Genomic DNA, 57,671 nt, shown 5'->3' with positions numbered 1-57,671 from the left:
CTTCAATTGACCTTGTTTTCTGTACTGATACACGGACTTAATTCGCTCCCAGGTCCACAATCCATCTATTTCCCACCAGTTGTCCGGGGGTTCAGGATGATCTTTAATATTTCCGATCATTCGATATCCAACACCATTTAGCCTGTAAGCTGAATTGGATTCAAGGGTAAGTACCTTGTCTGTATTGCAATGATGGCCGACGATTATGAAAGTATGGCCTCCATTCCATTGCTTTCGCCAGCCCTGAATGACCGTCCATGGTGGTGGAGCATCATCATCATTCTCGACTGGTGCGGCAATAGACGATTCCAATAAACAGGTAACCGGAGAGAAATAATCATCACGGGAAAAGATCATCATCTGCCCATGTTTTTCCCTGCTCCACTGGTAATCCAAAGCATTCTCCCAGGCTTTTGCCACGAGGCCTTCTACGAAGGTGCAACAATTATTGGTACTGGGTGGCATTACAGGTGTTCTGAATCCACTGATCTCAAAAGGATATCTGGCTCTGTCTAAATCATAGGTAAAAGGGTAAAATGCTGGCAAAAGATCTACCAACGTTTGCTCATCAATAGCCATTGGGTCGTCCCTGAAATCCGGACCTGGCAACGAAGCAATAACCTTTGTCTCAATGGTGGCATACTCATGATCCTTCCATCGTGTACAAATCCACGTTTCTTCATCTCCAAGTGCAGGTACTTCCAAATGTGCGTAATCAGTTTCTTCGGTAGGGTAATTTTTTTTATACTCAATAACCCGATACCTGCCAGGAGCAATCCGACCCTCTACCTGTGATGAAGTGTCGGGCGCTTCAAATCCTTTCAGGGAAATCGATAATATGGCATACTGGTTTTCAGACATATCTTTTACGGTTAGGCGTTTAATGTTTATTCTTAAAGATCATCAGTATACCCGATTAATCCAATCCCCATTTCTAGGTATTTTTCACTTAACGCTATAATATTTCGAAGATTAAATTATACTTAAGGAAGAATATTCCTACTCTGTCAAGTTGCGATTAAGCAGTAAGGGAGTATGGGTTTGATAAGTTTTTCTATAACCCCCATCGCCCCATAAACCTGCCTTTCAGCAGGCTAAAAAAAGGCTCAGTCGGCAAGAGCCGAGTGGATTATGAATAACTTTGGTAGGTAACTTTACAAAATGAATTAATTACATTAGTCGTTACTTTTAAAGATTCAACTTTTTCAAATGATTCGTAAATTTTTGTATCCTCTTTCAACTCTATTCTCAGTGTTCCTCTTCAGTTGCGGAACGGAACCTGAAGATGGGGATTTATTTCATGAACAAGTAACAGGCTTTGTACAGAAAGGCCCTTTTATAAATGGTACTCAAATATTTTTGTCTGAACTGAATGACAATCTGGAACAGACCGGAAAGATATTTAGTACTCAAATCAGCAATGATCAAGGATTATTTACCATTGACAATGTGGAATTATCCGCAGGTTTTGTGGAATTATCAGCGAGTGGTTACTACTACAACGAAGTGCAGGGGAAAATTTCGGACGGTACGTTAAACCTTTTCGCATTATCAGATCTTAATGACTCAAGCAGCGTAAACGTAAATATCCTAACCCATCTTGAAAAGCAACGTATTGACTATCTACTAAAAAATACCGGAATGGATTTTGTAAGTGCTAAAACTGAAGCTCAATCAAACATCCTTTCCATTTTTGGTTTCCAAAGCGAAGAGATTTTAAATTCTGAATCATTGAATATCACTTCATCGGATGAAGGAAATGCCATACTCCTTGCCATTTCAATAATAATTCAAGGAAATAAAAGTGTTGGTGAATTGACAGAGCTACTTTCAAACATCTCCAATGATATTAGTGAAGACGGACACCTCGACAATACTACTATTTTATTTGAAATACGGAATACTGCTATGTCACTTGACTTGGAGTCAATCAGAGAGAATCTCATTAATCGTTTAGAAGACTTAGGTATTGTTGGGAGTATTCCAAATTTTGAGTTTTGGGTAACCAATTTCCTGGAAAACAATCCCCAACCTCCCACTATCTCAACCGTGGAATTTGGAGAAATACAAACACACAGTGTTATTTTGACTGCTGAAGTACAACCAAATAATGCATCTACATCAGTTCATTTTGAATACGGTTTAACCAATACATTTGGAACAGTTATGGAAGCTGAAGAAAGCCCTGTTAATGGACATACTAGTCAACAGGTGAGTATTAATCCTAATGAGTTATCCCCTGGCACCAAATATTACTTTAAAGTGGTAGCAGAAAACTCTGAAGGTTTGTCTGAAAGCAATGAATTCACGTTCCAAACACTTGGCTCAAGTCCTACTATTACTTCACTTCAGGTTGACAAAATTACCGGATCAGAAGCGTTGTTGTCAGGGTACGTTCATCCTAACCATCTGAACACCTCAATAATTTTTGAATATGGAGAGACAACAGAGTTTGAGAATACGGTGATTTATAGCGGATCAATCGAGGTTGACTCTAACAATTACGTAAATACAACTATTGAAGTATTGGAACCCGGAAAAACATATTACTTCAGGATTGTTGCAGAAAATGAATTAGGTTTAACAACCAGCCAAAACATTCAATTCGAGACTAAGCTAACAGGGTTATCAGGTACGTTAACAGACTATGATGGCAATACCTATCAAACCATAGGCATAGATAATAAGGTTTGGATGGCTGAGAACCTTAAAGTAACTAGCTTCTCGGATGGAACCCCTCTTGAACTGGTGGTAAATAATTCCGAATGGATAGCAGATCCTTACAACAGTTCACGATTCAGGTACTCATATTATGATAATGATCAAAACAGTGGATATGGAGTATTGTACTCAGGCTTTGCTGCAAGGAGAGGTTCAGGAGTAGAGTACCCTGCATCTAACCCAATCCAGGGAGTTTGTCCAACTGGTTGGCATTTGCCTACTGTTTCTGAGATTGAAGAATTATTTGAATTTATTTCTTCAAATGGATATGAAGGAAATGATGGAAAGGTTCTTAAATCTAAATCAGGGTGGAGTAACGATGGAAATGGAACAGATATTTACGATTTTTCAGCATTCCCAGGTGGAGTAAGAGATGATGGTAATGGAGCTTTTCATTCTTTGGGTGAAAAAGGATCATGGTGGTGTACCGATGGAAACCCAGACGGCTATTCACTCCGAATTGAATCTGAATCTAGTAATGCCATAGTGTCAAGCTCCTATTTTTCTCCTGCTGGACTTTCAGTACGATGTGTGAAAGACGAATAAGATCAATTATCCACATTATAACCTACCATTTAATTTCTACCCCCAAAAAAACATGTACGTAAAACGCAACTATGGCTTCTGGATGACCATTAACTGGTCCAAAAAACCCTTTATCCTGGGACTGATCTACAGCGGTGCAATTTGCTTCCTTTCCTTTTATTTTGATAAGCAGGTATCCATCCCCTGGAGTGGAATAACCATCATCGGTATTGCGGTGGCATTCTACCTGGGGTTTAAAAACAACAGCTCGTATGACAGAACCTGGGAAGCCCGAAAGATCTGGGGAGGCATTGTGAACAGCAGCCGTACATTTGGGAATGCAGTAGTGGCTTTTGTGAAAGGATCAGATGACAAAGCCGTCCAACGGGAGCTGATCTACCGACACTTGGCTTGGCTTACGGCATTGCGGCATCAGCTGCGTCTCAGCAGACCCTGGGAGCATACGGATGAGCGACTCAACAGGCTGTACGCCCCTACTGTCTGTGAGGACTACAATAACCAACTGGAGGGAGAGCTGAGCGTGTTTCTTTCTAAGGCAGAGCTTAATGGACTGGAAAAAGTAACGAATAAAGCCACACAGATTCTCAAAATTCAATCCATACGGTTGCAGCAGCTCAGGGACGAGGAGTACTTTGAAGATTTTCGTCATATGGAATTCCACCATCTCATTGGCGAGTTTTATGACAACCAAGGCAAGTCTGAGCGCATCAAAAACTTTCCGTTTCCCAGGCAGTATGCATCTACAGCATTATGGATGACCATGGTTTTCAGCTTTTTTGTGCCGTTTGGCATGCTTGATGTATTCCAGGATATCAACGGCTGGTTTTATTGGGCATGTCCCTTTCTTTCTGCCCTCGTCATCTGGGTATTCTTTCTTATGGAAAAGATCGGGGACTATTCGGAAAATCCTTTTGAAGGCACCTACAATGATGTACCCATTACCAACATTTCCAGAGGGATAGAAATAGACCTCAGGGAGATGATAGATGATGAAAACATTCCTGAACCCATCACGGAAAAGAATGGTTTTTTGCTGTAAGGCGTATGAATTACTCCTTATTAAGCCTGGAAACGGAAAGGGTCTGATCGCCAACCGCCACTTTCAGCAGGTAAATGCCTCTGGGCTCACCCGACAAGTCTACCATCAAGAGCCGGGGGCCTTCGAGCTTTACTCGTCCGTGAACCACACGCCCGGCTAAAGTGTATAAAATCGCACTGGTAGCATTCAGATCCACATCAGCCTCCACATAAAATTGTCCCTGAGACGGATTAGGGGAAACCTCAAAATTTCTCACCCCCTGATCAAACCAGACGAACACAATATCTGAATATGAAAACTGTCCGTCAAAATCGGTTTGTTTCAACCGGTAATAAGAACCGCCAACCAGTGGATGACCATCAAATCGCTTATAAGACAGCGTTTGTTTGCTGTTTCCCGCACCGGGTACCTCTTCCAGCTCACGCCAGCTTACACCATCCCATGAACGCTCAATGGTAAAGTAATCATTGTTTGTTTCTGAAGCCGTCTTCCATTCTATGACTATCTGCTGTCCGGCTGGCCTGGCAGAAAAAGCCGTCAACTCAATGGGCAATGGCTGGGAAACATCCGTATTGCCCAACGTAAACTGATCCCCATCCTGAAAATCCACATTGGAAAACACGGCTATATCATTGGAAACAGACCCCTCAATCGGAGTAACATCATTGGTGGAAAAGTCCCCATCCCGGTCGATCAGCAGACGAAGGTTAGACCCCAACGGATTCCCACCCACACCGCTAAAATCTATGGAAACGGATATTGCACCTAGATCTCCTGCTTCACTGACTGCCCATATCCGGCTGAGCCGCTGCTGTATAACCGTACCGTCTACCTCTCCGGGATCAGAGGTAACTGCAGTGATCGCCGTATTGTCATGACCGACCATCAGGTACTCCCCATTGTCCGGATCTGAAGGATTCCATATTCGCGCTACACCCGGTCCGCGGCTGTCCAGGTGATTGGTGCCGTCAGAAGCTTGTCCTATACCTATGACCTCAAAATCAAAACCGTTATCATCCTCTGTATACACATCATTCGCCGTAAGCGAAATAGCATACTTCGCTGCCAGATAGTTTGTAATGATAATGCGCTGTGCTTCGGTCATTTCCCCGTCGTACATGGCTATCTCCGCTATACTTCCGGTGAGTAGGAAACCGGCTCCTGTAGATGGAGCTGTTTGTCTACGAGCTCCAATTAATACATCCACCGCGCCAGTCGTATTTGTACCTATTGCGACACCAGTAATATCCGCACCTTCATTGGTCCAGGAGCTTCGATCAGCGGTATTGTTACTATGGGAAGAAACCACCCAGTTTCCAGTGTTTGCGGTAACAGATCCATCTTGAAAACTACCCCCTATAAATGAAGTGAAATATGAATCAGGGGCTCCGGTATCATCTATCGTATACTGGTAGGTTCGGTCACCATTTACTGCGTCTGCTTTTGCAAAAAAAGTACCTTGTGCTGACGGTGTTGGGACATTGTAGACTATAAAGAAAGACCAGCTATCCGTACCTGGTACAAAGTCCAGACCGACAGGCTGACCAAGGTTGAGGTAATCTCCCCCATCGAAGCTAATGGAAGGCAAGCTCGTATTTACCGTATTGGCATTAAAGGTAGGCTCAGTACCCGCACCTCCATCTGCATTGGCCGTGAGGCTGTTTCCTGATGCATCAGACCAGCTCGTTAATGAAGATCCATCAGTCAGGCTAAGATCATCAGCTCTCAACCATAACTGAAGATTATCAGAGTCCCCAACACCTCCAAGGCCTGTATTTCCGGAAATAAAAGTACCCGTACCACTTGCTGGAACTCCGGTACATGTTGAGGCGCATGTCACCGTAAAAGCTGCACAGATCTGTGCGTCCGTAGCTCCATTGAAATATTGAATGGTAGGAGTTCCACCTCCATTTCCAACGTTGTAGTTACCATCACCACACAAGGTAGCATCCGTCCACTCAATGTAAAGGTCATCCGCACCACCGGAGGTGTTGTTCATGACGGTGACGCTATTGCCCGTAAGGATTAGGTCATCATCTGTGTCAAAGGAAGCTGTAGAGGACATTTCAAGATATCCCAGGTTAATAAAATCAGTAGTGGTACTGAAAGCTCCTCCATCCTCTATATAGGTATACCCTTCAACCATCACTGGTTGGGAGGCATTTAAAGTGCCTCCGTTTGATATCAGAATATCTCCGGTATGATAGAAGTTCGCCACACCGGAACCTATAAATGGATCAGCTCCATTTCCAACATTGGCTCGCCCCAGGTCATCGGCAGAAATACCACAAGAATTGTTGTCATCAGTAGCATTGATGGTAATGGTATGGGTGTTTTGAATCACTACATTGTCATTGCGACCTGGCCAGATCCCGGCTCCCACAGCTCCGCTTGATCCATCCGAAGTAAATGACCAGGAAACATTATCATCCCAGTCTCCTGAAGCGAAAGAGTAAAAAGTTCTTGAAGACAATTCACTGCTCACGCTCAGAAAAGTAGAGCTTTCACGTTGATTGTTGTATTCCGTTTGGATCCATTCTGCTGAAAAAACTTCATTAGAAAGGCGGGCATGGTCCAAATCTCCGCCCCAGCCTTCATCTCTTGCATTATTAAGGCGTCCGTCATTCCCTATATCCATGTAAGTTTCCAGAGTGCCAAAATTGTTGTATCCTTCAGTATGTTCCAAAACGCCATTAACATAAACATAGCAATCAGATCCATCCCATGTTAAAGCAATATGATACCACTCGCCAGTATTTAATGTAACGATTCCCTGTTGAAGGTTATGGTTGTTACCCATCCCCAGGTCAAGACCTCCAATTCCATCATCCACATAAAGTTGCAACCGGTCGACCCATCCATTGGGATCTGAAGTATGACCATATATATATTGTACCCCGCCGAAACCATCTGAATAAGCCCATATGGATACAGTCCCCTGGGCCAATGATATGGAGGAAGTGGGGATCTCTACATAATCAGTGACTCCAAAAGTCTGCCCGTCACCAATCAGTGCTGGTGATGCATCTGTACTACCAGTATTTGTTCCATTATTTCCATTAGCGGTGTAATCGTTAAAATCATCGTGAAGGAAATAAACCGCATCATAGTCAGCATTCCAGACGTTGGTGGTCGAGGGATCAGCTGAAACTGCACAATTCCCGTAGTACATATAGAATTCTGTATCTGCTGAGTTACTTAGGGTCGGGATACGCACCCAGGCAACATATTCTCCGGTAGTACCATCAAAATACTCGATCTGGTGGTCCAGAACTGTGGTACCAGCCTGGTCAGCAGTGAAGATGATGTCATACCCATTGGCATTTTCAATATGACCTCCGTTGGTTGTCGTTTGAAGGTCCGCATCCGCGTCAGCGCCCATAAACCGCACCACGACGGGAAAATCAGTCAACGAACTCGTCCCTGATACTTCTGTGGCATCTATAGTGATTAGTTTACCATAATTATACCCTGCGGGCTGAGCAAAAGACGCCTGCGCCAGTAATGCCCACAAAATGATAAGTGGTCCTTTAAAAGATGATCTAAAACTCGCACAGGCCCCCTGGCCCATGTGTGTCTTGCGGATATTTAGGTTATTCAAAATAATCAGTGGTTAATTTGGACTGCCAAAAGACCACTACTCAGCGGCGGATTCATCTACTAAAAAACAAATTATTTACCAGAAGTACAAGCAAAAGCATCTGATAATAAGTCAGATAAGCTTATTATACGTTGTGAAGCATATTTTGAGTTTGAAAAGCTTGATTTTTACTGCTTTTGTACACAAACAGATCACACATTTGTTTGACCTGATTTCAGTAAGCAATTTTATGACCTGCTCTTAAGCTCCACCTCCACAGGCGTTTTCGGACGCAAGGTCAACAAAGGATTAAACGGAATGTTCCTGGCTGATTTCGGTCGGACTTCATATTTCTTTATGAATTGGATCAACAGGATCATGATTTCATATAAGGCAAAGTTATTTCCAATACAAAAACGTCCTCCGCCACCAAATGGAAGGTATTGCATTTTATGTTTCAGGGTATTATTCCCTTTCGAAAAACGTTCCGGATCAAACATTTCAGGGTTTTCCCATAGTTCAGGGTTGTGATGCAGTAAGTAAATATTAAGCATGAGTTGTTTTCCTGCAGGGATAAAATGCTTCCCAACCTCATGATCTTTCACCGCCTGCCGAACAATATTCCAAATGGGCGGATAGAAGCGCAAAGATTCTTTTATAACCTGTTGAGTATATTCCAAGCCTTTAAAGTTCATTTGATCGATATCTTCCAGACGATCTATTGATTGGATCTCTTTGTATAACCGATCCTGAATCTCCGGATGATGAGCCAGTAAATGCAGAGTCCACGTCATAGCAATTGCAGAAGTCTCATGCCCAGCCACCAGGAAAGTAAGCAGCTGATTTCGGATTTCAATGAACCCTTCATCCGGATCATAATGCATCATCAAAACTGACAACAAGTCTTCCACGTTTTCCTCTTCCGCCTTTCTATTATCCACGCAGGACTGAATGATATCATTGGCGTCCTGCATCATCTTGTGGTACTGCCGGTTGGTTTTTGTTGGCACCCATACCGGCCATTTAAAGGGAGACCGAATCCTGTCAACAATAAAATCCTGGCCAAAGAGAATATGCTCGCTCATTTTGGAAACCAGCTCCTCATCCTGATATTTTATCAATGAATTGAGCAAAATGGTCATTGTGAGCCCACTCATTTCGGCATCAAGATGTAAAGTAGTCTGCTTACCAAGGCTTTGAAGGTATTGCTCACCGGTCTTCCACACCGCAGGCAATAACTTGCGTAGCTCATTTTGATGAAAAGAAGGTTGTAAAGCCTTACGCTGTTGGTGCCATTCCTCTCCTTCAGCCGTCAGCAGCCCATTCCCCAGCACCAGGGCAATTTCTTTATACCCACGGCTTTTTCGATAGTACTCACGTTCGTTGGTAAACACCTCTGCAAACTGATCCGGATCATTCAGGATCACAAAATCACCCATAGGTAGGTTCAGATCTACCGGAGAGCCTTGCTGCTGAACACTCTGCTGCATATAGCTAAGCGGATCTTTCCGGAAGATCTTAAGGTTTTTGAATTTGCTGTTCTTGGGAAAAGCTTTTGGAAGGTGCATCGTATCAGGAAGTAAAAAAAGTTACATTAAAAAAACCCGTTTCACTAGAAAAACTGGGTTAACATACTGAAATCCACTAAATTAATTTTAATTTTTATATGTTTTTGACTTTAAAAATTGCTTACTCTTAACCTAAAAACTTATTATGATCCACCCCAACCAAAAGAGCATTTATCATCCAGGTCTGATAGCTCTTTTTCTCTTATCAATATTAACGAATGTCGCCGTAGCACAAGAAGGTTGGTCAATAGTAAATGGACAGGTAATCGATTCACTCACCAACCAGCCAATTACCGGTGCAAATATCCATACGGAAGACGGATCTGCAAAAGTACTTGCAGATAGAAGCGGAATGTTTTCCATAGCAGTGCCCACAGGAACAACCTCCCTTGAAATTGAAACCCGGGGATATAAAAAGCAGGTCATTCCCATAGATGGGAGAAATAACATTACCATCGCACTGAAAGAAGAAGTAAACACCCCTATTAACCTTCCTGAACAGGGATATGGGACTATCCGCAAGGATCAAATTACCTCAGCAACCGCATCACTATCCCACGAGGACTTCAATCGAGGAAATATAAATGATCCCAATATGCTTTGGCAGGGAAAAGTTGCTGGTTTTGGGATTTACAATAAAGGAGATGACCCAAACAGCTCAGCCGTGCTACGTATACGTGGGCTCACCACCCTCGGCAAAGGTGTGAACCCATTAATTGTAATAGACGGAGTAATAAATGCCTCTTTAGAGAACGTGGATCCAAATGATATTGCAAGTATACAAGTCTTAAAAGATGGATCAGCGGCAGCCATATATGGCATCAGAGCATCACATGGTGTTGTCCTTATCACCACCAAACAAGGGGAAAGGAATTCAGGAGTTCATGTAGATTATAAAGGGTATGCAGCAACTGCTGAGGTAGCAAGATACATGCCCGGCATGGACAGGGTCGAATATCTTGCGGCAGGTGGCAATGACCTTGGTACTGAAACAGATTGGCAAAAAGAAGTGACCCGGACGGCTATCTCGAATGTCCATCACCTTTCCATTAGTGGCGGCAGTGAAAACACCCTTTACAGGGCATCAGTCAATTTCAGAGACATAAACGGAGTTCTCAGTAATTCGGATCTTGAAAGAGTCAATGTAAGAGCAGGACTGCAGCAATACGCCTTCAATGACCGATTGAAAGTTTCATTTAACCTTTCATTGACTGAAAACAAGAGCAACTTTTCATTTTACGAAGGTTTGAGGTACGCCATAGTGTCCAACCCAACAGCTCCTATCAGGTTTGAAAACGGTGATTATTATCAGGCAATCGTGTTTGACAATTTCAACCCGGTAGCGCTTACTGAATTGAACACCAACACCGGTAAGCGAAAACTCCTCAATTTCAACACACAAATAACGTATAAGATAACCGACAAGCTGGCCATCACCGCAAACTATGGTCAGCAAAACAGAAATGAATTAAATGCTGAATACTATTCCCGGCAATCTTTTTTCAGGGGCTTTAACCGGGGCGGCCTGGCCAGAAGATATGTTGCTGAGAGTCAATTCAGGTTACTGGAAACTTATGCTTACTATTCTCACTCCACCGGTAGTCTCGCTATGGATTTTACAGGAGGTTACTCATTCCAGCAAGACGAATTTGAAGACATCTCCATTGAAATCGGGGATTTCCCTAATGACGAGCTAGGGTATCGTGATCTGGGCAACGCCGCAGACAGGATATCCGGTATAGCTAATAATGTGGGACTCAATAGCAGTACCTCTCCAAAGAACCAGGTTATTGGCTTTTTCGGGAGAGTGAATTTGATGATTAATGAAAGCATTTTTCTGAATGCTTCCCTGCGCAGTGAGGGTTCTTCCAAATTGGGTAGAGAAAATCAGTGGGGGTTATTCCCGGCAATTGGCGCAGGAGTTAGCCTTGATCGGTTCTTAAATACCGGAAATTTAGACTTACTAAAATTTAGAGTAGGTTATGGTCTCACCGGTGGATTGCCAATAAGTTCCGGTTTGTCCCAACCACGCTACGCGTACATCTTTGATAATGGAGGAACGATCACGCTGGATCATCAGGGAAACCCGGATCTGGGTCATGAAGTAAAAAAAGAGTTCAATATGGGGGTAGACTTCAGTATCCGAAAGAAATTCAACGGTTCATTGGATGTTTATCAACGCAGAATAGAAGATATTATATTGTTTCTTTCCGGACCGGATTATCCCGAATCTTTCTATGATAATAGCGGCGCGCTTCAAACCAGGGGGATGGAATTGACATTGCATTATGATAATCTCCAATTCGGAGCGTTTAACTGGTCTTCCAGTCTCATTTTAAGCTCATATAAGACCACTCTTGAGCGATTTACAGTAGATGAAGATCTGAGGGCTAATCTGGGCGCTCCAGGACAGGGATCAGGACGGATGATACGAATTGCAGAGGGGGAAGAGATCGGTCAGTTCTGGGGACCGGTATTTACCGGAGAGGTTGATCAGGATGGATATCCGGTTTTTGAAGATGTGAATGGCGATGGGGAACTTAACCCATATTACGGGTCATCACTTGCATCAAACAGTGATACTAAGGAGCTCGGCAATGCATCTCCTGACCTGGAAGCGGGATGGCATAATGTGATATCCTACAAGAGATGGAACCTGAATTTGTTTTTCAGAGGGGCTTTTGGACACAGTTTGGTCAATATGTTCAGGGTTTTTTACGAGCCTGTTGACCCCGGAGCAATCAATTCCTACAACCGGGTGATAACGGATAAAGCTGTAGAAGGATTAGCAGTATCATATTTCAGCTCCCTTTATGTTGAGAATGCCAGCTTTCTCTCGCTGGATAACGCCACCATTGGATACAGTTTCAACGTGGATGAAGGTCGAGCCTTCCAAAAAATAAGATTGAATTTTACCGTCCAAAATGCTTTTACTTTAACAAATTACACCGGATTGGATCCTGATCCTGTCGTACAGGATCTTGGACCTATTGACAATGGTGCATTCCGTTATCCAGCTCCACCGGATGTGCTTTCGCCAGGTATTGACCGACGAAACAACTATTTTAGTGCCAGAACTTTTTTAGTGGGATTAACAATGTCTTTTTAAAAACCGTGATGAAGGACTTAGACTTTTTCTTACAAAACCCTATTCTGCCGGCAGTCACCATCGAAAACGCTGACCATGCGGTAAAACTGGCACAGGCCTATTCACAAAGTGACCTGAACCTGATGGAAATCACCTTTCGCACATCTGCTGCTGCCGAAGCGATCAAGACTATTCGGTCAGAAGTCCCCGATATGATCATTGGAGCAGGTACTATTTTAACTCCTGAACAAGCTGAAGCTGCAGCAAAAGCAGGAGCGCACTTTGGGCTGTCACCAGGATTTAACCCTCACATAGTTGAAGCTGCTCAGAAGCTAAAATTACCCTTCATCCCCGGAGTGATGACCCCTTCTGAAATAGAGATGGCATTTGAAAAGGGCTGTCATATCCAAAAGCTTTTCCCAATCAATCTGCTGGGTGGTACTAAATACCTTAAAGCCCTTAGTGGTCCTTATGGCCACACAGCCATTCGGTTTATTCCTATGGGAGGAATCGATCAGCACAATATGCTTGATTACCTTCCCCTTGGGAATGTCATTGCTGTAGGGGGCTCCTGGTTGTGTGATCAGGAAAAGATCCGGGAAAACCGGTTTTCTGAAATCCAAAACCAGGTGAAGGAAACTTTTGCGCTGCTAAACAATAAATAAACTAAGCAGCAGGGCCATCCCAAAGCCGGTGAAAGCGATGATAGTTTCCATCACCGTCCATGAACGCAATGTTTGTTTTTCAGTCATCCCCAGGTATTTATTGACCAGCCAGAACCCGCTATCATTTACATGAGACAAGATTGTGGAACCGGCCGCTATGGAAATGACGATAAGCGCCTTATGTGGATCCGAAAGCCCCAATTCACCTATAACCGGGGCCATCATACCCGCAGCAGTGATCATAGCCACCGTAGCGCTCCCCTGAGTGATCCTGATAACACAAGCAATAATAAAAGCCAAAACCAATGGTATTATCTGGTAAGCCAATAGGGTTTGAGCCAGCGCTTCTCCCACTCCGCTGCTGATCAGTATTTGTTTAAAAACCCCTCCTGCACCCGTAACAAGTATCACCAATCCCGCCGGAGCCAATGCTTTATCGGAAAAATTAAGCAGTTCTTTCCCTGAAAACCCTTTTCTCACACCCAGGAAGTATCCGGCTATCAGTGTAGCAATGGTCAATGCGCTAAACGGATGACCGATAAACTGAAGCAACCGGACCAAGAAGAGTTCTCCATCTATCGCCCCTGCTTTTACGGAAGCCTCCAAAAACGTAGATATCAGGATCAAAAACAATGGAAAGAAGATAACAAACAGAACCATTCCAAAATCACCTTTCGATCCGGGTTTCTGTTTTCCCTCCTCCCACTCAATATATTCAGGAACGGTGAGGTGGATTTTTTTAGCAATGTATTTTCCGAAGATCGGTCCAGCGATTATAGCAGCGGGAATTCCGGTTATAGCTCCTACAAGAATAACCCACCCCAATGGCACATTCAGGATCTCCGATACAGCCACGGGTCCGGGTGTAGGAGGAATAAATGCATGCGTTACAGCCAGACCGGCAAGCAAAGGGATCGCATAGTGCAAAGTAGATAACCCCGACTTTTTGGATAAAGAATAGATGATAGGGACCAAAATAATGAACCCTACTTCCAGGAATACGGGAATGGCAATGATAAATCCTGTGATCGCTAGTGCCCAGGGAGATCGCTTTTCACCAAAGGTCTTCACAATCCGCCCGGCCAGGGTCTCCGTTCCCCCGGAAACTTCCAGCAACTTTCCTAAAATGGACCCTACACCAACAACAATAGCAATGTATCCCAATATGCTTCCCATTCCCTCCTGAATACCCTTCAGTAATTCCTGAAAAGACATACCGGCCCCCAGCCCGACAAAAGCACTAACCAAAAGCAATGAAATAAACGCGTGAAGTTTTAGCCGAATTACCAGCAAAAGCAAAAGCAGAATAGCTAAAAAAGTTACAAGTAGCAGATAAAGTGTCTGATCCATGATTATAGTTAGGTTTTTAGGTGTTTCAATAATTGTAAATGTCCAAGAGGAATAGCCTGGTCCATCAGCTGTAAATCGAGAATCCGATCTTCTGAATTTGGTCTTAGATAATTCAATGCCGCCTCATATCGCTCTTTGAATGCTGAAGAAGCACACAAGGTCACTGCTTCTTTCAAAGACCTGAGTGCACTCAACTCATAACCGATCAGCATCCCGCTCAAAAGGTCCCTGGAACGCTTTTCCTTGTGATGCACCGATTCTGCTCTGATCTTGAAAAAGGAATTCAGCAGGTTATCAGTAACCCCCTGCTCTACTCCCTTTAAAAAAGCAGCTTCATCAAAGGTTGAACTCGATTTTAAGGTGTTTTGCAAAATACTCTGATCAGCCATCAAACCAAATAGTTCTCCGGTCATAAAAGTCTTAAAATCGGTTATTTCCCGGTTTTTTAAAAGTAAATGCTTGGAGTGGGTGCCTGGAAAGACATACCATCCATCAATTGTATCGATTTGATCCAATAGCCCTATCATTTGGCACTCTTCTCCACGCATGATGTCTGGTGCGGTACTCTGGACTCCTGAAATCAGTACCGTATCATGAGGAAAGTCCTTCTCTGAAGGTATAAAACGACTTACAGCCGCTTTCCCACTCAGGGGAAATGGCAATGAGGCATAGGGCAATTCGATCCACCCAATGGATGATGTCACCATCCCGGAGGCCATGAGAGGCACTCCGGCCAGGTCAAGATTACTTTTGGCAGAGAGCTTTTCAATTTGCCCGGTTAATACATTCTTAAATACCGTAGAACTCTCCTTTCCCAAAGACTGGTTGACCTTATTCACCGTTTTGACCCCTTCTGTTGATGAAATTGCGTGGATCACTTTGTAACTCACCCGGTCTACCAGATAGAGTCGCAAAGAAGAAGTTCCCCAATCACAACTGATCATGTATGCGGAGCTCCCTTCTACCATTCTGTTATACTTCCGTCATTGTTTCTCCAGATAGGATTATGCCAGTCGTGTCCTTTTTTTGCAACTTCACGAACTTTCTCCTCATCAATGTCCACCCCCAGGCCGGGAAGGTCATTCCGGTGAATGTAGCCCTCCACAACTTCAAAGACCTCCGGGTTTTTCATATAATCGAGAAGGTCATTACTACCGGCGTGATAGTGGATCCCTACGCTGCATTCCTGGATCAATGCATTGGGTGTGCAAAAATCCATGTGCAATGAGGCGGCAAACCCGATCGGTCCGAGCGGACAGTGTGGAGCTATCGCTACATCGTAGGCTTCAGCCATAGCTGCAATTTTACGTGCTTCCCAAATTCCACCACAATGACTCAGGTCTGGCTGGAGAATATCTACATAGCCGGATTCTAAGATCTTTTTAAATCCCCACCGACCGTACATCCTTTCACCGGTAGCTATTGGGATACTGGTAAGAGATGACAAAACATGAAGGTCATCCAGGTTTTCTGCCAGTAGCGGTTCTTCAAAAAACATAGGCTTAAATGCCTCAAACTCCTTGATCAACTGCTTTGCTAACGCTTTTCTAACTCGCCCATGAAAATCCAGTCCTATACCCAATTCCCACCCCAGAACTTCACGGATCTTTTCTACAACACTAACGATCTCCCCTACCCTTTTGGGACTTTCAAGCCAATCGACTTTTGGAACAGCATTCATCTTGATATGGGTAAAACCAGCATCCAAACGTTTTTGGATCTCAGCAACCACCTCATCTGGTTCGTCGCCCCCTACCCAGGAATAGACACGCATTTTATCACGAACCGCACCTCCCATCAGGTCATAAACAGGCACCCCAAGACGCTTACCTTTGATATCCCAAAGGGCTTGCTCTATCCCGGAAATAGCACTCATAAGGATCGGTCCGCCCCTGTAAAAGCTCCCCCGGTAAAGCATCTGAAAAATGTCTTCTATGGCTGAAGGGTCTTTTCCAATGAGATAAGGTTCAAATTCTTTCACGGCTGCACCCACGGTATCAGCTTTTCCTTCCACAATTGGCTCGCCCCACCCGACCAGACCTTCTTTGGTAGTGATTTTAAGGAAAAGCCATCTTGGCGGTACTTTAAATAGTTCCAGGGATTGAATGGTATCCATCGATATCTTTCGGTTTTTAAAAAAATAAAGGTCAAGATAGGTCTAAGTCTCGTGAAAGTCAATTGTATAAAAAGGGACGGCATCCACCTACTTCCGGGCAGGAACTCAGGGCAATCGCGTTTAAAAAATTTCAGCAGGCAAAAACTGTATTTTATAGATAGAACATCTCCCTTCACCCTCTTCAAAGAGGGAATATAGGTGTTTTTGCTTGCTGAAATTTAATGAACTACTCAACTTATTCATAAATGCGATTGCCTTGCCAGGAACTTTATAATATTGCAAGCCTTTACGGTTCGGCCACTCGTCTTCTGATTAAATTCAAACCACTAAAGTGATGAATCCATTTATGATATAATGCTTTAATCAACTGATTTCACTAATCTTGCTTTCTATAAGATCTCAAAAACCATGTCAGATATTGCCCCCTGTCCGAATTGCAACTCCCCTTATGCTTACCCAATGGATGCCCTTCTTGTATGTCCGGAATGCGGTCATGAATGGAATCCTGAAGAGCAAACAGAGGAATCTGCCACCTCAGTAAATGATGCCAATGGGAATCCCCTGCAGGATGGGGACACGGTAGTGATCTTAAGAGACCTTCCGGTAAAGGGATACCCACGTCCCATTAAAGCCGGTACGAAGGTCAAAAACATCAAGCTGACAGAAGGTGATCATAACATCGATTGCCGAATCGATGGTTTTGGGTCCATGGGGCTGAAATCTGAATTTGTTAAAAAAGCCTGACAGCCTAAAAGATAGATCTGCCCACCTTGGTGGTAAGCATTTCCAATGCTTTCATGCCTTTATTGGAATTTCCTTTTTTATTAAGTGGCGGGCTCCAGACGCTTACACAGTACCGGAGCGGATCAAGTGCTACGATCCCGCCTCCTACACCACTTTTACCGGGTAGCCCTACCTCAAAGGCAAACTCGCCGGACTCATCGTAAAACCCACATGTAAGCATCAGGGCATTGATGCGTCGGGCCTGACTGGAGGACAACTTGTAAGCGCCGTGTCCGAATGGCCTGTCAGTTTCGGCAAGATTCAGGAATGCCTGAGTCAGTTCAACACACGTCATCTCCAGGGAGCATTGTAAATAATAGAAATCCAGTACATCTTCCACCTCATTTTGCAGATTTCCCTTTGATTTGATCATATAGGCCAGAGCGGCATTCATATACCCAACGCTCTTTTCAGATGCCGCTACCTGCTCATTATACCTGATAGTTGAACACTGCGAGAAGCCCTGCACCAGTTCCAGAAACTCAGACCCTGGATCTTTGAGATGACTCAGTAAAATATCTGCTATGACAATAGCTCCTGCATTAATAAACGGGTTTCTGGGGATGCCATTTTCATATTCGAGCTGCACGATAGAGTTGAAAGGGTTACCGGATGGCTCTACCCCCACGCGTTTCCATATATCCTGCTTCTGCAGGACCATCGCCATAGTCAGTGAGAGGACTTTTGAAATACTCTGTACGGAAAATTTCTCCCGGGTGTCGCCTATTTCGAATAACTGACCATCCAAAGTAGTCAGGCACATACCAAACTTATGGCGATCTACCTTTGCAAGCTCAGGAATGTAATCAGCCACCCTGCCATGATCCTCAAAACTGGCCAGCTCCAGATTGATCTCATTCAATATTTGCTCATAATCACTTTGCATATCTTCGATATCACTTCATTTAAATCACGCTTCTTATTAGAAAAAAGAAATATACAGACGCCTAAGGTCAGCACCAAAGCTTGGGTGCACAACAGTTTTTCATTTCTGAGTGTTCCCAACAATTTTCACACAAAAACAAACTTGCTTATAAACATTCCCCTACGCCCCTTCCATAGTTGTACGGCGGACAGGCCTTCGGCAAAAGGGAATATTGGTGTTTTTGTATGGAAATATCTTATACGCCAGGGGCATTTTTCGCAAAACTGTCGTACACCTCCAAAGCTCAATTTCCGGTCCCAATTTAGGGTGCTTGTTTTTAATACTGATGAGATTGGTCGAATAGTCCCAAAACAAAAAAATCAGGATGCCATGAGTATTTTTTTGCCAGGACAGTGCTGAAAGTCTTACAAATCATTACTTTCCCCGTAAACTAATAAGTTATTATCTTAGACAATCCGGCTTAGTTACCGACCTTACTATGAAGTACCCAGCGCCTCAATCCCTATGCTTTCTTTTGCTTATTCTCCTAAGCACTTTTCAAGTGAATGCGCAAACAGGAGATTTCATACTTACCCATCATGCGCCCAAACATTCTGAGATCGATAATATCAATTTTGAGATCACCGCGGACAACAATGGGATCATCTGTATCGCTAATCGATTTGGAGTCCTGAAATACGATGGACAGGAATGGGATTTTTACCAGACCAATTCCTCCGGTCTTTCTCTGGTCACTACTACCAACAACATGGTCTATGTTGGCTGTCTTGGAGAATTTGGCAAGCTTGATCATGTCAATAATGTATATCAATATGTTCCATTAATAGAAAATGATTCCATAACTGATCATTTCCTGCAGACATTTGCGGTCAACGATTCAATTTACTTCTTAAGTGACAGGCACCTTTATCAGTACCTGCCCTCAACAGACCGGGCCACTCAATTGCTGGAGGGAAGATTCCTTAATGGCTATGTACGAAACGGTATCCTGAACATCAATACATATAATGATGAAGTCATAAGGATAGCCAATGGACGTATCGACACGGCCTCAGCGGATGAAAAACTATGGGGACTGGTCAGTGAATCCCCTGACGGACAACATGAATTTGCAGTAGATCTGGACGGAGGACTATTTCAACGTAAAGAAAAAGAAGGTCGTCCGGAGCCCCACTATCAACATGATAAGCTAAAAGAAGCGGACATCATCATCACAGATCTGGTTTGGGTCAACGACACCCTACTCTCATGTTCTACACTGGAATCAGGCGTCATTTTTCTTCATGCAACTGATCCGCAATATTTTGAGATCACAGATTATCATTCCGGACTTCCTGACAATGAGACCCACGATATCTATGCCGATAACAATGGTGGTGTTTGGGTAGCTCATGAATTTGGGTTAACGAGAATAGCACCTCTGTTCCCGGCTTATAGCTACACCAATTTCCCTGGTTTGGAAGGTAACCTGATAGAAGCCCAACGGCTACATAGAGGTCTTTGGGTGAATACCAGCCTGGGGGTTTATTACTTTTCCCAGGACACCTCTTACCGAAGCAGAGTCTATGTTCAAAAAGTTGAGGAAAAGACTCAAAAAGAGGTGAAGCAAGCACCGCAAGAGCCCCAGGAAGAAGAACAAGAAGAGGCTGAGGACGAACAGCCAGACCAAAAGAAAAAAAGGGGCTTTTTGAGCCGGCTCTTCAATAAAAAGGATCGTGCAGAGAAAACTCAGGAATCTGAAGAGGAGAAAGGATTTTTCAAAAAGATCTTTTCATCAAAAGATGGGGAGTCAGAAAAGGAACCTGAAGACAAAATGCACTACGTCAGGCGTGTAGAAAAAATTGTGACCGGGGTAAGCTACCAGTTCCACCACGTACCGGGTACGGATGGTAAATTTCGGCAGCTTCTGGCAGCAAAAGACAGAATACTGGCAACAAGCCACACCGGAATTTATGAGATCACAAAGGATGCTGCTCAGCTAGTGATCAATGAACCCATTCAGTATGCGTACATTTTACCGGAAAGCAATCAACTACTGATCAGTACGGAGGCTGGGTTTCTCAAATATTACCGGCTAATAGAAAACATCTGGGTGGAAGTCTCCAGCCAGTATTTTGAAGATGCGATACTTAATGTGTATCACGACAGTCATGGGGAAGTTTGGCTGGCCGGAACCACGCACATTTACCAGGGGGCTTTTAAGGACAATACCTTCCAAATCCTCCATGGATATGAGATCAATAACAGATTTTACGATGAGCTAAGTATATGGGAGCATGGAGGTACACTCTACTTTATTAATTCTCAGGGGTATTTTCGGCTGGATCGGGAAGCAGAGCGTATTGTCAAAGACCTGGAGCTGGAGAATCAGCTAGGAGAGCCTCACCACCACCTACACAACGAAAAAAACAGGGTGTGGCTTTACAATGGCAAAATATGGAGCTTGCTCCTGCCTGACGGAAGTGTAACCGATTTTCATTACCTGGGAGTATTTCCCAACCTGAAGTACATCAACTATGACGAAGTGCTCGACAGGTATTGGCTGATCACTCAGGACAATCAGCTTCTGGCCTATAAAGCGAGCCAGGTCCCGGAGTTAAACAAAACCTATTCGCTTTTCATAAAGAGGCTTATCAGTCATAAAGGTGAACTAAGGGTAATGAAAGATCTAAAGCTGGCGCACAATGAAAATACACTAAGCATCGAGTTACTCAAGCCAGATTACCTCGGTTTCCTAAACCCGGAATACCAATACAAACTGGCAGGACTAAACTCTGATTGGTCTGGCTGGACCCAGGCCAACCTCATCGATTACAGCTATTTACCACCGGGAGATTATGAGTTAAAAGTTCGTGTAAGGGACGCTCTCGGGCACCTGGAGGAGCTTGACCTCTTGCAGCTGCATGTTGCTACCCCCTACTGGCAGCAGCCATGGTTTTACGCTGTTCAGGTTTTTATTCTCGCCATGGTTATTGGTATCACATCTCGCCTGGATGAGTCAAAAATGCATAATCGCATCATTAAACATGGTTTGAGCATCCTGACTTTGATTGTAATCATTGAATTCTTACAGGCTGTAATCAGTTCTTATTTAAACATTGAAAGTACTCCGGTTATTGACTTTCTGATCCAGGCAGGCATTGCAGTGCTGATCTTTCCCCTTGAATGGGTTCTGAGAAAGCTGATCCTGGATGGTGGGTTGAAAGTTTCAGGAACACGAAGGAAAACAGCACTATGAAACCTCCGGAATGCGTAGCTTCATTCAGGTTTACCAGCATTATTTAACTTAATCCAACCATGCAACGTCCCACCTCACCTGACATAAGAGGATTAAGCCTTTGTCAAAGTTGCTATTAAACCGGTAATGGAGTATGGGTTTGATAAATTTTTCTATAACCCCCATTGCCCCCTTTTCCGAAAGAGGGAATATTTGGATTAAACCCATACTCCATTATGATCATTCAATTTAACTTAACAAAATAGGATTAAGCCCGGGCTTTTTTCTTCTCACTATTTACCCAAACAGAGATAACCACAAGCTGTAAAAAAATAAACGGTAACGTCACAAAGAGTAGCTTTTCCCATCCCAGTGCAAAAACTACCCAGCCTGCAGATAAGGATGCTACTGCCTGGCTCCCGAAAACGATAAATTCGTTCAGTGCCTGGACTTTGTATCGCTCTCCGGCCTTGTAAGCCTGAGGTAATAAGACAGTGCTGCTTACAAACATAAAATTCCAACCTACACCCAGCAGGATAAGAGCCAGCCAATAGTGGTGGATCATGTGGCCTGATATGGCAAAGCCAAAACAGAGCATATAAGCAAAAAGCCCTGCTACCATTACCTTAGCTACACCAAACCTTTTAATAAGTCCACCGGTAATCAGCGATGGCAAAAACATGGCTACAATGTGGCTTTGGATCACCCATTTGGTATCTGCAAGCGAATGATTATCCATCACATGCATACTTACAGGTGTAGCAGTCATGATAAAAACCATCACTGCATAGCCAACAGTAGCTCCCAGGACGGCCGTCCAAAAAACCGGCTGACGACTTATTTCATTCAATGTACGCTGTGGAGCATCATTTTTTTCTTCCGGCAGCTCGGTATTTTCATAAAAGATCAATACGGCAAATCCGATCACAAACAGCCCTGCAAGCAGAAGATATGAACCACTGAACGCTGACTGTAGCAAATCCCGGCCCCAGAGCCCAACTTCAGGACCGATAAAAGCCGCTGCTATTCCCCCCAGCAGCACAAATGAAGCAGCTTTGGGTACACGCTCCGGGATCACACTCTCCATAGCCGCAAACCGAAACTGCATGAGGCAGGCGCTGGTGACGCCCAGCAAAAGCGTAAAAAAGGAAAACAGGTAAAAGTGCTCAATGGAAATGGCATAAGCGGCACATAGAGCAATTATTACGGAATATAAGGCCACGAGCAAGAAAGTCTTCTTTCTTCCGATCTTTTTCATCAGCATAGACATAGGCACTGTCGCCAATGCCATTCCTACCACTATGCTTGCTACAGGCAATGTGGCCAGGCGTTCCGTAGGAGCAATCCGGTTGCCCACAAGTCCTCCCACAAATACATTGAGGGAGTTCAGGGACATCATAAAAGCCTGAGCGATGGTGAGTATCCAAACATTTTTATGCATTCCAGTGATTTTGTTTTGCCAGGCGAACTTAGAAACAAATTGGGATAGTACGGATATTTAGATAAATAAGCTGGGGATTTACAAGGTACAAGGCAGTTTTCAAAGGCATCATGCATTCATGAAGCCCACTTAATTAACAATCTTTACCTGTTCAGATTACCATATGTTTGAAACTTCTATACCTTTGCAGGGAATTTTAAGCTAGTGAAGCGAATAACCGTCATTTTCTTATTTTCCCTGGTCGTTATAATGGCCTGGGCCATATTTCCCGATGAACCTAAAAGCGAATTATCTGCTGATCGTTTTTATGCTGGAACCGCAGTTCCACCCCTCTGGCCCAAGCCACCTGTAAAAGATACGATTTACGTCCCATCCACAACCACCTCCTTAATTGTAAAACGTTTTACGGTAAAGTACGGAGACACTTTTAACGATATCCTCAAATCTATGGGCCTCCCCTCACAAAGGGTAAACCAGATCAACAGACAGCTATACCGTATTTTTGATCCGGCTGAATTTAAGGTCGGTATTCCTTATCACGTATTTTACTCAAAGGAGAAAAAAGAGCCTGTACGGTTTGTTTATGAGATGGATATTCAGCGGCCACTGGAAATTGACCTGGAAAAAGGTGAAGCGGCTATTGTAGAGAAAGATGTGGCCGTGGAGATTGAACGAATACATGGAGTTATTAATTCTTCATTGTTTGAAAGCGTAGTGAAAGCCGGTGCTCCGGAAGACCTGGCTGATAAAATTCTCAGCATTTTTGCCTGGAAAATTGACTTCAACAACCTCAGGGAAGGCGATTCCTTTGATGTGTTGTATGAGCAGGCTTTTGTGGATGAACGATTGATAGGAAGTAGAAATGTTCTGGCCGCCACCTTTACACATGAAGGAAGCGAATACCGGGGATTTGCTTTTGACAATGGAGACGGAATAGAATATTTTGACCAAAACGGACAGAACCTAAGCCACGCTCCTCTTCAGTTTGACCTCATTACTTCCCTGTATGACAGGAAAAGATTCCATCCGGTACGAAGAACCTATCGCTCTCACCTGGGTATGGACTTTGAAGCTGAGACCGGCACACCGGTAGAAGCTCCTTTTGACGGTATAGTGCTGGAAGCCCGGTATGGCCGGGCCAATGGCAACTTTGTGAAAATCAAACACACCGAAGATCTCACTACTCAATATTTGCACTTTTCTAAAATCGATTCTACGGTGGCTGTAGGTAAACCGGTCAAAGCCGGTCAGAAAATTGGAGAAGTAGGATCTACCGGATTATCCTCAGGTCCGCACCTCTGTCTGAGAGTATGGTACAAGGGCAAGCAACGAGATCCGCTTGATTTTGATTTTCCCAGACGGGAGGATGTTTCCGAGGAAAATATTCCTGCATTTGAGGAAGTAAAAAACCAATACCTAAGTCAACTGGGAGAACCTGCTCTTTAAGTTCTACTCTTTTTTGCATACCATTTTAAGGATCTGTTCGTTGTGCCTTATCTGAAAAAGGCACGCAACATGGGCAAGATTTACGTTTTAATTGTATTTGGTTTCCTGAGTTGTCATAACCTCTCCGCACAAAAGTATGGCACCACCTTTGGCCTCAGACTAGGAAACGACCGCTACAGGACGATAGGACTCACCCTGGGGCAGCGAATATTGAAGTATACGACCATTGAAGGTATCCTTCAGTCTGACCTGACCAGAAACACTTCGGCTCATGGGTTAATCAAGCACCACATTCCGCTCATCACCAGGCGCTTAAATGTATTTACGGGAACGGGGGTTTCATTTGGTGACGAAGAATCGATCTCCCAACAACCCATCAGCCGGGAAGTAATCACGACTTATGGCAACAAAACCATTGGAGTGGATTTGATGGTGGGTGCGGAGCTGACATTGTTGGGTTTAAATGTGTCCCTGGACTACAAACCAAATATCAACATTATTGGGCGAGAAAATTGGTACAAGGGCCAGGTAGGCATATCCGTCCGGACTGTTTTGATCAAAGACAAAGAGCTCAAAAAGAAAAAGCGACGAAAAGTGAGAGAGAAAAGAAGGAAGGAACGCACAGAGGCCAGAGCCAACAGCAACTAACCATGACCCCTTAGTGTGATCTTCTCCCCCGTTGTAAGATGTGCTAATCACAATTACTATCCGGCAAAGAACAAACTCCTGTGATCATTCGGATACTTACAGGATGCAATGATAACGGATTTTCTTCCCAGGAATCCCCGGAAACAGCCACATATAAGGTGTCACCTGTTATACTTGCAGTGATCCCATTGGGTTTATTAAATGTGGCTTCAGAAGCTATACCATCCTGATTGGTAAAGGCAAATGACTGTCCTGCAATCTTTAGAGTTTTGCCTTCAGGGCCCACCCTGTAAATTTCACCAGCACCAATGGTGGCCACAAAGAGCCAACCATTTTTCCAAATCAGGTGACCATTCCCAACATCCCTGGACTCACCATCCAGAATGGGAAGTTCAGCTATCAGTGAAACGGCACCCGATTTATCGATCTTTAAAACCTTCCCGTCAGAGAAATTACAGGCATATAAGTTACCTGCATCATCCTGAGTAAGGCCATTCGGGCATTTAAACAGGTCAGATCCAGCAAATACCGCATATTTCCCCTCAGAAGATATCTTTCCGATGTTATTCAATCCGCAATTGCAGACATAAACATTACCGTCTTTGTCTCGCTCCAATCCTATGGGAGTCTTTATACTACCTTGAGCCCACTCAAGGTCTACGGTTCCATCAGGGGAAATTCTACTAATTCTATGACCGAATGGATTGGATTGATAAAACACCCCCTGATCATCAAGAAAAGATCCTGAAGCGCCCAGAAAACCCGAGGCATATTCTGTAAGCTCCCCAGTCCTGATATCCAATTTGTAGATACTGGTAGACGATTCCGGATTGCCCAGCATAGGCCCGAAATCACTGATGTACAGGTTTCCCTGATGATCAGTGGTAAGCCCTCCACTACCCTTTATGGAGTCAATTAAGGTAGTTACATAAAGATTTTGGCCTTTTACGATAAATGTGACTAAAAAAAGCGAAATGAATAAGGGATAGATCAGTCTCCTCATGGTAATAAAATTGGTACAGAAAGAGAACAAATCAAACCATAGATTCCATTATCGTTTTTCACACAATCGCCAAAAATACTGATCAAGACCGGGCAAATAAATGCCCGGCCCAACCCTGGTCCTTCTTTATCGTCTTCTCATACCAAAATACGAGATTATGGCTAACGCTAATGATGAGAAAAAGATTGAAGAACCACTAGTGCTGGCCCAAAACCATCCCATGGTCACCTGGTCCCAGATCACATTCCATATGCTGCCAACGACTGGAAAGCTCATACCAATAAATAGTAAAAGCAGGTCGATGATCAATGCGGGAATGGATATAGCAATACCCAGCATCAAAATCACTACGATCATCAGTATCTGTAGTATTGCTAAAAAGGACTCGGTAAGTGAGATATAAGTAAAACTCTCCGTAGATATCTTCCCGGTCACCAGTCCTATCACAATAAACAATAACGACGCGATAAAAAGGAACTGGATATACCTCTTCATATTTAAAATCATGGCTCTTGGTGTTTAAATTTAAAGAAACTGGATATTCTGCTTTCTAAAAAGCCAATTTGACGCCCAAACCGGGGTCCAGAGATAGCCATACGTAATCAGCGGTGGTAAACTCGATAAATGGCTTTACTTCCAAACTGAATGCTAAAGGTATTTGAGGGATCTTGTATTCCAGCCCAGCCATGGCATCAATGCCAAGGCCAAGATCTCCATCATTGATATCCCTGGGACCTTCATAATACCACGCAGGATCACCTGGTCCTCTGTACCTGGCATCATAAAAGGTGGCGTGAGCTCCTACACCAAACAACCAATGGAGATTCGGTGTATCAAAAGCATTGGGATGTCTCTCATAAAGACCTGTTACGGAGAGTCCGTCATTCCAAAACCCTATAATACCTTCTACTGCAGAATGAGAAGAAGTAATTGACTTTAGGGTAATGCCTGAGGTACCGCCGGAGCGAATACCTACGGCAAAATTGTATTGCGCTTGAGTAGTAAAAACTATAATCAATAAAAAGGCGGATAGTGCTATTAACTTTTTCATAACTGGCTATTTTTAAAGTTACACTTCCTTTATTGACCAGTAATTGATACGGTTGAATATTAAAATAGTTTAATAAATTCTACATTTTGTATAATTTAAATGAAAAGTAATCAAAAGGCAATTACTTTAACGTCACCTCAAGCACCCTGTCAGGCCCGTTAAAACCTGCTACCGGCAACTGTATTACCGTGCCGTACGCAGTTTCCTTATAAGACAATGGTTTTTTACTTTCAAAAGCCACGATACTCTTTACCTGACCATCAAGGATCGGAAGCAGAAAACTATCATCCGCCCAGTCAAGGATGTGCACATACACCTTGTTGGCTTTCTGTGTAGTTACCCCCCACACCTGCGGATCGATTGGTCCACCTCTTGTGCCGTAGATGGTCTCGCCATACTTATCGGTCCACTTTCCTACCACTTTCAGCGTATCTACAAATTCCTGTTGGATCTTACCATTGGGCATGGGCCCTACATTTAAGAGGAAGTTGCTGTTGTACCCGGCCGCTTTCACCAAATACCGGATAAGCTCGTCCGAGGATTTATAAGCCTTATCCTGAAGCGAAAAGCCCCATCGTTGTGCCATGGTTTCTGCAGTTTCCAATGGAAGTTGTCCAATCTTGGATTCTCCACTAAAACCAGCCGTATTATGCCCTGGCAGATCTTTTTCGAACATCTGAAAGTCTTCTCCCGGCTTTGGAGCCTGGTGATGATTGCTACCGATCATGGTTGCCGGCTGCAGTGAATGGATCAGCTCATAGGTCTCCTGCAAACGCCAGTCGGCCTCCTTTCTATCCCACCAGCCATCAAACCAGATACCTGTAATATCCCCATAATTGGTTAAAAGCTCAGACAACTGGCCATTCATATAATCAATATAGGCATCCCAATCTCCGGAATCGGGCCTGCCAGTACTGTGACCGGTTCGGCCTCTTGGATAGTAATCATTCTGATACCAGTCCAGCTGAGAATAGTAAAAGAAAAGTTTCATATCATGTTTTCTGCATGCTTCCGCCAGCTGCTTGAGTACATCCTTTTTGTAGACCGTACGATCCATAATGTCCCAATCGGTAAGTTTAGAGTCAAACATGGCAAAGCCATCATGATGCTTGGATGTGATCGTGATGTACTTCATCCCGGCTGATTTGGCCATCACCACCCATTCTTCAGCATTAAATTCAGTAGGATTGAAAAAGGTGGCCACTTTCTGGTAAGTAGCCTTATCAATTTTCTGGGTTTCCATAACCCACTCTTGTACACCCAGCACTGAATAAACACCCCAGTGGATAAACATCCCGAATTTTGCATCCTGGAACCACTCCCGGTTTTCGAGGTTTTCTTTGGTTGGGGTGTAGGTTTGAGCAAACAGTGAGGAAAGGCTAGTAAGTGCAATAAGAAGCAGTAATAAAACAGGTTTTAGTCGCATGATCCGGTCGTTAAAAAATGGTTTTGATTCTAAACTGTGGAAAGTTACGGAATCAAGCTGAAAAACCGAATAATGGTCACTCGATAGATTTTCTACTAAACTTCAACAACTCTGCCGTAGGCGCTATAACCGTCCTGTTTTCCCACATTTCGGGAGAATAGACATATTCTTTTTTAAAAGGGATCAGTCGTGGTGGATCTATTTTGCTGAAAACTGACTGAGATAATGGGGTCGCCCCCAGGACCAATAGCTCCCATGAGTTATCCATGTCAAAGCGCATGTCCACCGTAAATTCCATCTCATTCAGGGTCTTGTCCCATAAAAACCGCTTCTCCTTTTTCATCACACTAAAATCTCTTGCGATGTGAGCTCTTTCCTGCTGTCTGGCAAAAATGTATTTCAGGTGATATCCCCGCTCACCCCTTTCAAACAGAATATGTCCTTCCTTATATTTCATGGAATGACCAACACCAAAAAGCTGAATATTCTCACTGCTTTTACCTGATGCGTATTTAAAATCCAGTCTTAAAACACCATAAGTTGACATGCTTACGTAAAGCTTTCCCTGAAAAAGGCCTCTCTTCTTTGGCGAAAAGGACAAACAATAGGCAAGCTCATCATTTACTACCGTCAGCTCCTCTCTCCTAAAACGATACTTATTTGGATCTGTAATGAACTCCCAGTTTTTACCAAGCCTCCCATAATCATTCAGGAGAAAACGTATCGTTCCTGATACCTGATTTGCAGGTACTTTGTACAAGGTGGAATCATCCTGGGTCAGACCGGTAGAATCCAGGGTATCGTCAGCTTTCATACTTAAGATCCCTGTACGGAACTTATAGTAGGTTTCCTCATCCCTGTTTGTCCTTTCAATATCCTCAAAAAAGTCGCTCAGCTCCTTCTCAAACTCCCGCTGCAGGGCTTTGGTTGATCCTTCTTCCAGAGAAATGGCCTGCTCCGGTACAAGCTTATCTTCAGCATCATACTGAAACCAATCAAGGACCACATCCTGATATTCAACGAATTCATCCGGTAGCTGGCGGAAAAGCTGATTGAAAGTCGCCTCATCCAGGCCAACAAAATCAGATTCATTTAATACCAGTTTGTTTTCTTTTGGAAACCGGGCCTTCTCAAACCTATGCAGGAAAAGCTTCCTCCCGGAGTTTGTAACCGGATGATTATCAGAATAGTTATCCCTGACCTTCTCCAGAATTTCTTCCGGGGTAAGATCCTTTGAGTAAATAGCTACCTCACTCAGAGAAATTGCCGCTGGAACCAGGTAGATCTTTTTATTTCCTGCCAACTCTGAGACCGAGATCCTTAGGGTCTCATAGCCGACATGACTGAACAATAACGTATCTTCTGCTGTTAGGCTTTTTTGATTGAGCACAAAGTAACCTTCCGCATTGGACACCGTACCAAAGGATTTTCCTGAGACAGCAATGCTGGTAAATGGCAGCGGCTCTTCCGTATCCCTATCTACCGTGATACCACTAATAGCAGCTGTAACCTCAGCAACCCGAAAAAGCAGAAACGTCAACAGGTAATATTTCATTTAATTACTGATCTGTATGACCACTTTGCCTCTTACATGCCGTGAAGCTACCTTTTCCATAGCTTTCGAGGCTTCTTCCATTGGATATATTTTTTCAATTACAGCTTCTATCTTTCCGTCTCCCATCAGCTCTCCCAGAAACCTGAGATCCTCCGGGTTTGGTTTGGCCGGAACCATTTTTATACGCTTCCCTCCAAACATCATAGTTTGGATCAGTAATTTATAATTGGTATAACCAGTTACAGCCACTTTTCCACCTGGCTTCAGCAGGCTGCGGATTTTGGATAAGGGGAGATTTCCAACATTATCCATCACCAGGTTATATTGTCCGATGAGCTCCTCCTTCATGTAATCAATCACGTGATCCGCGCCAAGCGAACGAACCAGCTCTACTTTGGAGGTACTACTCACTCCCGTCACTTCTGCGCCAAAGTATTTAGCCAACTGCACGGATATCGTACCAATGCCTCCGGAGGCGCCATTGATCAAAATGTGCTGACCTTTTTCAGGCTGACCATGGTACCTCAATCCCTGCAGCCCGGTAAAACCTACCATAGGTATGGATGCCGCTTCCGGAAAGGAAACTGTTTGTGGCTTTAAAGCCAGTCCTTTTACGGAGGCAGATACATACTCCGCAAGAGCCCCATATCCCACCTCGCCAAAAACCTCATCTCCGGGTTTAAACTGCTTTACATCTTTACCAACGGCTTCTACCAGACCAGCTACATCCGCTCCAAGGATATTGTTTTTTGTTGCTCTGAATAATCCCATACCTAACCTGATGGGGAGCATGCCTCTCAAGTGATGCCAATCATAGGGATTAAGTGATGCAGCACGTACCTTGATCAGGACTTCATCATCTTTAGGCTTTGGCTTTTCTACCTCCCTGATTTCCAGGTTTTCCGGGGAACCGTATTTTTCAAAATATATCGCTTTCATTTCTTATCACATTTTAGTCGGGAAGGTCTTCGCATGAAAACCCCCATGAGTTAATTAATTTTTTCACATCTATTTCGTTTAATGCTCCGTTTGTTTCAATACGAAGCACATTGTCTACATCGTCTATGTCCACAAACCAATCCCGAATGACCGGGTGATTATCTAATGCATAAGCCAGAATATTGACCTTCATCATTGAACTAATATCGGTTTTGAAAACAAGTACTTCCATAATTTCAATGGTTTTATCTTAATGACCCTCTCACAAATACTCAGTATAAATACCTGTGATGGTGATACCCAAATACAATAGTCCGACTATCTTGGTATTGCGTTTTGTTAAGTAAGTTGTTTCCATATGATTATAATTTAGGTAACCAAAAGACCATAGTAGCCATAAAGATCCCGAGTCCCATGGCAGTGGCTAGCGCTAAAAGCCCCGTAGCAGCCAGCTTCTTCTGAAGTTCTGACTTTCCATCCTTCACTCTTAAATAGATCTCGAGCAATGCCACCGGAAGCAATGTATGTGCAAAGGCCAGGAAGATGTCAAAAGGTCCGTCAAAAGCATCGGTATGACCGGGAGCTCCCTGATTGATCAATATCCAAAAGCCAAACCCTACACGATAAAACCACACACCAGCAGCTAAAACATAAAGCCTCAAAGCCCACCTTCTGTGATTCAGGATCTCTCGTTTCATGGCAAAATACCCGGCAACAATTGCACTTAGCATGATAAGTGAGGCATTGAGGGTATTGCCAATGGCCATGAAAGTGCCTCCTACCACTCCACGAACGAAGATCATATAAAGACCTGAAAGACTGATCACTATGGCAGTAAACAAATATATCTTCCCATTCCAGCGATGAAATGTTCTCGCTTTTATCTGAGTATATGGAATCAGTTGGAATGCCCCGCCTACGATAATAATAACCGCCAAGATCAGGTGAGCAGCCAACGCTACGTTTCCCATTGTATCACCATTGATCCACCCATGGTAAAGGATCTCATTCCATCTGGCTAACTCGCCACTTAAAGCCGTACCTCCATAAAAATGGATAACGTGGAATACAAATAAGCCCTGACCAATAATAGCAACTCCAAACCAAAGTTGAGCAGCCAGCTCCAGGAACCGATCTCCCCGGAGCTGCTTTTCAGTACGAACAGATCGCTCAGCCGTGATACTCATGCTCCCAGCTGCTTAAACCCTTCAAAAACCAGGAAGGCCGGCCATACAAGGGCTTTGAGAAAACCTAATACACCTCCCCAAAAGCTTGTGGCTGTAGAAATAAAGTAGACGCTGGACCCTACAAGTCCCAGGAAGTAAACACAACTCGGACCCGAACCGGTAGACATTTTATGTTCTGCGCTTTTCATAACTTTGTTTTTTTTGGATTAAATAAATGAATATAACTTTCTGTATATCAGTTGATTTTACTTTGTGAATTCCACCACATGAGCACTAACTGTCACCGTACGCCTGGTGAAGAATGGTGGCAGTCCTCCCACATGCTCTTCCGTAACCAGGTTAACCAAAGCACGGGATCCTTCTGATAGATTCGCTTTGTCTACCATGTCCGAATAGGCATTATCAAAAAGCTTTTTCTTGCCTGCCCCACCAAAGATCAGAACATAAGAGACATCAGCACTTCCGGATACTTTCTCCACCACCTGGTAATTCTTTTCAGACAAGTGTACCTGAGTGCTGTTTTGGTTTTGGTTTAGCAAATACGCATTATTGATACCACATGAAGTTAATCCTGCAATAAGAATGATAACTAATGGATTAATTATTGACTTTTTCATTGTTCTATTATTTTGAGTTTATTCATTAAAAATCAGTGTCGTATAGATTAGAAATATACCCGATACATCAGGTTGGGGAACAACCCGAATTGAGACATATTGCCCACATTGTCGGGTTCGTCTTCATCATAAAATTCTCTGATATTCCCCCGGGTATTGGTGATATTATCCAGATTGACAAATAGCTCATGAGTCGCTTTGGGCTTATTCCACTTATAGCTTGCCGATACAATGACCATATGCAGGTCATCCAGGGAAGTCTCATAGGCTTTATCATAATCCCAAAACTGTCCTTCTTCAGGGTCAACCGCCAGCTTTCCCTGCTCATCTCTGAGTAGTGGGATGATCTTACGACCTCCACCAAAATACACCTTGGCATTTAGCCCCAGTGTCTGGTTATCCTTCTTACCCAGCCCGGTAAATTCCTTTCCAAAAAGGACATTCACCAGGTATTCGCTACTGTACTGCGTGTTGCGTTCTACCCCATCCAGCGGGGTATATTTTGACTCGAAAAGTGACCCATTGACCAGGAAGTAGTAGTTGTCACTAAAAAAACGCTCTACGGTTAGTTCTACTCCATAATTCCTACCGGTCCCTTTATTGACCAGGTCTACATAGCGAAACTCAAGTCCCTCATTGATGGTGGCATACAGGCTAGTATCACTGTTCTCAACGGGTAGGTTGTAAAGGTCTTGATAGTATACTTCTACTTTGGCTCTTACATTGTTCGTAATTCTGTTTTCATAACCAAGTACATAGTGATGGGCTCTCAGCAACCCCAGATCTTTATTAGGCTCGATAATCGAACCATCCTCCCTTTCTATTTTCGTGAAGTAGTTGTGAACAGCCTCCATGGTACTGTGATTCCCATAGCCTGCACTCAGCGTACTTGTAGGGTTTAGTTGCCAATTAATGGCCAGCCTGGGTTCCAGCGTGCTCTTATTGTTGTAGAGCACATTCATGTTGTGAAGGCCCGACACAATCGTGATGTCATCATTGACACGGTGCTTCCAACTGATGAAATTATTCAGGGTACTTATACTTCCATCAAAATCCACCAATGTAACCCTGTCAGATGGGTCTTCTACATAATGACTCTGATTAAAAGAATAATCATAGAGGGCATATCTGGTACCGACCTGAAGCTTGTTCTTTGCATCCAGTTTGTGATGATAGTTCACCGCTCCCTGGTAGGTAGACCGAACTAAACGGCTTTTGAAATTGGTATTTTCGCTCACGGTGGAATCCCTGATAAACTCCCCGTCCTCATCGTAAAGTTTTAAGACCATGTGCTCATACACATCATCATCAATCCCTTCTCTGGAGTAAGCTATAGTTGTATTTAAATAGCTATCCTTGCTGAGGTTTATGGAATGGTTGAGTCCGGTATTCAGCAAATAAGCGCCTTTTTCATAATCTTCCGTAATCTGCTGCTGCATGCCTCTGTCTCCGGGAGTTTCCCATATGGATGGTGATACATCTTCAAACAGGATATCACTCAACCCTGTCAATCCAAACAGAGAAAAAGAACCAGATTTCTTAGTGGGTAATACCACCTTAAAGGAAGCATCCTGGAATTTCGGGATTCCGTTGACCTCATCAGGAAGCGCTCCTACTTTATCCAGCACAGCTGCGGTAGAATAGCGGTAGTTAACAATGTATGAACCATTATATGACTTACTAAAAGGCCCCTCCACTGTCAGATCTGTCCCGAGAAGGCCTACACCTAAAACCGCTTCCTGCTTCTCGTTATTACCTGTTCTCAGCCTCACATCATACACTCCGGATAAAGCATTGCCGTGTTCAGGAGTAAAGGCACCGGTATAAAAATCCGAAGCGGCCAGCATATTGTTGTTTAGGGTGCTCACCGAGCCACTTACTGCGCTCTGGTCAGCAAAATGGTTTGGATTGGTTATTGGCACTCCTTCCAGTCGCCATTGTACATATTTAGGAGAGTTACCCCTCACAATAATATCATTGCTACCATCTTGCGTAGCTGTCACTCCCGCAAAGTTTGAAACAATCTTTGCAGGATCATTGAATCCTCCGGCGTAGCGACTGGTCTCCTCCGGGGAAATAGATCTGGAACTTATAATAGCCATTTCATCAAGTGGTTCACCTTTGTTTTTATTGGCTGTGACAACAACCTCTTCCATTTTGGTTGTTGACTCTATCATATCCAGGTCCAGCACTACTTCTTTACCAGAGTTAACCAGTATATTGGGGATAACTTTTGGCTCATAGCCCACATAAGAGAGCTGAAGGGTGATCCTGCCGGTCGGAACCTTTTCCAGCCTGAAAGAACCATCAACATCAGTTATAGTACCAATTACCGGATCGGTATTCGCTACCACTATGGTAGCCCCTATCAGCGGCGATCGACTATCTGCATCGGTGATTGTACCTCGCACTGTTTGACTATAGTTTTGAGCGTACCCAACCATCCCGAAAAGACATAGTAATCCTGTTAAAAATGTGTGTTTCATTTTTTAAAATAATTAGCGGTTTATATTCTGCTTAGTTTATGTTATATTTTTTATTAATTATTGAGCATAGGTATCTCATTGCAATTTTTAGCGAATCAAGCTTGTTATAATTGTCCGGACGTACTTTTCTCATTGTACTTTCAGCACAAGCTTGCCAAATAGCAGTTCAAAATGGCTTAGTGTTACTTACTCATTAAGCTTTCCTAGATAAAAGTTCAGATTGGTTAAATCATAATATTTAACTTATGTTATACATTACTCCATTGGGTCTCTGATAAATTCTAACCTGGAATTACCGGAGGTTTTGATCGATAGTCTGATCAGCTTATTGCCGAACGTTTTGAACCATACACTATCCTCCAGAAAAACCTGTGTTGAATCAGAATCTGATTGAAAAGACTTCAAGAAAATGTCCGTATTCCCTTTTGCCCGAATGAGCTTAACCCTGGGAGTCGTGACTCTTACCTTAATCTTATCAGCCTGATACGCTGAATCAATACGGAACATCAACATTCCATCTTTGTTTTCTATCTTAAAATCTGAGTCGAGTTGTTTGAGGTTTCCTACTTCCACCTCCTGCACCCGGCCCTGTATCAATTCTACAGACCAGTTACTTGAAAAATCAAGCGATTGAAACGGCTCTGTAACGATTTCTCCATATTCTATAGGCTTATAATCATCTGCTACCTTTTGTAAGTCCACTCTCAGTATGATCAGACTGGTAACCAGAAATATGATTAAAACAGCGCCGATTGAGATCAATATCTTTTTACTTATCTGCATGAGCTTCGCTGTTTAAATAGTTTTCGTAATATCTTTTTATATCGGTGAGATCCAGGTTTAAAAGCTTCATTTCTTTGAAGATCCTGGGTAGTTCCTGACGTACAAAATCTTCTTTCCTAAGGTCCCGGGTCTTTTCAAATCCATTGTCCGAGACAAAATACCCAATACCCCTTTTATTGTAAATAATACCTTTTTCCTGCAGGTAATTAAATGTTCTCATCACCGTGTTTGGGTTAACTTCAGTTTGTACAGCCATCTCTCTCACAGAGGGTATCCGATCACCCTCGTTCCATTTTCGTAATAAAATGTTTTCACAAAACAGATCTGCAATCTGTAGGTATATAGGCTGGTTGTCGCTAAACTCCATACTACACCTCCTGCCCTTTAAGCCCCAAATAAGCAACACCCCATGTAAGAGGCGCAAGCACATACCAGAAAAACCCCTGGATGATACCCCATATGGGATGTACTACAAATGCATTTATCAGTCCACAATCTACATTTCCATCATCCAGGATAACGCAATAATGATCTCCCAGGAAAATATCCTTGAGAGAAAAATAGATCAGGGTACCACAAAAGGCAATAAACAGAATAAGTACAAGAAAGGTCTTTGGGAAAACGTATCCTTTGAAATGAGCAGCGCCAACAAGAAAAATACCCTGTAAAGCAATGTAAATTTTGATAAATGTTACCGTGGAGGCTTGCAGGGGATTAAAATCCAGGAAAGTGACCTTACTGAATATCATTTCCCCCAGTGGGTTAGCCAGCCAGGTATATATCGTAAAAATGATGGTGTAAACGACTACCCACCCTACTGTAGTGAGCAACCACATGCATAAAAACTTTTCAAATGCCGAAACCGGCAACAGCAGATAATTATATCTTTTAAGGACGTTACCCAGATCATGGAAAGCCAGACTGCTCACCACAAGACCTCCGGCAATCAATGTAAAAGCATATCCATCTTCGTGTTGGAAAACAGTGGTATGTTGCTCAACCAGAAGACTCAGGAGCAAACCCATAAAAAAGAGCATCCCGAAAGTAACCGCGATAACCATAGCGATCCCCTTCCGGCTCTTATAAAGCTCCAGCCTAAGAAATAACCAAAATCTCCTGATATCGAAAAAGTTACTTTTCATGTGTTTCAAATTGATGAAATCAGCCGAGCCGCGTAGGCTGTTTGCCACTAGGCGTGCCCCACCCAATTTTGATCATACCCAGTTGTTGTTCTCAATATCTGGGTTGAGACTACGCGTCCCGGCATCATGCTCATTTCATTGTTGACTAATCTTTTTTAAAGATTTCGAAGATCTTTTCTTTACTACTGACTACTGCATTGAAGAGCATCTCCAGATTTACCGGTGACTCTTCCCGACCCTGGTTTTTCTTAACAACCGTATACCCTCCCAGGTGAGGCTCTGAATAAATCAACAGGTCATCATCCGGAAGGTCCTTTTCTCTGCTGATGGTTATATTTTTTGCAACTGCCTCATTATTCTGGTAAAAAACAATCTCTCCCTCGTCCAAAATGATGATGGGATCAATGAGGTTTTCCATATCCCGAACCTGATGAGTAGAAATAACAAATGTCCTTTCATCATGAATAGCACTGGCCACCACCTTTCGGAATTTACTCTTCGAAGGGATATCCAACCCATTCGTAGGTTCATCTAATATCAAAAGCCTGCAATCTGTAGCAAGTCCGAATGATAGTAAGAATTTCTTCTTCTGTCCGTAAGAAAGGTCTGATAGCTTCTGGTTATAGTCAAGTTGAAATTCATTCAAATGATCTTTTAAAGCGTCGTGATCAAACCTCGAATAAAATGGACTGTATAAATCTATAAACCGGTCAATGCAGTATGGCGGTAAATAAAACTCCTCATTTACCATGTAGATCTCTTCCAGAAAGTGAGGAGATCGATCTTTTGGACGGAAACCCACAACCTCTAGTTCGCCATTCTGAGGAAACAGCAGACCAGACATGATTTTCAGTAAGGTGGACTTCCCTGCTCCGTTTTTACCCAGAAGGCCATAGATATTACCTGACTGTAGCTCAAGATTCAGCCCGCTAAACACAGGTCTTTTCTTTCTGTAGCTATATGAAACATCCCGAATGTCTATCATTTCTTAGCGTTCAACTAGTGTACTATGTAACTAATACACTGCAACAGTAAAAAAGGTTACGTTCTTTTGCAAGAAAATGCTAATAAATTTATCGATTAAGGTTTTAGATAGGTTGGTCAGGGTCAATCTGAGAGGTTTACTCCCTGCAATACGGTTTTTTTAATCTCTTCAACATCAAAGGGTTTTGTGAAATACCTTTCAACCACCTTGTCAGAAATAGCCTGTTGGATTTCATCATTGTACCCAAAACCTGTGAGGATGTAATAGCAAATGTCATTGTGCTTCTCTCTCGCCCTTTTGATAAATTCCACACCATTCATTTTAGGCATACGCATATCACTGATCACTGCAGTAACTTCATTATGATGCTTTTTGAGAGTCTCAAGAGCTTCGATAGGAGATGAAGACGTAATGACCTGAAAAAGCCTGTTGAAATTAGCTTCAAAGACAAAAAGGTTATCCTTTTCGTCATCCAGGTATAAGATAGTAATATTTGGATACTCAACCATTATTGTTCCCCGCTAAAATGTAACGTAAATGTAGTACCTTTTTGGGGTTTGGAGGTCACTTCTACCCTACCATTAAACTCTTTCACAATAGAATAGACAATAAACAATCCTAAACCGGTCCCTTCTCCCGGTTCCTTAGTCGTAAAGAACGGATCGCTGATCTTATCCATGTGCTCCTTGGGAATCCCTATGCCGTCATCCATTATCTCTACCACCACTCCATTTTTCTTCGAACGCTTAGTCGAGATAGTGATGGTACCTTCATCTTCAATAGCCTGCTCTGCATTGGACAGTAAGTTGAGAATGACCTGATGTAGTTTGCCTTCATTCCCTATGATTATCAGATCCTCCGGTGCGTAGTCTTTCTTCACCTCCGCGTGATACCGTAATCGGGCACCAAGCATAACCAGGCAGTTATCAATCACTGCATGTAACCTGCATTTTTCATTCATAGACTTTACCTGTCGGCTAAAGTGTCCAAGGCTTTTTACAATCTGACTTGCTCGTCTCACACCATCATTGATGATATCAAAAAAGGGTTTCAACTTTTCTATATCACCATTCTGGTGCTTTAGTTCTTGCATCAATCCTGAACATCCGTTTTGAATAAAGTTGAGAGGATTATTGATCTCATGGCCTATTCCGGCAGCTAACACCCCAACAGATGCCATTTTCTCAGTCTGGATCAACTGCGCCTGGGTAGACTTCAGGTTTTTAATGGCTTTTTCCAGCTTCAAATTCCCCTCCTGAAGTTTTTCATTTTTTTGTTCAAGCTCTTTGGTCCTTTCCTGAACCAGTTGCTCCAGGTTGTGCGTATAATTCTCCAGCTTTTTCTGAGATTCGCGCAACCTGGTAATGTCTTCAATAAACAGGGAAGTCCCTATAATTTTGTCGTCCTGATAGATGGGATTATATGCTGCAAGAAAATAAAAAGTCCCGGCAGATGTGATATACTCCTGGGTTACTTTAAATTTTTCCCCTTTTAAAGCCCTATCCTGATTCTCACTAAATGTCTTTGCCAGATCAGGATCTATCTTATCCATCAGATCCATCCCATGAGATAATACCAGACCCGATGTTTGCATTGCATATTTCTTGAAGGATTGGTTAAACTCTATAAGACGTTTATTGGTATCAAATAATCCAATGATACTGTTAGTGCTCTCAAATATAGCTTTCAGGTTAGCCTCTCTTACCCGCAACTTATTTTCAGCAATTCTGTGCTCTGTACTATCAAGAATGATTCCTTCGAGCATTCGGAGCGTATCACCATCATATACCCCTTGCCCATATTCATCAAGCCAAACCCACTTGGTGCCTCCTTTTTTTCTGATCCGATAGGATAAATGAAATGGTTTTCGTTCTTCTAATGCCTTGTCAACCGTTCTGAATATTTCTACCTTATCATCCGGGTGATACAGATCCACGAAGCTAATTGAACCATTCAGGAAGTCCGATTTTTCATATCCAGTGATATTTTTCACCTCTTTATTGAGGTAAATCATGCTGTAAGTCTCGTCGTTGTGACAGAGATAGACCACCCCTGGAATATTGTCTGCTATACCTCGAAACCGCTGATCACTATCTTTGAGTTGTAATTCGGTGTTCTTAAGATCAGTGACATCCCTCGACCCTGTCAGTAATGATTTAATCTTCCCCCTTTCGTCTTTGATTGGTTCGTTATAGGTGTCTAGCCAGATATAACTACCGTCTTTTTTCCTAAACCGGTACTGAATATTTTTGGTAGCTTCTCCTTTCAAAGCAGGGTCATGAGAATCCCTGTGGATACGTTTCACATCATCCGGATGGAAGTAATCATAAGGATCCTGGCCAATCAAATCCTCCGAATCATACCCCGTCAGCATCTTGACAGAAGGACTTACATATTTGTACGTTCCGTCGGGTTCGTGAATGCAGATCAACTCCCGGCTCCTTTCAATCAGGTAGCGATGCTTTGCTTCGTTTTCAAAAATTTCCAGATCTACATTTTTATCAGAATGATTTTGATCAGGTATTATTGACTTGCCGTTAAAAGAAAATTGAAGTTCTGCAGATATCAGGTATACACATCCGGGTTTTATATCCTGAGCATAGGATAATTTAACCCGGTTTAACTTTATCTCAGCGTCATCGAGTTTTTCAATAAACTGTAAGTGAGTACCCGACAGGTTGAAAAAAATAAGGGGAACTTCCAAAGTGGCTTGTTCCAGATACTTTCTGATCTCCTTCTGCGACTTACCTTTCGTATCAATAAGTTTTATCTCCATTCCGGGCTAAAAAGCGGTAGTACCCTATTAAATTACAAAATATCTTAAGAATAAGGTAATAACACCTAACCCATTAAGTGGTATCCAGGGCAGGTTTACCCTTAATTGCTTGCACTATGTCCTCCAGGATCAGGTATAAACAGGGAACTATGACGAGTATAATTGAGGTGGCAAAAATGACCCCAAAACCGAGTGAAATGGCCATTTTGCTCATTTACCAAAGCCCGCTGGGTCACACTGTATCGTATTCTGCCCCAAAGATCCAACTCATAGCTTGCGCCAGGAGAAAGCTGCGTAACCTCCCCACCCACCATAAAAAAACCAAAAATAGCTATTCCAGCAAAACAAACCCGCTCCAGTAATACGGATGGGGATACTGCTTCCTCAGTGCGTTTTTAGCCGTTCTGAAAGCTTCGTGAAAGTCATTATTTTCCGTCCATAGCTGGTAAAAGGCGTTCATCAGTTTCTGAGTAGCTTCATCGTCTACCTTCCACAAGCTCATGATCACATAATCTGCTCCGGCTATCTTGAAAGCCCTTGCAAGTCCCTGAACGGACTCCCCGACCACCAGGCTCCCTTTGCCGGTCTCACAGGCGCTTAGCACAACCAGCTCAATATCCCTGAGGTTAAGGCTCAAAGCCTCATAAGCTGAAAAGAATCCGTCATGCAAATCCTGAAAAACGGGTCGTTCGCTCTTAGCCTCAGCAAGGATCAGCCCTGACTGCAGGTCGGGTCTTTCTGCCAGGGTATGCAACGGACCTCCGGTATTCGTATCTTCTAAAAAATATCCGTGGGTAGCTAAATGCAGGATACCCTGTTTCCCGCTCGTTTCTCTCAGTTTTTTTTCAGTGGCAGACCTGTCCGTGTAAATAGAAGTGGAAAAACCTTTGGTTTCCAACATCTTACCTAAGGCATCTACTTCCATCAAAGCTCCGGGAAGCAACGGAATACCCTCGTGATTAAAATGTGGAGCGCCCATCAGGGTAGCTTCTTTGAATGACGACCTTTTAGCACCAGCTTTAGGCTGATTCAGGTCTGTTAGATAAATGATTTCAAAATTCTCAGCCAGGTATTTGCCTTCGCCGTTTTTAAGACCTTCTACATTGATGAGGTTATAAATACCATCATTTACCACGTAAACCTTCTCTATTCCGGTCAGGTAGTTAGCTAAAGGTGACCAGTATTTATCATAAGACCTTAGATCCTCGAGCTGGTAATTAATACTATTAATGTATTGGCTGTAAAATTGGTCCTCCAGTAAATCCCCTTTATTCAGACCTACTACTTTGGGAGTTTCGGATTCTGAGTTTATGATAAACGCATAATACCTGGCCGTATCCAGGTAATCGATGTGCTTATCTATTTTGACAAACTCTATAATTGCCTCTCCAGGACTCAGCCGGTTTTTCAGGCCACTAAATGTGATCGTATCAGGAGCAGTGATAAAATTAGCAAGGGCTCTTTCTACCTTTTCCAGCTCATCTTTTATCTCCGTTTCACTAAGGGAGTTTTTATCGCGATCAGCGTTATCCAGATTGTACTGTATAAGCAGTTCTTCCCGTAAAATAACCCATTCGTTAAAAAGCCGCTGTAACTCAGGGTCATTACTTTCATTGATGGCTTTCCTAAGTTGTGTGGATGAGGAAAACAACAAACCCTTTGTCTGAATTCTGAAATTCAGTGCAGGAGCAAGCCACTCAGGATAGCGCTCCGCATTTTCCAGGGCAAAGTAAGAGTACAGGTCAACATGCGGTTTGATCTGTCTCCAAAAGGCTTCTCTCTGAACCTCACTCATCGTGGAAAAAAGCTCAGATTTGAGATCAAGGTAGTTGGTGGCAAGGGTCCTCAAATGTTCTTCAGCTTTGTCAAGGTCACCTGTTTTCCACAGGCATAAAGCCATCATTCTACTGGTGGACAGGTAATCATAGCTTTTTCTGCCCTTCGTGTCCCGGTAAATCTCATTTGCCAATTTGAAATCATCCAGAGCTTCTTTATAGGAGCCCATCAAAAGGTTATACCTGCCTTCCAGTTGAAGTATATCTGCGTATGCACTGTGATTTTTGGAGTATTCATCTTCTATCGTCTCTTTCACAGCGTTCAAAAAAGCATCTAACCTGCCTGCCTGGTCAGGGTCTTCTCTCATGATATCCAGATAAAGGTCACCCAGAAGGAGAAGCGTCAGGTTATAATCAGGTAATGAAATCTTCTCCCGGCTTTTTAAGGTCTCCAAAGCATTTATGTAGGTCTTCATAGCCATATCATACTGGCGGTTATGGTGAGCCAGCAATGCCAGGTTGATACGAAGGCGTACATCATCTATGGAATAAGCAGGGGTCACTTCTGAAACTTTTTCTTCGAGCAACTTTAGACGATCCTCTGCCTCTTTAAACGAGCCCATCCGGGCTGAAAGCATTGCCTGATTGTTTCTAACCACATATATCACAGGATGATCCGCTCCTTTAAAGTTGGTAATACGGCTGCCGACCGAATTCAAAAGACTATCCGCCTCCCGGTAATATCCGGTCTCAAACCGCAACAGCGCATAGTTGTGCTGCAGGGCTAAGGCTACTTCAGCATCTTCAGGAAGGTGATGTCTGCAAATGGACAAGCCGTACTCATATAGAGAGCCGGCTATTCTATGTTTTCCTTTGTTATGAAGAAAGAGTGCATAGGTATTTAGGTAGTCTGCCAAAACCCATTGATCCGGCTGCTCATAATCTGTAGTATCCAGTGCCTGAAAGAGTCTGAGTAAAAAGGGGCCAAAAGCAGGACCTCCAAAAAGTACCTCGGCAGGAATCTCAACTTCTTCTTCCTCAGGTGGAGCCAGATACTCATAAGCTCCTTTCCCCAACATAAACCCTGCGTACCCGTAATTTCCTTTGTAAATAGCACGGGAAGCTTCATAAAGGTGGTGCTCAGCACTTTCATAAGAACGTCTTAAAGCCTTGATTTTTAGCCCCTCACGATGAGTCCCGTCAAACCCAACCTGAACACTATTTCCCACCAGCATACCATATTTGATGTTTCTGTTGGCTTCCAGGTCAAATAGCTCCCGGGTCATTTCAGGGTCACCGGCTTCTGTAATATTCTCAACCTCACTCTCATAAATCACCTCCACACTGCTATCCAGCGACTCTGCAAAAAGAAATATTCGCCCTCCTCCTACCAGCTTTTTCTGTTTTAAAAATCCATTTTGTCGGGAACCTGACCTGGTCAAAATGACCGGAATGAAGTTCTCCGTAGTGTCTTTGGCAAGATTCCTGCCACCCAGCATTAGCTGTCGCGGCGAAGCTATTTTTCCCAATCCGATAACTTCCGATGGAGCGAAGGACTCCCATCTCCTTTTTTTGATCTTAACCTCACTTATGAACTCCTCCGTTACTTTAATTCTCAGCTTACCGTAATGAATTGTATGATCGCTAAGGATAACATAGCCCGGAACAGGTTTACTTCTTATGGTGACGATCTCATTGGTATAGGAAACAACTCCTGACCATGGAAACTCGTTTAGCTGTAAGTGCTCTTCAAGTTGAGCTTTGAGAGGAGATGATGAGAAAAAAATTACTCCCCAAATGGATAAAAGTTTTAGGCGTTTCATTTGACCTTTCAGTATATGCGAGTTAAAATACCGAAAATATCTGATTACTTCCTCAAACTGTACTGGACTTTTCGATCTTTATTGTCAAGTCTTAGCTCTTCTCCATAGAACCAAGCATTCCAAACCATATCCTCATTCTCAAAAATGATTTTCCGATGCCTGGTATTGATTATCACATAGCCATGTTCCAATATTCCGGTCAGGTCACTGATCGAATAGCTACCATCTTCATCGATGGCAAGCCACGTATTACCGAGGCGCTCTATATCCTTCCCTTTTCTGATTTTGTACAGCTCCCACCTACCGAGAACCCGTGCCTCAAACTCATCAAAAGACGGGATGAAATCAATTCTGGTAAATTTTAAGATTGTCACCTTATAGCCAGGCTCCAGGCCTTTCAATTGCAGATGGTCCACGAGCTTACGAATATCCCAGTTTGTACCGAACCATTTGTCATCCTCACTAAGAAACTCAATGGTGTTATCTCTCAGACGGTAAATTCCTGCTACATCCCCTGAAACCCTGGAAGCGGCAAAACTATTATTTGTCTTCAGCTCGATGAATGTGGGAGAAACGGCTTTATCATATCCGTCAATATTGACCTCCGAAAGTTCCCATAATCCCACTATGTCTTCTTTTTGAGTCTGATCACATCCTGAGAGCCCTAAAACAAGAATGACCAGCGGCCAGGATTTAAAAATGTTTCTCAAAACCAGAATGATTTACTATTGCACCAAAAACCATGAATGTATCCTGAAAAACGAAGATTATCATACCACATTGCAACACAGAGCGACAATAATTTGCAGGCCGGTCAACCTAAATCCGGTAACTTCCAGCCATTATGATAGCTTGCTTTCAGTAGTTTATTAGCTTCCTTGCTGTCTTTAAACTCACCTTTCTTCTGATCCCAGAATACCTTCTGGCCTGTACGGTACGCAATATTTCCCATTTGAGCATTAATCGCTGCCAGGCTGCCAAGCTCAATGGGTGTATTGAGAAGCGTCGGGTCATTTTTTCTGACTGCTTCAATGAAATTACGCGTGTGCAGGTCCAGGTAGCTGATATCAGCAGGCTTGTTGACGGCCGCTACAGAATCCATCTTGGCCGTGGTAGTCATATCGTAGCCTACTGACTCTTTTTCAACCAAAACTTCATAACCACTTCGGTTCACAACTAGTGTCCCATTGTTGCCGATGAAAGCAATGCCTTCCCGCCTTCCATAAGGCCCCAGATCAATGCCTGTTGCATGCTCCCACAGCATACTGAAGTTATCAAATTCAAATACTGTCTGCAAAGTATCCGGAGTTTCTGAAGCGTCATTTGGGTAGGCAAACTTCCCTCCGGATGCCATTACCGACACAGGTGCAACGGCGTCCATACCCCAAAGTGCAATGTCAATCTCATGAACACCCCAGTCGGTCATCAGGCCGCCGGCATAGTCCCAGAACCACCGGAAGTTGAAATGAAAGCGGTTTTCGTTAAATGGCCTCATGGGTGCAGGTCCAAGCCATGCCTTGTAATCTACCCCGGCAGGCGGCTGAGAGTCAGGAATGACCGGCACGGGTTTCATCCATCCCTGATAGGCCCAGGCTTTTACAAGTCGAATACTTCCCAGCTTGCCTGATTTCGCAATATCTATTGCTTCCCGGTAGTGTGGGCCGCTCCTTTGCCACTGACCTGTCTGAACGACCTTTCCATATTGCTCAGCCGCACTCACCATCAGGTTGGCTTCTTCAATGGTATTAGCAACAGGCTTTTCCACATAAACATGCTTACCCGCCGCTACGGCATCTACCATCTGCTTGCAGTGCCAATGATCAGGGGTTCCGATGACCACTGCGTCTATCTGTTTATCTTCCAGGAGGTTTCTGTAATCACCATAAACCTTCGGCTTGTTCTGACGAATAAGCGCATAATCCTCCATCTTTTCAGCAATGACCCGCTGGTCAACATCGCAAATGCCTGCCAGCTCTATTTCGGGGATCTTCAATAAAGAAACCGTATCAGCCCAGCCCATTCCATTGCAACCTATTACTCCTATTCTGATCTTATCAGAGGGATTAACCAGTGAAGAAGCTTTGAGAAATGAACTACCTAATGAAGTAGCAGCAATGATCGCCGAGGACTGTTGGATGAATTTTCTTCGTTTCATTTCAGATCTTTTAGTCTTAACTAAGATACCAAAATACCTCTTTGAAATTAAGCCGGATCCAAACTTTGTGTCTTATCTTTCAATCAAAGAATGTAACCGGTAGATCAACCTTATGAAAATTAAATCAGGTAAACGAAAGTGGCTGAAGCGTCTGCTGATCAGCATGCTATTAATCCTACTGATCACAGCAGGCTGGTTCACCTATTTCTTTATTTTTAACCAGGCGCCCATAATCAATGGTAAGGTACTTTACCAGATCCCCTACAAGAACGACCTTAAGCTGGATGTTTATCTTCCCACACGGTCCAGGTACGAAAAAACACCGGTTATCCTGTTTTTCCACGGAGGTGGCTGGATTACCGGACGAAAAGAATCCATCAACTTCAACCGGTTTAATGAAGCTGTAAACACCCTCAGGGATGAAGGCTATGCTTTTGTTTGTCCGGAATATACGCTGGCCAGGGATGGAATATCTCCATTTCCGGACTGTATTGGCGATGCATTCGACGCGTTGTATTGGGTGGAACAAAACGCGGCAAAATATAACTTCGACCTGCACAATGTAGGCCTGTTTGGCGAATCCGCAGGAGCACATATCGCCCTGATGACAGGCCTGGCTCCGGCAGAGAAATTTACAGATTCAATACCTACCTCAGAACCCGGCTATTTGATCGATGTATACGGGCCAAATAACCTTGAAGGGCTGTACCATATGAACACCATTGATTCGCTTCAAAGGCTTCTGGCCAGGTTACCCGGCCCCCTCCAGGATCATTTTGATATTACACAGCGACTCTTTGGTTTTGATCCGGACCTGGATACCACGAGAGCTAAAGCGTTTATGCGTACTTACTCCCCTTTATCTTATTTGAGCGAAAAAGCTCCGCCAATGCTGATTATTCACGGGAGTGAAGACCAGCTAGTGCCCCTTGACCAGTCTACTTACCTGGCCAGCCGTATGTCCACCTTTAACCGTCCGGCAAAAGTTCGCGTGTTAGATGGTGTAAATCATGCCTTTATCGGCGCTACAGAGGATCAGAAAAAGAAAATACAGGAGTGGATTATTGAGTTTGCAAAAGAGAATTATCGACGAACAAAACCGTAATTACATTCATTCAAAAACCTCAGAAAACAGAGCCGTACGGTTAATATATTCATAATTACCACATCAAAAGTTTACAAATACTTTCAATTCGCCGCTTCTTGACTAGTTTCATTTCTCAACATAATAGAAAATGCTCCATATGTCAAGAATTTTAAGATCCGCATTGTTAAGCTTATTGTTCCTTTTATCCTCCATTTGCCTGTTTGGGCAGGCAGAAGTAACAGCCTGGGGAAACATCGAAGGTATACGCATAGATGGTCAACTTATGGAGTTTGGCTCTGCTGTGGTGGTTGTGGGACAGGACTGGAACCAGGTTCACGTGACCGGAAAGGAGCGTCAATACTCGCAGTATGGTAGAAAGGGACCTGTACAATTTAGTGATGTACGGATAGACAGTCTTTTCTTCAAACATCGTATAGAAAATACTGGTCGTGGGAAAGTTGAAATCGGGCTGGATTTTGTCTCCCAAAAGGATACCAGCCTTACGGGGGTTTATTACGGAGTAGAGCTACCTGTAGACATTTACGAAAACGGAACCATGGAACTGATCGAACCCTCACCTATGCCCCTTAGCCGGACTCAGCCTAGTGCTGGTGATGAGATTCTCAGGGTTTTTGCCAAAGGCATCCGCTTTTCATCCCCTACGCAAAATCTTGAAGTAAAAATGGATTCTGCTACCCGCATTATTGCCAAAAGCATAGAAGGTCCATGGGGAAAATCACTTGGTGTTTTACTGGAAATAGCTTCCGACAGCATAAAAAAGGCCGAAGAGTTTTCCAGGCAAATTACAGTCATAGCTGATGGCGAGATGGATACCGAAGAGGTCAGTCTCACACTGGACCCGACTGCACCAGGCAGGAAGTTCGACGGCATTGGAGGGAATTTCCGTTTACAAAACCAAAGAACCGACCCTCCGGTCATCGATTATTGCCTCGAAAACCTGCGGGTATCCTGGGCGCGGGTAGAACTGCCATGGAGACTATGGCAGCCGGATGAAAACACCGATCCGATGACTACCGAGCTTCACCCCCATGTCAGGCGTTCTATGGAACTGGCCAAGCGTCTCTATGATAAGGGAATCCCTGTGATGCTGGCCGACTGGTCTGCTCCGGACTGGGCCGTAATAGGAGAATACAGCAGCCGCCCCCGAAATGGAGTCTGGGGAAATGAGCTGGACTCTACCAAAATGGACAAGATCTACGAATCATTAACCAAATACATGCTGTACCTGAAAGAAAACTATGGTGTGGAAGTAGAAATGTTCTCATTCAATGAGTCAGACCTGGGAATCAATGTAAAGCAGACCGGTGAAGAGCACGCCAGGCTTATCAAAGAAATGGGAGCTTACATGAAATCAAAGGGATTGAAAACGCGGTTGTTGTTTGGGGATACGGCGGATATTCGGGGTTGGCCATTTCTAAAAGCAGGAACGGATGATCCGGAAACCCATCCCTACATGGGTGCCGTGTCCTTTCACTCCTGGCGTGGCTGGGAGGATGAAAACCTCCTGGAGTGGACCAAGGTCTCCCGGGAGCTGGACCTCCCGCTCATTGTAGGAGAAGGTAGTATAGATGCTGCCGCGTGGCGTTATCCGGCCATTTTTCTGGAGCCGCTTTATGCCCGTAATGAAATCAACCTCTATGTGAAGATCATGGCCCTGTGTCAGCCGCTAACCATTCTGCAATGGCAACTTACCGCTGATTATTCTGCGCTGGCGGGTGGAGGTATTTTTGGCAACGATAGTACAGACCTCCACCCGACTCAGCGCTTTTTTAACCTCAAACAGCTTGGTAGTACTCCGAAAGGATTAAAGTACCTTCCGCTCACCAGCAGTAAGGAAAACATTACCTGTACTGCTTTAGGTGACGAAAAAGGTAAGCAATACGCGATACATGTTGTCAATAACGGAGCTACCCGCAAGGTAACGCTGGATGGTCTCCCCCGAAAGGTGAAAAAGCTGCAGGTATACAAAACCTCCGAAACCTCGGGTATGGAAAAGATCGACGAGATCAAAGTGAAAAAAGGAGTAGCCGAGTTTACATTAGAGGCGGTGAGCTTTGTAAGTTTATTTTCTGAAATATGATTTTTATAAACCCAGGTAAATGCTTCCTCCAAAAACAGTTTTGGCTAACCTTGAGTAAGATTTCTCTCCACGATAGCTATCGGGATCAAAATGACAATTAATCATGTTTGGTCTTAATAGCATTGGTTATATAAAATTCATCAAACCCATTCTCCTACTTGATTCGCAGCTTGACAATAGGACTAAAACAACAGTGAATTCAAAATACTAATCTACTGACAAATGAAAAAGGTTATTCTACCATTACTCTTTGTGGCATTTTCGTTCGTTTCTTTGGCTCAATCACAACTGCAACTCAATGACCTGGGCTACTTTGAAATGCCCGGCCTGAACGTCACGGTTTTTAGTGACATCTATCCGGATGGACATCAGACCGGTGTAACGGTAATACAACACGGGGTACGAACTGCTGCGAATGGAGATCTGAGACTCGAAATATCTCCGGGACAGTGGTCCCCGATGCCTAAAGGAGGCCCTCAAACCATTGATAAAGCTACCAACACCATCACCCAAAAGCTTTGGTACCCGGATTCATCCAAAAATATGAAAGGCTTTAATCCCATTAAATACCCCGACCTTCAATTTAAGTATGAGGTGGCCGTATCGCCGCTGGAGGGAAATAGCTTTAAGATCACTGCCAACCTGGACGAACCCATCCCGGACGAGTGGGTCGGAAAAATAGGCTTTAACTTTGAGCTATTCCCTGGTCACCTCTTTGGCAAAACCTACCGGATGGATGGAAAAACCGGTATGTTTCCGGTGCAGCCAAACGGACCTTTATTGGAAGCAGACCCCAGCGTAGCAGAGCCACTGGCTACCGGCAATAAGCTGATAGTAGCTCCTGAGGAGGACCTGCAGCGACTGACCATCACCAGTGACCTCACCCTTGAGCTTTGGGATGGGCGCACCAACCACAACAATGGCTGGTACATCGTGCGATCGGCCATTCCGGCAAGAGAAACCGATAGCGCCCTGGAGTGGGTCATTACCCCAAATGTCGTTACGGGATGGCTCTATAAGCCAGTCATCCATGTTTCACAGGTCGGCTACCATACCGACCAGAAAAAACGAGTCCTGGTAGAGGTAGATAAAAGCGTCACGGAAGGAGAACCGCTTAACCTGTACAGGATCACGGATGAGGGCAATCAACTTGTATCCTCAGAAACACCACAGCTGTGGGGGCAGTTTCTCAGGTACAATTACCTCTTATGGGACTTTTCTGAAATCAGGGAAAGCGGCATGTACCAGTTCAGCTACGGAGGCACTCAATCCAATCCCTTTCAGATTTCGGACAAAACCTATGACCGGCACGTCTGGCAGCCCACTTTGGAGTATTACCTGCCTGTACAAATGTGCCACATGCGGATTAATGAAAAATACAGGGTCTGGCATGGGCTGTGCCACATGGATGATGCGCTCATGGCTCCCCTGGACACCAACCATTTCGATGGGTACGTGCAGGGCTCCTCCACTTTGACGGACTTCCAACCGCTGGAGCCCGTCGGTCAGCTCAATGCTGGCGGCTGGCATGATGCTGGCGATTATGACCTTCGGGTCGAATCCCAGACAGGTACAGTCTGGAACCTGGCCCTGATGATCGAGGAGTTCGGGCTGGACTATGATGCCACACTCATTGATCAGGAAAACAAACTGGTGGAAATCCATGTGCCCGATGGGAAGTCAGACGCTATTCAGCAAATCGAGCATGGTCTTTTAAGTATACTGGGAGCCTACCATGAGCTGGGCCGTCTGTACAGAGGCATTATATGCTCAGATCTCAGGCAATATACACTGCTGGGCGACGCATCGGTGATGACAGATAACCTCCCGTATGACAAAGACCTGAAACCCGGGGAACGGAAAAACGGAAGATCAGGAACGCTGGATGACCGGCTGGTATTCACCGAGGAAAATCCAAACCGGGAGCTTTATGTGGCGGGAGGACTCGCTGCGGCTTCACGCGTACTCAAAACAACAAACCCGGATCTGGCTAAAGAAAGCCTGGAAACCGCGCTGGCCATCTACCATGCTGCATCTGCAAAAGCGCACCCCGGCACGAAGATCGTCGCCTTGTCCGAGCTGATACTCGCTACAGATGACCAAAACCTGAAAGATGCTTTTGTGGACATGCAGGATGAAATCATAGCGAACATTTCCAGAAGCGGTTGGGCTGTAGGGCATGTCATTGACAAAATAGAAAATAAAAAATTTCGAAAAGCTGTGGCTGCAGCCGTGAAAGCCTATCAGGAAAAATTGAACGAAGAGGCAAAAACCTCTCCTTTTGGAGTGCCTTATGAACCCAATATCTGGGGCGCGGGCTGGAGCATACAGAAATTTGGCCGGGACCAGTACTTTTTCTACAAAGGATGGCCTGAGCTGACCAGTGACAGCTTTTTCATCAATGCCCTCAACTTTGTTTTGGGAGTGCACCCCGGAGAGAATACCATATCGTTTGCCTCCGGGGTAGGCTCCGAATCTGCCCTGGTAGCATACGGAGTAAACCGCGCAGACTGGTCTTTCATTCCCGGTGGGGTAATCTCCGGAACAGCTCTGATACGCCCGGACCTGCCTGAGCTGAAAACCTGGCCCTTTTTCTGGCAGCAAACAGAGTATGTAATGGGTGGGGGAGCGACCAATTTTATGTTTTTAGCCATGGCTGTGCAGAATCATTTCCTTCCATAACCTTATTCAGCAAGCTTACTTATGTTTATATTTGCAAATATGAAGATTGTAAGAAGCTGGAGAGAACAGAGGATCATCCTGAAGAGATGGTTCCCGATTCTTGAAGATGAGGATTTCCACTTTGAAGAGGGCCATAAAGAAACAATGCTGGAAAGGTTAGCCGCCAAGCTTAACAAGTCCAGAAAGGAACTGGAGCAGCTCTTTGCTGAAGTTCAGCTGCACTGAGCCGTAAGCAACAAGTAATAAATAATAAATCCCTTAATTCGTTAAAGTAAGGATAGTTCGGTATACATTCGTATTTAATACTTAGTGTATGCCAATATCTCTTCTCATCACAATAGGCGCCATAGTGGCCGGGTTGTGGATTTTGTTGTTCATCTTCCCCATCAGCCTGTGGATTTCGGCGATTTTCTCCGGAGTCCGTGTCAATCTTATGGACCTGGTCTTCATGCGTTTTCGCAAAGTCCCCCCCACACTCATTGTAAAATCGCTCATCCTGGCTACCAAAGCGGGCATCAAGGGCATCAACACTAACCTGCTGGAAACCCACTACCTGGCGCATGGAAACATTATCAATGTGATCAAAGCGCTGATCGTAGCAGATAAGGCCAATCTAAACCTGGAGTATAAACAGGCCACAGCCATTGATCTGGCAGGCCGGAATGTACTGGAGGCTGTCCAGGTATCTGTGACACCCTACATCATCATCGTACCGGCCATCACCGCCGTTTCTCCCGATGGTATCCAGCTAATAGCCGAAGCACGGGTGACCGTGCGGACCAACCTCCAGCAGCTGGTGGGTGGAGCCGGTGAGGAAACGATCAAAGCCCGCGTGGCCCAGGGGATCATATCCAGGATCGGCGCGGCAGGAAACTATTCGGAAATCCTGGAAAACCCGGAGGAAATATCAAAACTGGTGCTTAAAAACGGCCTGGATGCAGGCACGGCCTTTGAGATCCTTTCCATAGACATTGCCGATATCAACATTGGCTTGAATATAGGCGCCAGACTGCAGATCGATCAGGCGGAAGCGGACCTGGATATTGCCAATGCAAAAGCCGAAGAACGAAGGGCTATGGCAGTGGCTCTGGAGCAGGAAATGCTCGCCCGTATCCAGGAAGCCAATGCGAGAGTCATAGAAGCAGAGGCGGAAATACCGGTAGCTCTATCAATGGCCTTCAGAAAAGGAAGACTTATGAGAGGGATGTGATCTGAGTTGTGCAACAGCTACGTCTGTTGACATCCGTTTTAGTTCGTTAGTGCCCTTTTGATGGAATTAGCGGGTGTTTGAATTTCGGGAATTTATTTCTGAGTTCGTAAAGTTCAGCTACTTCCTGATATCCAATTTCAGGGTCGTAAATGTTGTCCTTCCCGAAATACAAATGTTCTTCATGGAAATAGAACAAGCACCAGTTATTAGACTTGTCAAATATCACAATATCATCAAGCTGAAAGAAAATATCTGGTGAGTACTTAACCACCATCTTCCAAGTTAGCAAAACAGGGTCTTCATGATAGTTTGGCAACATTAATACCCAATTTTGAAAAGGAATTCCTCGATTGTATAGCCATTTCTTTAATTCAGATTCATTATCGAGATTGGTAAACTCTTCAATTGTTCTGAAATTACCTTTCTCAAATGGGTGCCAAATAGGGCCAGTTATCAGCTTAATTGAGTCCAGATATTCGTACAGATATTTGTTAGCAGTTCGATCAAGAAAAAGTATCTGGTCCCTGTGTTCATCCGGCATGTTCAGATAATCTTCAGGAGAGCCAAAGGAATTCCAACCTGTTGGTTTGTCCAGAGCAAATTCTCTTATGTTGTCTAGTTCGATCATGCAGTGATATGGATGCCAACGTCTAACTAAAATGAGTATGCGCCTCAGTTGCTAGGAGCAATTAGGTTTGATGATTTCATTATCTTTTCATAAAGCTCAGTCCGCATATTCATTTTAGTGCTTGCTATCGGCTTTTTTAATAGGTAAGAAGTTGTATTCATCAAGATAGCCCACAAGGTAGTCAGGCTCTTTTTCATCCGTCTCGAACAGTTTTATTTGTTTCTTCATCTCACTGAGGTCGTTATGAATTTTGTTTGCAGTTACTTCATCAGAGGTTATAAAGACAATCACCAGTTTGTCGAAATGATTGGTATAACGCGGAATTATTTCTATAGCGCGTTTTACTCTGAATTCAATCATTCCCAGACTATCTGGGCGGATATACTTTACAATGAATCCCTTTGTTTTTCCATCATGCTGCAATAAAACAGCATCTACACCACGATCAAGCCTTCCTTGTGGCGAAAGTATTTCTCCGTCATCAATATACTCTTGATTTGCCCAATTTAGAAAAGCGTGTTCTGCAGTAAATCCGAACCATTGGATGGATTTGCTTTTCACCTCGGATATTGCATCCTCTTCTATTTTGGCATTCAGAATTGTTTTAGATTTCTCTAAAAACTGACTTGAATCATACATCCAGAAATTAACACTAGCTACAGTTTCAATCTCGTCAATCAGTTCTTCTCTTGGTCCAGCTATTGTTTTCTTGTCTTTGAGGATCCACCAGTCTTCCTTACGATCATCATTAATAAAAATGATGGGCTTTTTATTCTTCTTTGCGTAATGAAGAATTTGTTTCCAAATAATCAAATCCCCGAATATTTGAAATCCAGTTTTATCAGTCTCATCCATATATCCTGGAGGGATTGAATTTCGATATCTAAACTCTCCTTCCTTAACTATTTCGGTTATTTGATGATAGTCATATTGTTCTCCGACTTCAAAAAATGAATTAAACCCAGAAAGTAGAGTATCATTTTTAGACATATTCTCTATCTCTATTATTTGAGATTCAATATCCTGTTCTATGGCATTTTTAAACTTTCCAAACTGTTCTTCAAAATCCTGAATTGGTTTCGGATTTAAGTGAGGGTGTTTATTGCTGGTTTTGGTTTTGTTTTTAATTTGAGTCAAATGAGACTCAATAGATTTTAGATGTTGTTCTTTAAGTTCAGAGTAATATTTGTTGGGCTTTCTAAGCGTCTTTTCCCTATTTCTTAAAAATTCTCTATTAACCCAATCTGGAATCCAAAGTCTATCTTTAAGAGTTTTAATAGTAGTCTCAAAGATGCTTTTCCTTGTTGTTTCAGAATATTCATAGAAGTTTAAAAGAGCTGAACTATCAAAAACAAAGACACATTGTTTCCAAAGTTTTATCTCATCCTTTTCATTCAATTCATATTTTGATTTATTCGCTTTCACTTTCTAGATATTGCCGCCAACGCACATCTGTGATGAGTGGGGATTAGAATTCACTAACCTATCCTTCTGCTCATAGCCACACGGATTAATAAATTTACAATTAGTGACGGACTTTCCAATCCCCACGAAAATATCCTGACCGATAAAACCCCATTCATTCATAGCATTTGTTATAGGGCTTTACTTTTGGTTTTCAATGCGTTTGATGAGGTTAATGTTGTATATGTCATACGCAGTTAGTTTGCCCGTTACATTTTCAAATTGAGGTTCATACCAGTCTGTATCCTCGAAGTACTTTCTCAAGTCGTCACCTTTGAATATATAACCTAAGCGGGCAAAGAATTCATTCCTTTTTATTCGGAGTTCAGCTTTACTAAGTGTTCTGAGTTCAGATTCATTAAGAATTGTTTGTTGGGGTGAAACCTTATGTATCTTTCCAGATTTTTGAATCACGTAGTGTGTATATTTTGTTGTTTCTATTACTTCAGTTGAATCCAAATCGAACAGTTCGAGAGAGTCAGGCATCATGTAATCATAATTTCTTGCTTTCGTGGTTTGATCAAGTACTCTAACTAACGAGTCTGCAAAAATCCTAAAGCTCTGGGAAGAATAAGATGTTGAGGAAAGATCCATGTCCGATGATTGAGCCACTCCGATATAATCGATCCTTTTTCCGTTAGAAGTGAACGTTGCTAGTATTGTTTCTCCTGCAACTCCATACATGGATACCTCAAAGGTTAAAACATAGTTGTCATAGAGTTTGTAATGATTTGTTTCTTCACTGTAGATTTTTCTATATGGGTCATTTTCATCGTCCCAATCTGTTCCAATGAATTTATCAATATGATATCTTGGGATCTCCTCGATGAGGTTATCAGACAGTTGTAGCAGATACTCAAAGCTTTGAGTGTCAATTTTTTTCGTTTGTTCAACTGCCTCTTTTACCTGAGCTTTAGTTTTGTTTTCAGTAGGTTGTTCATCTTGGACATTGGTAGAATTGTCCACTGTAGAGGTGCACGATAGAATTGAGGAAAGAAGAAGGAGTATCAGATTTTTCATGAGTTTCTCGTATGCCCTAGTAGAGTAGAGCCTGCCAGCTCCACTTTTTGCTATAAATATAACAAAACAGAACTGGCAGCGCCCCCTACATCAAACCGTGCATAAAGTTTTCCCTCATACGGCTTACCGATGAAGTTCTGGTTAGGTGTTAGCACATTTTCCCTCATGATTCGGTTTCTGTATTTAGCTAAAATACCCTGATATGGAAGCGCTTGTTACCTAACTGTTAATTTTTCCTTGAGACGACGGAATTTACAATCGGCCAAATTAAAGAAATCATCACTAGATAAATTAATAATGTTAGTAATCTTGAAACCCAGGATGTCGATTTATAATATCCTTCTGGATTAAATACAGAACGGTACAGGTTTTCGAAAACAAATATTTGCCAGTTCATGATACCTTCAGAAGCGTCCTTTTTTGCTCTAATTAGTTCCTGAATTTTTTGCTTGTACTTTCTCTTAATTCCTAAAACTGAACATGAAAAATCCAAGTTCTCGACTTTCTCTGGGTTTGTGAAAAATGAAGTAAATAAAGCGCTACAATCTGAGCCAGAGTAGGAATTGAATCTTAACTTCATTCCATGATAGAAATATGCAATTGCATAGTTGAAATCATCTCCTTCCGGCGACATTTCAATTCTGACGATATGTATTTTAATCGAATCATTGCTCAATTCGTA

General features: G+C 43.4%; 45 protein-coding genes (2 of these 45 cut by a window edge). 13 read left to right on the top strand and 32 right to left on the bottom strand.

Annotated elements, in window-relative coordinates; all coding sequences use genetic code 11:
• Nucleotides 1–861, bottom strand: the 5' portion of a protein-coding gene (locus tag AC3E9V_RS11975; RefSeq protein WP_488753438.1) for a hypothetical protein. Its footprint begins 30 nt before the window's first position; 861 of the gene's 891 nt are visible here — the first part of the coding sequence; the start codon lies at nt 859–861; the stop codon falls past the left edge of the window.
• 348 nt (nt 862–1,209) lie between these two features.
• Between AC3E9V_RS11975 and AC3E9V_RS11970 the strand changes: the two genes are divergently transcribed.
• Together AC3E9V_RS11970 and AC3E9V_RS11965 are read left to right on the top strand one after the other, a co-directional pair.
• A complete protein-coding gene (locus AC3E9V_RS11970; RefSeq protein WP_488753437.1) occupies nt 1,210–3,267 on the top strand; it encodes an FISUMP domain-containing protein in 2,058 nt (685 codons plus the stop codon).
• 52 nt (nt 3,268–3,319) lie between these two features.
• On the top strand, nt 3,320–4,306 hold the full coding sequence (locus tag AC3E9V_RS11965) for a bestrophin family protein (RefSeq protein WP_488753436.1): 987 nt from the start codon (nt 3,320–3,322) through the stop codon (nt 4,304–4,306).
• Nucleotides 4,307–4,316: 10 nt separating this feature from the next.
• Here the strand turns inward: AC3E9V_RS11965 and AC3E9V_RS11960 are convergent, their stop codons facing one another.
• A complete protein-coding gene (locus tag AC3E9V_RS11960; protein ID WP_488753435.1) occupies nt 4,317–7,907 on the bottom strand; it encodes a DUF2341 domain-containing protein in 3,591 nt (1,196 codons plus the stop codon).
• Between the two features lie 227 nt (nt 7,908–8,134).
• Nucleotides 8,135–9,454, bottom strand: coding sequence for a cytochrome P450 (locus AC3E9V_RS11955; RefSeq protein ID WP_488753434.1), 1,320 nt, complete (start codon nt 9,452–9,454; stop codon nt 8,135–8,137).
• 145 nt (nt 9,455–9,599) lie between these two features.
• On the opposite strand from AC3E9V_RS11955, the gene AC3E9V_RS11950 reads away from it, so the two are divergent.
• A complete protein-coding gene (locus tag AC3E9V_RS11950; protein ID WP_488753433.1) occupies nt 9,600–12,563 on the top strand; it encodes a SusC/RagA family TonB-linked outer membrane protein in 2,964 nt (987 codons plus the stop codon).
• Nucleotides 12,564–12,571: 8 nt separating this feature from the next.
• Entirely contained in the window at nt 12,572–13,207 is a 636-nt protein-coding gene (locus tag AC3E9V_RS11945) for a bifunctional 4-hydroxy-2-oxoglutarate aldolase/2-dehydro-3-deoxy-phosphogluconate aldolase (RefSeq protein ID WP_488753432.1), read from the top strand.
• On the opposite strand, the gene AC3E9V_RS11940 is transcribed toward AC3E9V_RS11945, so the two are convergent.
• From AC3E9V_RS11940 to dgoD, 3 genes are read right to left on the bottom strand one after another with little or no spacing between them, the layout of a single operon-like run.
• Complete coding sequence (locus AC3E9V_RS11940; RefSeq protein WP_488753431.1) at nt 13,193–14,557, bottom strand: GntP family permease; 1,365 nt, start codon at nt 14,555–14,557, stop codon at nt 13,193–13,195. The genes AC3E9V_RS11945 and AC3E9V_RS11940 overlap by 15 nt on opposite strands.
• An 8-nt stretch (nt 14,558–14,565) precedes the next feature.
• Nucleotides 14,566–15,525, bottom strand: a complete 960-nt coding sequence (locus AC3E9V_RS11935) for a 2-dehydro-3-deoxygalactonokinase (RefSeq protein WP_488753430.1) — start codon at nt 15,523–15,525, stop codon at nt 14,566–14,568.
• Nucleotides 15,519–16,673, bottom strand: a complete 1,155-nt coding sequence (gene dgoD / locus AC3E9V_RS11930; RefSeq protein ID WP_488753429.1) for a galactonate dehydratase — start codon at nt 16,671–16,673, stop codon at nt 15,519–15,521. Before dgoD ends, AC3E9V_RS11935 begins: the two co-directional genes overlap by 7 nt.
• Before the next feature lie 408 nt (nt 16,674–17,081).
• Here dgoD and AC3E9V_RS11925 point away from each other — a divergent pair, with 408 nt between their 5' ends.
• Nucleotides 17,082–17,417 (top strand): zinc ribbon domain-containing protein YjdM, encoded by a 336-nt coding sequence (locus AC3E9V_RS11925; RefSeq protein WP_488753428.1) that lies wholly within the window; start codon nt 17,082–17,084, stop codon nt 17,415–17,417.
• A gap of 4 nt (nt 17,418–17,421) precedes the next feature.
• Here AC3E9V_RS11925 and AC3E9V_RS11920 read toward each other — a convergent pair whose 3' ends face one another.
• On the bottom strand, nt 17,422–18,342 hold the full coding sequence (locus tag AC3E9V_RS11920) for a glutaminase (protein ID WP_488753427.1): 921 nt from the start codon (nt 18,340–18,342) through the stop codon (nt 17,422–17,424).
• A gap of 541 nt (nt 18,343–18,883) precedes the next feature.
• Here AC3E9V_RS11920 and AC3E9V_RS11915 point away from each other — a divergent pair.
• A complete protein-coding gene (locus tag AC3E9V_RS11915; protein ID WP_488753426.1) occupies nt 18,884–21,580 on the top strand; it encodes a triple tyrosine motif-containing protein in 2,697 nt (898 codons plus the stop codon).
• A gap of 247 nt (nt 21,581–21,827) precedes the next feature.
• Here the strand turns inward: AC3E9V_RS11915 and AC3E9V_RS11910 are convergent, their stop codons facing one another.
• A complete protein-coding gene (locus AC3E9V_RS11910) occupies nt 21,828–23,000 on the bottom strand; it encodes an MFS transporter (RefSeq protein WP_488753425.1) in 1,173 nt (390 codons plus the stop codon).
• Between the two features lie 204 nt (nt 23,001–23,204).
• Between AC3E9V_RS11910 and AC3E9V_RS11905 the strand changes: the two genes are divergently transcribed.
• Both AC3E9V_RS11905 and AC3E9V_RS11900 read left to right on the top strand, forming a co-directional pair.
• On the top strand, nt 23,205–24,446 hold the full coding sequence (locus AC3E9V_RS11905) for a peptidoglycan DD-metalloendopeptidase family protein (protein ID WP_488753424.1): 1,242 nt from the start codon (nt 23,205–23,207) through the stop codon (nt 24,444–24,446).
• A gap of 69 nt (nt 24,447–24,515) precedes the next feature.
• Nucleotides 24,516–25,094: a hypothetical protein gene (locus tag AC3E9V_RS11900; protein WP_488753423.1), complete on the top strand. Its 579-nt coding sequence runs from the start codon at nt 24,516–24,518 to the stop codon at nt 25,092–25,094.
• A 43-nt stretch (nt 25,095–25,137) separates the two neighbouring features.
• On the opposite strand, the gene AC3E9V_RS11895 is transcribed toward AC3E9V_RS11900, so the two are convergent.
• From AC3E9V_RS11895 to AC3E9V_RS11800, 20 genes are all read right to left on the bottom strand, one after another.
• Nucleotides 25,138–26,097: a Vgb family protein gene (locus AC3E9V_RS11895; protein ID WP_488753422.1), complete on the bottom strand. Its 960-nt coding sequence runs from the start codon at nt 26,095–26,097 to the stop codon at nt 25,138–25,140.
• Between the two features lie 126 nt (nt 26,098–26,223).
• Nucleotides 26,224–26,592: a hypothetical protein gene (locus AC3E9V_RS11890; RefSeq protein ID WP_488753421.1), complete on the bottom strand. Its 369-nt coding sequence runs from the start codon at nt 26,590–26,592 to the stop codon at nt 26,224–26,226.
• Between the two features lie 55 nt (nt 26,593–26,647).
• Nucleotides 26,648–27,148, bottom strand: coding sequence for a hypothetical protein (locus tag AC3E9V_RS11885; RefSeq protein WP_488753420.1), 501 nt, complete (start codon nt 27,146–27,148; stop codon nt 26,648–26,650).
• 121 nt (nt 27,149–27,269) lie between these two features.
• Entirely contained in the window at nt 27,270–28,574 is a 1,305-nt protein-coding gene (locus tag AC3E9V_RS11880; RefSeq protein ID WP_488753419.1) for an alpha-L-fucosidase, read from the bottom strand.
• Nucleotides 28,575–28,650: 76 nt separating this feature from the next.
• Nucleotides 28,651–30,129, bottom strand: a complete 1,479-nt coding sequence (locus AC3E9V_RS11875; protein WP_488753418.1) for a carboxypeptidase-like regulatory domain-containing protein — start codon at nt 30,127–30,129, stop codon at nt 28,651–28,653.
• A complete protein-coding gene (locus AC3E9V_RS11870) occupies nt 30,130–31,068 on the bottom strand; it encodes an NAD(P)-dependent alcohol dehydrogenase (protein ID WP_488753417.1) in 939 nt (312 codons plus the stop codon).
• 13 nt (nt 31,069–31,081) lie between these two features.
• The gene (locus AC3E9V_RS11865; RefSeq protein WP_488753416.1) at nt 31,082–31,300 is read right to left on the bottom strand and encodes a hypothetical protein; all 219 of its coding nucleotides are present in this window, start codon (nt 31,298–31,300) and stop codon (nt 31,082–31,084) included.
• A gap of 130 nt (nt 31,301–31,430) precedes the next feature.
• Nucleotides 31,431–32,255: a DUF2306 domain-containing protein gene (locus tag AC3E9V_RS11860; protein ID WP_488753415.1), complete on the bottom strand. Its 825-nt coding sequence runs from the start codon at nt 32,253–32,255 to the stop codon at nt 31,431–31,433.
• Complete coding sequence (locus AC3E9V_RS11855) at nt 32,252–32,443, bottom strand: hypothetical protein (RefSeq protein WP_488753414.1); 192 nt, start codon at nt 32,441–32,443, stop codon at nt 32,252–32,254. Before AC3E9V_RS11855 ends, AC3E9V_RS11860 begins: the two co-directional genes overlap by 4 nt.
• Before the next feature lie 57 nt (nt 32,444–32,500).
• Complete coding sequence (locus AC3E9V_RS11850; RefSeq protein ID WP_488753413.1) at nt 32,501–32,872, bottom strand: DUF6567 family protein; 372 nt, start codon at nt 32,870–32,872, stop codon at nt 32,501–32,503.
• A gap of 47 nt (nt 32,873–32,919) precedes the next feature.
• Nucleotides 32,920–35,358, bottom strand: coding sequence for a TonB-dependent receptor (locus AC3E9V_RS11845; protein WP_488753412.1), 2,439 nt, complete (start codon nt 35,356–35,358; stop codon nt 32,920–32,922).
• 255 nt (nt 35,359–35,613) lie between these two features.
• Nucleotides 35,614–36,141 carry a GIN domain-containing protein gene (locus AC3E9V_RS11840; RefSeq protein ID WP_488753411.1) on the bottom strand — a complete coding sequence of 176 codons (528 nt, stop codon included), beginning with the start codon at nt 36,139–36,141 and terminating at the stop codon, nt 35,614–35,616.
• The gene (locus AC3E9V_RS11835) at nt 36,128–36,508 is read right to left on the bottom strand and encodes a GntR family transcriptional regulator (protein ID WP_488753410.1); all 381 of its coding nucleotides are present in this window, start codon (nt 36,506–36,508) and stop codon (nt 36,128–36,130) included. Before AC3E9V_RS11835 ends, AC3E9V_RS11840 begins: the two co-directional genes overlap by 14 nt.
• 1 nt (nt 36,509) lies before the next feature.
• Nucleotides 36,510–37,283: a hypothetical protein gene (locus AC3E9V_RS11830; protein ID WP_488753409.1), complete on the bottom strand. Its 774-nt coding sequence runs from the start codon at nt 37,281–37,283 to the stop codon at nt 36,510–36,512.
• A gap of 145 nt (nt 37,284–37,428) precedes the next feature.
• Nucleotides 37,429–38,268 (bottom strand): ABC transporter ATP-binding protein, encoded by an 840-nt coding sequence (locus AC3E9V_RS11825; protein WP_488753408.1) that lies wholly within the window; start codon nt 38,266–38,268, stop codon nt 37,429–37,431.
• A 122-nt stretch (nt 38,269–38,390) separates the two neighbouring features.
• Nucleotides 38,391–38,777: a response regulator gene (locus AC3E9V_RS11820; protein WP_488753407.1), complete on the bottom strand. Its 387-nt coding sequence runs from the start codon at nt 38,775–38,777 to the stop codon at nt 38,391–38,393.
• The gene (locus tag AC3E9V_RS11815) at nt 38,777–41,044 is read right to left on the bottom strand and encodes a PAS domain S-box protein (RefSeq protein ID WP_488753406.1); all 2,268 of its coding nucleotides are present in this window, start codon (nt 41,042–41,044) and stop codon (nt 38,777–38,779) included. The genes AC3E9V_RS11820 and AC3E9V_RS11815 overlap by 1 nt, the downstream gene beginning before the upstream one ends.
• A gap of 331 nt (nt 41,045–41,375) precedes the next feature.
• Entirely contained in the window at nt 41,376–44,642 is a 3,267-nt protein-coding gene (locus AC3E9V_RS11810) for a CHAT domain-containing protein (RefSeq protein ID WP_488753405.1), read from the bottom strand.
• Between the two features lie 44 nt (nt 44,643–44,686).
• On the bottom strand, nt 44,687–45,352 hold the full coding sequence (locus AC3E9V_RS11805) for a hypothetical protein (RefSeq protein WP_488753404.1): 666 nt from the start codon (nt 45,350–45,352) through the stop codon (nt 44,687–44,689).
• 104 nt (nt 45,353–45,456) lie between these two features.
• Nucleotides 45,457–46,797 (bottom strand): Gfo/Idh/MocA family protein, encoded by a 1,341-nt coding sequence (locus AC3E9V_RS11800; protein WP_488753403.1) that lies wholly within the window; start codon nt 46,795–46,797, stop codon nt 45,457–45,459.
• Nucleotides 46,798–46,909: 112 nt separating this feature from the next.
• On the opposite strand from AC3E9V_RS11800, the gene AC3E9V_RS11795 reads away from it, so the two are divergent.
• The 5 genes from AC3E9V_RS11795 (at nt 46,910) to floA (ending at nt 53,877) form a co-directional block, all read left to right on the top strand.
• On the top strand, nt 46,910–47,902 hold the full coding sequence (locus AC3E9V_RS11795; protein WP_488753402.1) for an alpha/beta hydrolase fold domain-containing protein: 993 nt from the start codon (nt 46,910–46,912) through the stop codon (nt 47,900–47,902).
• A 139-nt stretch (nt 47,903–48,041) separates the two neighbouring features.
• On the top strand, nt 48,042–49,985 hold the full coding sequence (locus tag AC3E9V_RS11790) for a hypothetical protein (protein ID WP_488753401.1): 1,944 nt from the start codon (nt 48,042–48,044) through the stop codon (nt 49,983–49,985).
• Between the two features lie 222 nt (nt 49,986–50,207).
• Nucleotides 50,208–52,667, top strand: a complete 2,460-nt coding sequence (locus AC3E9V_RS11785; protein WP_488753400.1) for a glycoside hydrolase family 9 protein — start codon at nt 50,208–50,210, stop codon at nt 52,665–52,667.
• A gap of 39 nt (nt 52,668–52,706) precedes the next feature.
• Nucleotides 52,707–52,892 carry a hypothetical protein gene (locus AC3E9V_RS11780; RefSeq protein WP_488753399.1) on the top strand — a complete coding sequence of 62 codons (186 nt, stop codon included), beginning with the start codon at nt 52,707–52,709 and terminating at the stop codon, nt 52,890–52,892.
• Nucleotides 52,893–52,980: 88 nt separating this feature from the next.
• Nucleotides 52,981–53,877, top strand: coding sequence for a flotillin-like protein FloA (floA, locus tag AC3E9V_RS11775; RefSeq protein ID WP_488753398.1), 897 nt, complete (start codon nt 52,981–52,983; stop codon nt 53,875–53,877).
• 46 nt (nt 53,878–53,923) lie between these two features.
• Here the strand turns inward: floA and AC3E9V_RS11770 are convergent, their stop codons facing one another.
• From AC3E9V_RS11770 to AC3E9V_RS11755, 4 genes are all read right to left on the bottom strand, one after another.
• Nucleotides 53,924–54,505, bottom strand: a complete 582-nt coding sequence (locus AC3E9V_RS11770) for a hypothetical protein (protein ID WP_488753397.1) — start codon at nt 54,503–54,505, stop codon at nt 53,924–53,926.
• A gap of 114 nt (nt 54,506–54,619) precedes the next feature.
• Nucleotides 54,620–55,930, bottom strand: a complete 1,311-nt coding sequence (locus tag AC3E9V_RS11765; RefSeq protein ID WP_488753396.1) for a PIN-like domain-containing protein — start codon at nt 55,928–55,930, stop codon at nt 54,620–54,622.
• Nucleotides 55,931–56,110: 180 nt separating this feature from the next.
• Nucleotides 56,111–56,989 carry a YARHG domain-containing protein gene (locus AC3E9V_RS11760; protein WP_488753395.1) on the bottom strand — a complete coding sequence of 293 codons (879 nt, stop codon included), beginning with the start codon at nt 56,987–56,989 and terminating at the stop codon, nt 56,111–56,113.
• 226 nt (nt 56,990–57,215) lie between these two features.
• Nucleotides 57,216–57,671: the end of a hypothetical protein gene (locus tag AC3E9V_RS11755; protein WP_488753394.1), read on the bottom strand. It continues 546 nt past the right edge of the window; the window shows 456 of its 1,002 coding nt (coding positions 547–1,002); the start codon falls outside the window, past its right edge; the stop codon is at nt 57,216–57,218.

This window comes from Marinoscillum sp. HNIBRBA16962 (assembly GCF_057801515.1).
The sequence above is the reverse complement of the archived record's forward strand: the minus strand, read 5'-3'. Positions and strand labels throughout refer to the sequence as shown.

Excerpts from the sequence above, each read along its gene's own strand:
- AC3E9V_RS11970 (WP_488753437.1), top strand. The coding sequence starts at position 1,210 with ATGATTCGTAAATTTTTGTATCCTCTTTCAACTCTATTCTCAGTGTTC.
- AC3E9V_RS11965 (WP_488753436.1), top strand. The coding sequence starts at position 3,320 with ATGTACGTAAAACGCAACTATGGCTTCTGGATGACCATTAACTGGTCC.
- AC3E9V_RS11955 (WP_488753434.1), bottom strand. The coding sequence starts at position 9,454 with ATGCACCTTCCAAAAGCTTTTCCCAAGAACAGCAAATTCAAAAACCTT.
- AC3E9V_RS11950 (WP_488753433.1), top strand. The coding sequence starts at position 9,600 with ATGATCCACCCCAACCAAAAGAGCATTTATCATCCAGGTCTGATAGCT.
- AC3E9V_RS11945 (WP_488753432.1), top strand. The coding sequence starts at position 12,572 with ATGAAGGACTTAGACTTTTTCTTACAAAACCCTATTCTGCCGGCAGTC.
- AC3E9V_RS11940 (WP_488753431.1), bottom strand. The coding sequence starts at position 14,557 with ATGGATCAGACACTTTATCTGCTACTTGTAACTTTTTTAGCTATTCTG.
- AC3E9V_RS11935 (WP_488753430.1), bottom strand. The coding sequence starts at position 15,525 with ATGGTAGAAGGGAGCTCCGCATACATGATCAGTTGTGATTGGGGAACT.
- dgoD (WP_488753429.1), bottom strand. The coding sequence starts at position 16,673 with ATGGATACCATTCAATCCCTGGAACTATTTAAAGTACCGCCAAGATGG.
- AC3E9V_RS11925 (WP_488753428.1), top strand. The coding sequence starts at position 17,082 with ATGTCAGATATTGCCCCCTGTCCGAATTGCAACTCCCCTTATGCTTAC.
- AC3E9V_RS11920 (WP_488753427.1), bottom strand. The coding sequence starts at position 18,342 with ATGCAAAGTGATTATGAGCAAATATTGAATGAGATCAATCTGGAGCTG.
- AC3E9V_RS11910 (WP_488753425.1), bottom strand. The coding sequence starts at position 23,000 with ATGCATAAAAATGTTTGGATACTCACCATCGCTCAGGCTTTTATGATG.
- AC3E9V_RS11900 (WP_488753423.1), top strand. The coding sequence starts at position 24,516 with ATGGGCAAGATTTACGTTTTAATTGTATTTGGTTTCCTGAGTTGTCAT.
- AC3E9V_RS11895 (WP_488753422.1), bottom strand. The coding sequence starts at position 26,097 with ATGAGGAGACTGATCTATCCCTTATTCATTTCGCTTTTTTTAGTCACA.
- AC3E9V_RS11890 (WP_488753421.1), bottom strand. The coding sequence starts at position 26,592 with ATGAAGAGGTATATCCAGTTCCTTTTTATCGCGTCGTTATTGTTTATT.
- AC3E9V_RS11885 (WP_488753420.1), bottom strand. The coding sequence starts at position 27,148 with ATGAAAAAGTTAATAGCACTATCCGCCTTTTTATTGATTATAGTTTTT.
- AC3E9V_RS11880 (WP_488753419.1), bottom strand. The coding sequence starts at position 28,574 with ATGCGACTAAAACCTGTTTTATTACTGCTTCTTATTGCACTTACTAGC.
- AC3E9V_RS11875 (WP_488753418.1), bottom strand. The coding sequence starts at position 30,129 with ATGAAATATTACCTGTTGACGTTTCTGCTTTTTCGGGTTGCTGAGGTT.
- AC3E9V_RS11870 (WP_488753417.1), bottom strand. The coding sequence starts at position 31,068 with ATGAAAGCGATATATTTTGAAAAATACGGTTCCCCGGAAAACCTGGAA.
- AC3E9V_RS11865 (WP_488753416.1), bottom strand. The coding sequence starts at position 31,300 with ATGGAAGTACTTGTTTTCAAAACCGATATTAGTTCAATGATGAAGGTC.
- AC3E9V_RS11860 (WP_488753415.1), bottom strand. The coding sequence starts at position 32,255 with ATGAGTATCACGGCTGAGCGATCTGTTCGTACTGAAAAGCAGCTCCGG.
- AC3E9V_RS11855 (WP_488753414.1), bottom strand. The coding sequence starts at position 32,443 with ATGAAAAGCGCAGAACATAAAATGTCTACCGGTTCGGGTCCGAGTTGT.
- AC3E9V_RS11850 (WP_488753413.1), bottom strand. The coding sequence starts at position 32,872 with ATGAAAAAGTCAATAATTAATCCATTAGTTATCATTCTTATTGCAGGA.
- AC3E9V_RS11845 (WP_488753412.1), bottom strand. The coding sequence starts at position 35,358 with ATGAAACACACATTTTTAACAGGATTACTATGTCTTTTCGGGATGGTT.
- AC3E9V_RS11840 (WP_488753411.1), bottom strand. The coding sequence starts at position 36,141 with ATGCAGATAAGTAAAAAGATATTGATCTCAATCGGCGCTGTTTTAATC.
- AC3E9V_RS11835 (WP_488753410.1), bottom strand. The coding sequence starts at position 36,508 with ATGGAGTTTAGCGACAACCAGCCTATATACCTACAGATTGCAGATCTG.
- AC3E9V_RS11830 (WP_488753409.1), bottom strand. The coding sequence starts at position 37,283 with ATGAAAAGTAACTTTTTCGATATCAGGAGATTTTGGTTATTTCTTAGG.
- AC3E9V_RS11825 (WP_488753408.1), bottom strand. The coding sequence starts at position 38,268 with ATGATAGACATTCGGGATGTTTCATATAGCTACAGAAAGAAAAGACCT.
- AC3E9V_RS11820 (WP_488753407.1), bottom strand. The coding sequence starts at position 38,777 with ATGGTTGAGTATCCAAATATTACTATCTTATACCTGGATGACGAAAAG.
- AC3E9V_RS11815 (WP_488753406.1), bottom strand. The coding sequence starts at position 41,044 with ATGGAGATAAAACTTATTGATACGAAAGGTAAGTCGCAGAAGGAGATC.
- AC3E9V_RS11810 (WP_488753405.1), bottom strand. The coding sequence starts at position 44,642 with ATGAAACGCCTAAAACTTTTATCCATTTGGGGAGTAATTTTTTTCTCA.
- AC3E9V_RS11800 (WP_488753403.1), bottom strand. The coding sequence starts at position 46,797 with ATGAAACGAAGAAAATTCATCCAACAGTCCTCGGCGATCATTGCTGCT.
- AC3E9V_RS11795 (WP_488753402.1), top strand. The coding sequence starts at position 46,910 with ATGAAAATTAAATCAGGTAAACGAAAGTGGCTGAAGCGTCTGCTGATC.
- AC3E9V_RS11790 (WP_488753401.1), top strand. The coding sequence starts at position 48,042 with ATGTCAAGAATTTTAAGATCCGCATTGTTAAGCTTATTGTTCCTTTTA.
- AC3E9V_RS11785 (WP_488753400.1), top strand. The coding sequence starts at position 50,208 with ATGAAAAAGGTTATTCTACCATTACTCTTTGTGGCATTTTCGTTCGTT.
- AC3E9V_RS11780 (WP_488753399.1), top strand. The coding sequence starts at position 52,707 with ATGAAGATTGTAAGAAGCTGGAGAGAACAGAGGATCATCCTGAAGAGA.
- floA (WP_488753398.1), top strand. The coding sequence starts at position 52,981 with ATGCCAATATCTCTTCTCATCACAATAGGCGCCATAGTGGCCGGGTTG.
- AC3E9V_RS11770 (WP_488753397.1), bottom strand. The coding sequence starts at position 54,505 with ATGATCGAACTAGACAACATAAGAGAATTTGCTCTGGACAAACCAACA.
- AC3E9V_RS11760 (WP_488753395.1), bottom strand. The coding sequence starts at position 56,989 with ATGAAAAATCTGATACTCCTTCTTCTTTCCTCAATTCTATCGTGCACC.